Annotated in this window: 56 protein-coding genes, 1 other RNA gene and 2 pseudogenes (1 of these 59 running past the window's edge); 42 read left to right on the forward strand and 17 right to left on the reverse strand. The window is 63.0% G+C overall.

All coding sequences use genetic code 11. From position 1 onward, the window contains the following. Positions 1 to 26 precede the first annotated feature (26 nt). The 3 genes from rpsB (at position 27) to Q4G24_RS07350 (ending at position 2,458) form a co-directional block, all read left to right on the forward strand. Positions 27 to 794, forward strand: coding sequence for a 30S ribosomal protein S2 (gene rpsB, locus Q4G24_RS07340; protein WP_303365980.1), 768 nt, complete (start codon positions 27 to 29; stop codon positions 792 to 794). A gap of 69 nt (positions 795 to 863) precedes the next feature. After that, positions 864 to 1,754 (forward strand): translation elongation factor Ts, encoded by an 891-nt coding sequence (gene tsf / locus Q4G24_RS07345; protein WP_303365867.1) that lies wholly within the window; start codon positions 864 to 866, stop codon positions 1,752 to 1,754. Positions 1,755 to 1,858: 104 nt separating this feature from the next. Continuing rightward, positions 1,859 to 2,458 (forward strand): d(CMP) kinase, encoded by a 600-nt coding sequence (locus tag Q4G24_RS07350; protein ID WP_303365868.1) that lies wholly within the window; start codon positions 1,859 to 1,861, stop codon positions 2,456 to 2,458. A 46-nt stretch (positions 2,459 to 2,504) separates the two neighbouring features. Here Q4G24_RS07350 and Q4G24_RS07355 read toward each other — a convergent pair whose 3' ends face one another. Together Q4G24_RS07355 and Q4G24_RS07360 are read right to left on the reverse strand one after the other, a co-directional pair. Next, positions 2,505 to 2,954, reverse strand: a complete 450-nt coding sequence (locus Q4G24_RS07355) for a hypothetical protein (RefSeq protein ID WP_303365869.1) — start codon at positions 2,952 to 2,954, stop codon at positions 2,505 to 2,507. A 14-nt stretch (positions 2,955 to 2,968) separates the two neighbouring features. Further along, entirely contained in the window at positions 2,969 to 3,652 is a 684-nt protein-coding gene (locus Q4G24_RS07360; RefSeq protein ID WP_303365870.1) for a hypothetical protein, read from the reverse strand. A 255-nt stretch (positions 3,653 to 3,907) separates the two neighbouring features. On the opposite strand from Q4G24_RS07360, the pseudogene rpsA reads away from it, so the two are divergent. The 13 genes and pseudogenes from rpsA to Q4G24_RS07425 all read left to right on the forward strand — a co-directional run. Beyond that, a pseudogene (gene rpsA / locus Q4G24_RS07365) lies at positions 3,908 to 5,599 on the forward strand (30S ribosomal protein S1); the annotation flags it as partial. A gap of 225 nt (positions 5,600 to 5,824) precedes the next feature. Continuing rightward, complete coding sequence (ihfB, locus tag Q4G24_RS07370; RefSeq protein ID WP_303365871.1) at positions 5,825 to 6,118, forward strand: integration host factor subunit beta; 294 nt, start codon at positions 5,825 to 5,827, stop codon at positions 6,116 to 6,118. A gap of 30 nt (positions 6,119 to 6,148) precedes the next feature. After that, positions 6,149 to 6,544 (forward strand): LapA family protein, encoded by a 396-nt coding sequence (locus tag Q4G24_RS07375; protein ID WP_303365872.1) that lies wholly within the window; start codon positions 6,149 to 6,151, stop codon positions 6,542 to 6,544. Continuing rightward, positions 6,541 to 7,173: a phosphoribosylanthranilate isomerase gene (locus Q4G24_RS07380; protein ID WP_303365873.1), complete on the forward strand. Its 633-nt coding sequence runs from the start codon at positions 6,541 to 6,543 to the stop codon at positions 7,171 to 7,173. Before Q4G24_RS07375 ends, Q4G24_RS07380 begins: the two co-directional genes overlap by 4 nt. A 66-nt stretch (positions 7,174 to 7,239) precedes the next feature. Then, positions 7,240 to 7,755 (forward strand): DUF4405 domain-containing protein, encoded by a 516-nt coding sequence (locus Q4G24_RS07385; protein ID WP_303365874.1) that lies wholly within the window; start codon positions 7,240 to 7,242, stop codon positions 7,753 to 7,755. 55 nt (positions 7,756 to 7,810) lie between these two features. Next, a complete protein-coding gene (locus Q4G24_RS07390; protein ID WP_303365875.1) occupies positions 7,811 to 9,481 on the forward strand; it encodes a formate--tetrahydrofolate ligase in 1,671 nt (556 codons plus the stop codon). A gap of 132 nt (positions 9,482 to 9,613) precedes the next feature. Continuing rightward, complete coding sequence (locus Q4G24_RS07395) at positions 9,614 to 11,899, forward strand: tetratricopeptide repeat protein (protein WP_303365876.1); 2,286 nt, start codon at positions 9,614 to 9,616, stop codon at positions 11,897 to 11,899. Continuing rightward, on the forward strand, positions 11,896 to 12,666 hold the full coding sequence (rfbF, locus tag Q4G24_RS07400; protein ID WP_303365877.1) for a glucose-1-phosphate cytidylyltransferase: 771 nt from the start codon (positions 11,896 to 11,898) through the stop codon (positions 12,664 to 12,666). The genes Q4G24_RS07395 and rfbF overlap by 4 nt, the downstream gene beginning before the upstream one ends. Then, the gene (rfbG, locus tag Q4G24_RS07405; RefSeq protein WP_303365878.1) at positions 12,651 to 13,700 is read left to right on the forward strand and encodes a CDP-glucose 4,6-dehydratase; all 1,050 of its coding nucleotides are present in this window, start codon (positions 12,651 to 12,653) and stop codon (positions 13,698 to 13,700) included. Before rfbF ends, rfbG begins: the two co-directional genes overlap by 16 nt. Then, positions 13,697 to 14,920 carry a class I SAM-dependent methyltransferase gene (locus Q4G24_RS07410; protein ID WP_303365879.1) on the forward strand — a complete coding sequence of 408 codons (1,224 nt, stop codon included), beginning with the start codon at positions 13,697 to 13,699 and terminating at the stop codon, positions 14,918 to 14,920. Before rfbG ends, Q4G24_RS07410 begins: the two co-directional genes overlap by 4 nt. Continuing rightward, positions 14,920 to 15,453, forward strand: a complete 534-nt coding sequence (locus Q4G24_RS07415) for a dTDP-4-dehydrorhamnose 3,5-epimerase family protein (protein WP_303365880.1) — start codon at positions 14,920 to 14,922, stop codon at positions 15,451 to 15,453. The genes Q4G24_RS07410 and Q4G24_RS07415 overlap by 1 nt, the downstream gene beginning before the upstream one ends. After that, entirely contained in the window at positions 15,446 to 16,312 is an 867-nt protein-coding gene (locus Q4G24_RS07420; RefSeq protein WP_303365881.1) for an NAD(P)-dependent oxidoreductase, read from the forward strand. The genes Q4G24_RS07415 and Q4G24_RS07420 overlap by 8 nt, the downstream gene beginning before the upstream one ends. A gap of 86 nt (positions 16,313 to 16,398) precedes the next feature. Beyond that, a complete protein-coding gene (locus Q4G24_RS07425) occupies positions 16,399 to 18,114 on the forward strand; it encodes an alpha/beta hydrolase (RefSeq protein ID WP_303365882.1) in 1,716 nt (571 codons plus the stop codon). 3 nt (positions 18,115 to 18,117) lie between these two features. Here the strand turns inward: Q4G24_RS07425 and Q4G24_RS07430 are convergent, their stop codons facing one another. The 4 genes from Q4G24_RS07430 to Q4G24_RS07445 form a co-directional block, all read right to left on the reverse strand. Then, positions 18,118 to 19,194 (reverse strand): AI-2E family transporter, encoded by a 1,077-nt coding sequence (locus Q4G24_RS07430; RefSeq protein ID WP_303365883.1) that lies wholly within the window; start codon positions 19,192 to 19,194, stop codon positions 18,118 to 18,120. Positions 19,195 to 19,309: 115 nt separating this feature from the next. Beyond that, complete coding sequence (gene gyrA, locus Q4G24_RS07435; protein WP_303365981.1) at positions 19,310 to 21,997, reverse strand: DNA gyrase subunit A; 2,688 nt, start codon at positions 21,995 to 21,997, stop codon at positions 19,310 to 19,312. 130 nt (positions 21,998 to 22,127) lie between these two features. Further along, positions 22,128 to 22,601, reverse strand: a complete 474-nt coding sequence (locus Q4G24_RS07440) for a disulfide bond formation protein B (RefSeq protein WP_303365884.1) — start codon at positions 22,599 to 22,601, stop codon at positions 22,128 to 22,130. Then, a complete protein-coding gene (locus Q4G24_RS07445) occupies positions 22,601 to 23,179 on the reverse strand; it encodes a YqaA family protein (RefSeq protein ID WP_303365885.1) in 579 nt (192 codons plus the stop codon). The genes Q4G24_RS07440 and Q4G24_RS07445 overlap by 1 nt, the downstream gene beginning before the upstream one ends. Positions 23,180 to 23,297: 118 nt before the next feature. On the opposite strand from Q4G24_RS07445, the gene Q4G24_RS07450 reads away from it, so the two are divergent. Further along, positions 23,298 to 24,140, forward strand: a complete 843-nt coding sequence (locus tag Q4G24_RS07450; RefSeq protein WP_303365886.1) for a neutral zinc metallopeptidase — start codon at positions 23,298 to 23,300, stop codon at positions 24,138 to 24,140. A gap of 32 nt (positions 24,141 to 24,172) precedes the next feature. Here the strand turns inward: Q4G24_RS07450 and Q4G24_RS07455 are convergent, their stop codons facing one another. After that, positions 24,173 to 24,352 (reverse strand): hypothetical protein, encoded by a 180-nt coding sequence (locus Q4G24_RS07455; RefSeq protein WP_303365887.1) that lies wholly within the window; start codon positions 24,350 to 24,352, stop codon positions 24,173 to 24,175. Between the two features lie 49 nt (positions 24,353 to 24,401). Here Q4G24_RS07455 and Q4G24_RS07460 point away from each other — a divergent pair, with 49 nt between their 5' ends. Continuing rightward, on the forward strand, positions 24,402 to 24,863 hold the full coding sequence (locus tag Q4G24_RS07460; protein WP_303365888.1) for a type II toxin-antitoxin system RatA family toxin: 462 nt from the start codon (positions 24,402 to 24,404) through the stop codon (positions 24,861 to 24,863). Here the strand turns inward: Q4G24_RS07460 and Q4G24_RS07465 are convergent. From Q4G24_RS07465 to pth, 3 genes and pseudogenes are all read right to left on the reverse strand, one after another. Next, positions 24,848 to 25,228, reverse strand: a complete 381-nt coding sequence (locus Q4G24_RS07465) for a DUF2237 family protein (protein WP_303365889.1) — start codon at positions 25,226 to 25,228, stop codon at positions 24,848 to 24,850. The two genes, Q4G24_RS07460 and Q4G24_RS07465, sit on opposite strands and share 16 nt — an antisense overlap. A gap of 9 nt (positions 25,229 to 25,237) precedes the next feature. Then, the gene (locus Q4G24_RS07470) at positions 25,238 to 26,314 is read right to left on the reverse strand and encodes a DUF2332 domain-containing protein (RefSeq protein ID WP_368660929.1); all 1,077 of its coding nucleotides are present in this window, start codon (positions 26,312 to 26,314) and stop codon (positions 25,238 to 25,240) included. 140 nt (positions 26,315 to 26,454) lie between these two features. Then, positions 26,455 to 27,027, reverse strand: a pseudogene (pth, locus tag Q4G24_RS07475) (aminoacyl-tRNA hydrolase); the annotation flags it as partial. 173 nt (positions 27,028 to 27,200) lie between these two features. Here pth and Q4G24_RS07480 point away from each other — a divergent pair. The 5 genes from Q4G24_RS07480 (at position 27,201) to Q4G24_RS07500 (ending at position 30,538) form a co-directional block, all read left to right on the forward strand. Continuing rightward, positions 27,201 to 27,833 (forward strand): ATP-dependent Clp protease proteolytic subunit, encoded by a 633-nt coding sequence (locus tag Q4G24_RS07480; protein ID WP_303365891.1) that lies wholly within the window; start codon positions 27,201 to 27,203, stop codon positions 27,831 to 27,833. Positions 27,834 to 27,942: 109 nt separating this feature from the next. Beyond that, positions 27,943 to 29,208, forward strand: coding sequence for an ATP-dependent Clp protease ATP-binding subunit ClpX (gene clpX, locus Q4G24_RS07485; protein WP_303365892.1), 1,266 nt, complete (start codon positions 27,943 to 27,945; stop codon positions 29,206 to 29,208). 109 nt (positions 29,209 to 29,317) lie between these two features. Next, on the forward strand, positions 29,318 to 29,701 hold the full coding sequence (locus Q4G24_RS07490) for an NADH:ubiquinone oxidoreductase subunit NDUFA12 (protein WP_303365893.1): 384 nt from the start codon (positions 29,318 to 29,320) through the stop codon (positions 29,699 to 29,701). Positions 29,702 to 29,705: 4 nt separating this feature from the next. Then, a complete protein-coding gene (locus tag Q4G24_RS07495) occupies positions 29,706 to 30,173 on the forward strand; it encodes an MlaD family protein (RefSeq protein WP_303365894.1) in 468 nt (155 codons plus the stop codon). After that, the gene (locus Q4G24_RS07500) at positions 30,170 to 30,538 is read left to right on the forward strand and encodes a DUF2155 domain-containing protein (protein ID WP_303365895.1); all 369 of its coding nucleotides are present in this window, start codon (positions 30,170 to 30,172) and stop codon (positions 30,536 to 30,538) included. The genes Q4G24_RS07495 and Q4G24_RS07500 overlap by 4 nt, the downstream gene beginning before the upstream one ends. Here Q4G24_RS07500 and aat read toward each other — a convergent pair. The 5 genes from aat to hisF all read right to left on the reverse strand — a co-directional run bounded on the left by aat (position 30,499) and on the right by hisF (position 34,181). Beyond that, positions 30,499 to 31,119, reverse strand: coding sequence for a leucyl/phenylalanyl-tRNA--protein transferase (gene aat / locus Q4G24_RS07505; protein WP_303365896.1), 621 nt, complete (start codon positions 31,117 to 31,119; stop codon positions 30,499 to 30,501). The genes Q4G24_RS07500 and aat overlap by 40 nt on opposite strands. After that, the gene (gene accC, locus Q4G24_RS07510; protein ID WP_303365897.1) at positions 31,120 to 32,484 is read right to left on the reverse strand and encodes an acetyl-CoA carboxylase biotin carboxylase subunit; all 1,365 of its coding nucleotides are present in this window, start codon (positions 32,482 to 32,484) and stop codon (positions 31,120 to 31,122) included. 8 nt (positions 32,485 to 32,492) lie between these two features. Continuing rightward, positions 32,493 to 33,005, reverse strand: coding sequence for an acetyl-CoA carboxylase biotin carboxyl carrier protein (gene accB, locus Q4G24_RS07515; RefSeq protein WP_303365898.1), 513 nt, complete (start codon positions 33,003 to 33,005; stop codon positions 32,493 to 32,495). Between the two features lie 98 nt (positions 33,006 to 33,103). Further along, entirely contained in the window at positions 33,104 to 33,421 is a 318-nt protein-coding gene (locus tag Q4G24_RS07520) for a phosphoribosyl-ATP diphosphatase (RefSeq protein WP_303365899.1), read from the reverse strand. A 1-nt stretch (position 33,422) separates the two neighbouring features. Beyond that, entirely contained in the window at positions 33,423 to 34,181 is a 759-nt protein-coding gene (gene hisF, locus Q4G24_RS07525; protein ID WP_303365900.1) for an imidazole glycerol phosphate synthase subunit HisF, read from the reverse strand. A gap of 89 nt (positions 34,182 to 34,270) precedes the next feature. On the opposite strand from hisF, the gene Q4G24_RS07530 reads away from it, so the two are divergent. Further along, a complete protein-coding gene (locus tag Q4G24_RS07530) occupies positions 34,271 to 34,741 on the forward strand; it encodes a DUF302 domain-containing protein (RefSeq protein WP_303365901.1) in 471 nt (156 codons plus the stop codon). An 18-nt stretch (positions 34,742 to 34,759) separates the two neighbouring features. Here Q4G24_RS07530 and Q4G24_RS07535 read toward each other — a convergent pair whose 3' ends face one another. After that, positions 34,760 to 35,452, reverse strand: coding sequence for a metal-dependent hydrolase (locus tag Q4G24_RS07535; protein WP_303365902.1), 693 nt, complete (start codon positions 35,450 to 35,452; stop codon positions 34,760 to 34,762). Positions 35,453 to 35,530: 78 nt separating this feature from the next. Here Q4G24_RS07535 and Q4G24_RS07540 point away from each other — a divergent pair, with 78 nt between their 5' ends. From Q4G24_RS07540 to opgC, 11 genes are all read left to right on the forward strand, one after another. Continuing rightward, on the forward strand, positions 35,531 to 36,583 hold the full coding sequence (locus Q4G24_RS07540) for an aldo/keto reductase (RefSeq protein WP_303365903.1): 1,053 nt from the start codon (positions 35,531 to 35,533) through the stop codon (positions 36,581 to 36,583). Positions 36,584 to 36,640: 57 nt separating this feature from the next. Further along, positions 36,641 to 36,928, forward strand: coding sequence for an Asp-tRNA(Asn)/Glu-tRNA(Gln) amidotransferase subunit GatC (gene gatC / locus Q4G24_RS07545; RefSeq protein ID WP_303365904.1), 288 nt, complete (start codon positions 36,641 to 36,643; stop codon positions 36,926 to 36,928). After that, positions 36,925 to 38,406: an Asp-tRNA(Asn)/Glu-tRNA(Gln) amidotransferase subunit GatA gene (gatA, locus tag Q4G24_RS07550; RefSeq protein WP_303365905.1), complete on the forward strand. Its 1,482-nt coding sequence runs from the start codon at positions 36,925 to 36,927 to the stop codon at positions 38,404 to 38,406. Before gatC ends, gatA begins: the two co-directional genes overlap by 4 nt. Before the next feature lie 30 nt (positions 38,407 to 38,436). Further along, on the forward strand, positions 38,437 to 38,757 hold the full coding sequence (locus Q4G24_RS07555) for a hypothetical protein (RefSeq protein ID WP_303365906.1): 321 nt from the start codon (positions 38,437 to 38,439) through the stop codon (positions 38,755 to 38,757). Beyond that, entirely contained in the window at positions 38,738 to 39,400 is a 663-nt protein-coding gene (locus Q4G24_RS07560) for an N-acetylmuramoyl-L-alanine amidase (RefSeq protein ID WP_303365983.1), read from the forward strand. The genes Q4G24_RS07555 and Q4G24_RS07560 overlap by 20 nt, the downstream gene beginning before the upstream one ends. 171 nt (positions 39,401 to 39,571) lie before the next feature. Next, positions 39,572 to 39,937, forward strand: an RNA gene (gene rnpB, locus Q4G24_RS07565) — RNase P RNA component class A. 104 nt (positions 39,938 to 40,041) lie between these two features. Continuing rightward, entirely contained in the window at positions 40,042 to 40,209 is a 168-nt protein-coding gene (gene rpmG, locus Q4G24_RS07570; protein ID WP_011750518.1) for a 50S ribosomal protein L33, read from the forward strand. A 72-nt stretch (positions 40,210 to 40,281) separates the two neighbouring features. Beyond that, positions 40,282 to 41,385 (forward strand): class I SAM-dependent RNA methyltransferase, encoded by a 1,104-nt coding sequence (locus tag Q4G24_RS07575; protein WP_303365907.1) that lies wholly within the window; start codon positions 40,282 to 40,284, stop codon positions 41,383 to 41,385. A 119-nt stretch (positions 41,386 to 41,504) separates the two neighbouring features. Further along, entirely contained in the window at positions 41,505 to 43,052 is a 1,548-nt protein-coding gene (locus Q4G24_RS07580; protein WP_303365908.1) for a glucan biosynthesis protein, read from the forward strand. Beyond that, a complete protein-coding gene (gene mdoH / locus Q4G24_RS07585; RefSeq protein WP_303365909.1) occupies positions 43,049 to 45,124 on the forward strand; it encodes a glucans biosynthesis glucosyltransferase MdoH in 2,076 nt (691 codons plus the stop codon). Before Q4G24_RS07580 ends, mdoH begins: the two co-directional genes overlap by 4 nt. Next, on the forward strand, positions 45,121 to 46,239 hold the full coding sequence (opgC, locus tag Q4G24_RS07590; protein WP_303365910.1) for an OpgC domain-containing protein: 1,119 nt from the start codon (positions 45,121 to 45,123) through the stop codon (positions 46,237 to 46,239). The genes mdoH and opgC overlap by 4 nt, the downstream gene beginning before the upstream one ends. A 29-nt stretch (positions 46,240 to 46,268) precedes the next feature. Here opgC and Q4G24_RS07595 read toward each other — a convergent pair whose 3' ends face one another. Next, positions 46,269 to 47,687, reverse strand: a complete 1,419-nt coding sequence (locus tag Q4G24_RS07595; RefSeq protein ID WP_303365911.1) for a peptidoglycan-binding domain-containing protein — start codon at positions 47,685 to 47,687, stop codon at positions 46,269 to 46,271. A gap of 82 nt (positions 47,688 to 47,769) precedes the next feature. Between Q4G24_RS07595 and Q4G24_RS07600 the strand changes: the two genes are divergently transcribed. From Q4G24_RS07600 to folP, 7 genes are all read left to right on the forward strand, one after another. Next, positions 47,770 to 48,696 carry a glycine--tRNA ligase subunit alpha gene (locus tag Q4G24_RS07600; protein WP_303365912.1) on the forward strand — a complete coding sequence of 309 codons (927 nt, stop codon included), beginning with the start codon at positions 47,770 to 47,772 and terminating at the stop codon, positions 48,694 to 48,696. Next, positions 48,693 to 49,172 carry a DUF6446 family protein gene (locus tag Q4G24_RS07605; RefSeq protein ID WP_303365913.1) on the forward strand — a complete coding sequence of 160 codons (480 nt, stop codon included), beginning with the start codon at positions 48,693 to 48,695 and terminating at the stop codon, positions 49,170 to 49,172. Before Q4G24_RS07600 ends, Q4G24_RS07605 begins: the two co-directional genes overlap by 4 nt. Continuing rightward, complete coding sequence (glyS, locus tag Q4G24_RS07610) at positions 49,172 to 51,229, forward strand: glycine--tRNA ligase subunit beta (protein ID WP_303365914.1); 2,058 nt, start codon at positions 49,172 to 49,174, stop codon at positions 51,227 to 51,229. Before Q4G24_RS07605 ends, glyS begins: the two co-directional genes overlap by 1 nt. Positions 51,230 to 51,298: 69 nt before the next feature. Next, entirely contained in the window at positions 51,299 to 53,851 is a 2,553-nt protein-coding gene (locus Q4G24_RS07615; RefSeq protein WP_303365915.1) for a putative PEP-binding protein, read from the forward strand. A 225-nt stretch (positions 53,852 to 54,076) separates the two neighbouring features. Further along, positions 54,077 to 54,706: a cell wall hydrolase gene (locus Q4G24_RS07620; RefSeq protein WP_303365916.1), complete on the forward strand. Its 630-nt coding sequence runs from the start codon at positions 54,077 to 54,079 to the stop codon at positions 54,704 to 54,706. Between the two features lie 60 nt (positions 54,707 to 54,766). Further along, on the forward strand, positions 54,767 to 55,543 hold the full coding sequence (locus Q4G24_RS07625; RefSeq protein ID WP_303365917.1) for a dihydroneopterin aldolase: 777 nt from the start codon (positions 54,767 to 54,769) through the stop codon (positions 55,541 to 55,543). Beyond that, on the forward strand, positions 55,540 to 55,919 hold the beginning of the coding sequence (folP, locus tag Q4G24_RS07630; protein WP_303365918.1) for a dihydropteroate synthase. 643 nt of this gene lie beyond the right edge of the window; 380 of the gene's 1,023 nt are visible here — the first part of the coding sequence; the start codon lies at positions 55,540 to 55,542; the stop codon falls past the right edge of the window. Before Q4G24_RS07625 ends, folP begins: the two co-directional genes overlap by 4 nt.

Below are 55,919 nucleotides of genomic sequence, written 5' to 3' on the forward strand. Positions count from 1 at the left end.
AGGCGCAAACCGGAAAGGAAATGGATATGGCGCTTCCCGAATTCTCCATGCGTCAGCTCTTGGAAGCTGGCGTTCACTATGGCCACCAGACCCAGCGCTGGAACCCGCGCATGTCGCAGTATATTTACGGCGACCGCAATGGCATCCACATCATCGACCTGACGCAGACCGTTCCGATGCTGGAACAGGCGCTGCAAGTCGTGCGCGATACCGTTGCCAAGGGCGGCCGTGTGCTGTTCGTCGGCACCAAGCGCCAGGCCAGCAAGGCAATTGCCGAAGCTGCTGAAAAATCGGCGCAATTCTACATGAACCACCGCTGGCTGGGTGGCACGCTGACCAACTGGAAAACCGTTTCGCAGTCGATCAGCCGCCTGAAAGCCATCGACGAAACCATGGCGACCGGCGCCGAGGGGCTGACTAAAAAAGAGCGTCTGGGCCTTGAGCGCGATCAGGCGAAGCTGCAAGCCTCTCTGGGCGGGATTCGCGAAATGGGCGGCCTGCCGGACCTGCTGTTCGTCGTGGACGTGAACAAGGAAGATCTGGCGATCGCCGAGGCGAAAAAGCTGGGCATCCCGGTCGTGGCCGTGGTTGACACCAACTGCTCGCCCGAAGGTGTGGACTATATCATCCCCGGCAATGACGACGCGGCCCGTGCCATCGCGCTTTACTGCGATCTGGCGGCCCGTGCGGCTCTGGACGGGATGTCGGCACAGATGGGCGCTGCTGGTGTTGACCTTGGCGCTCTGGCCGAAGCCCCGGCCGAGGAACTGGCCGAAGAAGCCGCGGAAGCCTGAGCGACCGTTACCGATTTGTCATCAGGCGGGGATATGCCCCGCCTGACGCTTTGACCAAAGGAGATAACCATGTCGATCACCGCTGCTATGGTGAAGGATCTGCGCGAAAAAACCGGCGCAGGCATGATGGATGCCAAAAAAGCCCTGACCGAAACCGCTGGCGATTTCGAAGCCGCGATTGACTGGCTGCGGACCAAAGGTCTGGCGAAAGCCGCCAAGAAATCCGACCGTGTGGCTGCTGAAGGTCTGGTCGGCGTGTCCGTGCGTGACGGTCGCGGCGTGGCGATCGAGCTGAACTCGGAAACCGACTTCGTGGCGAAAAACGCCGACTTCCAGAAGCTGGTGCGTGAAATCGCTGATGTGGCCGTCGAATCGGCTGATTCGGTTGAAGTGCTGCGTCAGACCCATCTGAACGGCAAGCCGGTCGAGGAAGTCCTGACCGACGCCATCGCCCGCATCGGTGAAAACATGACCCTGCGCCGGCTGCATGTTCTGGACGGTGACACCATCGTTCATTACGTCCACAACGCCGCCGCTGAAGGCATGGGCAAGATCGGTGTGCTGGTCGCGCTGAAAGGTGATAAGGCTCAGGCCGAAACCATCGGCAAGCAGATCGCCATGCATATCGCCGCCACCAACCCGGCCTCGTTGTCGGAAGCCGATCTGGACCCGGCGCTGGTCGAGCGTGAAAAGAACGTCCTGACCGAGCAGGCTCGGGAATCGGGCAAGCCGGATGCCGTGATCGAAAAGATGATCGTTGGCCGGATGGCGAAGTTCTTCGAAGAAGTGACCTTGCTGGGCCAGAAATTCGTGATGAACCCTGACATCACCGTGGCACAGGCCGCCAAGGAAGCCGGTGTCGAGGTGACGGGCTTTGCCCGCGTCGAAGTTGGCGAAGGCATCGAGAAAAAAGAAGAGGACTTCGCTGCAGAGGTTGCCAAGACCCTCAGCCAAGCCTGATCTTCGGAAGATGGTTCCGAACGCCGGTCCCTCTGGGGCCGGCGTTTTTCGTTGGACCCGGCCCCGCAGCCGTGGCAACAAACCCTGAAACACAAGAGGTCAGGATGCCTTTTATCATTGCTATCGACGGTCCTGCCGCTGCCGGCAAAGGCACGATTGCTCGCGCCTTGGCCGCGCATTTCGGCTTTCATCATCTGGATACGGGCCTGCTTTACCGTGCGGTTGGCGCAAAGGGCGGTGAAGCTCTTGCTGCAGCGCAAAGCCTGACCCCGGATGATCTGGCCCGTCCCGATCTGCGCAGCGCAGAGGCCGGGCAGGCCGCCAGTCGTGTTGCCACCATTCCCGAGGTTCGGGCGGCGCTGACCGATTTTCAGCGCAGCTTTGCCGCACAAGAGCCGGGCGCGATCCTTGACGGGCGCGACATCGGCACGGTGATTTGCCCGGATGCGACGCTAAAGCTGTTTGTCATCGCCAGTGACGAAGCCCGCGCCCGCCGCAGGGCCGATGAACTTGGTGCTGATTTCGATGAAACTCTGACGGAACTGCGCGCCCGTGACGCCCGCGATGCCGCCCGTGACGTGGCCCCTTTGCGTCCCGCCGATGACGCGGTGATGCTGGACACCACCCACATGACCATCAGCGAAGCTGTCGCCCGCGCCATTGCGCTGGTCGAGGCGCGGCAAGTGTCTGGTGGAGTGGTGTAGCGATCAAGAGACTGTTTCGGTCGTCAAAATGATGTAGCGGTTCCGGTCAGATGCGCTCAATCTGGAAGTGGCGGCGCAGTTTCATGCCCGACCATAACCAGCCCTCGCGATGGAAAAACGGCACTTGCCATGTAGGATGCGGCAGCACAGTCAACTGCCAGTTTCCGCCCGGCTGGAGGCGGAAATCCAGACGCCCCGGTCCGGCAATCCTGGCGCCGTCCCACCACACGGTCGCATAGGGCGTGCCGATCCGGGCGCTGTCCAGCACACGCAACTGCTGATCGGTCATGGTGATCGACAGGATGTCCTCATAAGGGGTATCGTCATCGCTGAAAATCACATAGCCGGGCAGCGGGTCGCCCGCCTCCAGTGCATAGGCCGCGATGACCCGTGCGCCCGCAAGCGTGGTCTGGTGGGGGCCAATGGCAAGCTGTCCGTGCGGAATCTCGCCGGGAGTGAAGGAAAAAGTCAGCTCATCAGGGTGCAACTGGCGCATGGTTTTCCCCGATGTCAGAAAAACAGACTGACACCGAAGGCACCCGCGACAGCGCCAACGAAAGCTGTGACCGTCGAGCAGACTGGCGCACCGGGGCCACAAACCAGCCCGGCTGCCGCGCCGCCAAGCGCCCCTCCGGCGATTCCTCCGGCAAATACAGCGCCCTCTTTGGCTGACGCTGCGACCTTATCCTCGGCGGTGGCGACATTATACACGGCCACGCCCAGAGATAGAACGATCAGGCCACGCCCTGCGTTGGATGCGTGGCGCATGATCACATTTACGCGTGGGTTGGATCGGCCAGCGGCCTCAATCACAGCCCGGTAAACCTCATCCTGCTGCCCCGCGCCGAGCTGGTTAAAGCCTTTCTTGAATATCGAACCGGCTTTTTTATCCAGCAATTGATTCAGTGTCAGCCCGCTGGCTTTCATGTCCTGTGCCAGTGCCCGTGCGACAAGGGTGTTTTGCGACCGGGTCAGGTCCATGATGATGTTTCGCTGCTCATTGGCGCGGTGGGCGGCTTCTGCCCATGTCATGTTGCCTGCCTGAACCTGTGCTTTCATCTCGCGCGACATGGTGTCGATTAATCGCGTGTAGCGAGATCGAAGCGCACCATCCCAACTCAACGCAGCTCCGCTTGCCGCAATGCCGCCACGCAGGGCAGATATCTCGCGGTCAAAATCAGCTTCGGTCGCCATATCAGAGAGACCCATGATGGATGAGGCAGGGCAGATCATAAGGGCGGGGTAGGCCGGGCGTCAATTGGGCCGGGCGCGTTGTAAAAGCCTTGCCAAACCCCGGATTTTCCGCTAAGCGCCCCCTGTCCGAAGGGCGATATGGTCAGAACAGACCGCCTTTGAAGGGTCCGGCACCGCGCCGCGACCCTTTCCGTCTATCCGGGCAGAACACAGACCGGCGGAGCCAACCGTCAGGCCAGAAACCACTGCAAAGGAACTGAAAGCCACATGGCAAAAAGCGCAAGCATGGAAGAATTCGAGGCCCTTCTCAACGAAAGCCTCGACATCGACACCCCGGCCGAAGGGTCGGTCGTCAAGGGCAAGGTCATCGCCATCGAGGCGGGGCAAGCCATCATCGACGTGGGCTACAAGATGGAAGGCCGCGTTGATCTGAAAGAATTCGCAAATCCCGGCGAAGAGCCGAACCTGTCGGTTGGCGATGAGGTCGAGGTCTATCTGGACCGCGTGGAAAACGCCCGTGGCGAAGCCTCGATTAGCCGCGACAAGGCTCGCCGCGAAGAAGCATGGGATCGTCTGGAAAAAGCCTATGCCGCCGAGGAGCGCGTCGAGGGCGCGATCTTTGGTCGCGTCAAAGGCGGCTTTACCGTCGATCTGGGTGGCGCTGTAGCCTTCCTGCCCGGCAGTCAGGTTGACGTGCGCCCGGTGCGTGACGCTGGCCCGCTGATGGGTCTGAAGCAACCGTTCCAGATCCTGAAAATGGACCGTCGCCGCGGCAATATCGTGGTGTCGCGCCGCGCCATTCTGGAAGAATCGCGTGCCGAACAGCGTGCAGAAGTGATCGGCAACCTGACCGAAGGTCAGATCGTCGATGGCGTGGTCAAGAACATCACCGAATACGGTGCCTTCGTTGATCTGGGTGGCGTTGACGGCCTGCTGCATGTCACCGACATGGCATGGCGTCGCGTCAATCACCCGTCCGAGATCCTGAACATCGGTGAAACCGTCAAGGTTCAGGTCATCAAGATCAACAAGGACAGCCATCGCATCAGCCTGGGCATGAAGCAGCTTCAGGCCGATCCGTGGGATACCGTGGGCGACAAGTTCCCGCTGGGTTCGGTCCATCAGGGCCGCGTGACCAACATCACCGACTACGGTGCCTTTGTTGAGCTGGAGCCGGGCGTGGAAGGTCTTGTCCATGTCTCGGAAATGAGCTGGACCAAGAAAAACGTCCATCCGGGCAAGATCGTCTCGACCTCGCAAGAGGTGGACGTGATGATTCTGGAAATCGACGAATCCAAGCGCCGCGTCTCTCTGGGCCTCAAGCAGACCCAGCGCAATCCGTGGGAAGTCTTTGCCGAAACCCATCCGACCGGCACCGTCATCGAAGGCGAGGTCAAGAACATCACCGAATTCGGTCTGTTCATCGGTCTGGACGGCGACATCGACGGCATGGTTCACCTGTCGGACATCTCGTGGGATGCCCGTGGCGAGGACGCGATTCAGGACTACCGCAAGGGCGATATGGTGAAAGCCGTCGTCCAGGAGGTGGATACCGAGAAAGAGCGTATCAGCCTGTCGATCAAAGCGCTGGAAAACGAAGCCATGGCCGAAGCCGTTGACGGCGTGAAGCGTGGCGACGTCATCACCGTCGAAGTCACCGCCATCGAAGATGGTGGCGTCGAGGTCGAATATAACGGCGTGAAATCCTTCATCCGCCGTTCGGATCTGGCCCGCGACCGTCAGGACCAGCGTCCCGAGCGTTTCGGCGTTGGTGATAAGGTTGATGTGCGCGTCACCAATATCGACAGCAAAACCCGTCGTCTGGGCCTGTCGATCAAGGCGCGTGAGATCGCTGAAGAGCGTGAAGCCGTCGAACAGTTCGGCAGCTCGGATTCGGGTGCCTCGCTGGGTGACATCCTGGGCGCTGCGCTGAAAAGCCGCGACTGATCGCTTTGACTGAGCAATCCTGCCCGTCCCCGAAAGGGGGCGGGTTTTGTAATTTGTCTTTGCAGTTCAGTTTTTGTTGGTATTTTTCTGCGAAACGCAGAACTATAGGGCGCTCTTGTGCGTTACCACTTTATCCCTGAGGCATAGCGGGCTAGGTTGTTATGCCAAGATGGTTTCCATTCTGCTTACCGCTGGTCCGGTGGGGCGATAGTTAAAGGTTTACCGATGATCCGTTCTGAACTGATCCAGAAGATCGCTGAGGAAAATCCGCATCTGTTTCAGCGGGATGTCGAGAAGATCGTGAACACGGTCTTTGAGGAAATCATCGACGCTATGGCGCGCGGTGAGCGCGTTGAGTTGCGTGGTTTCGGTGCGTTTTCTGTCAAAAAGCGTGATTCCCGCACCGGGCGCAACCCTCGCACCGGCGAATCGGTCGCGGTCGAGGAGAAGCATGTGCCTTTCTTCAAGACCGGCAAATTGCTGCGTGACAGGTTGAACGGGCTGGACGATCAGGGCTAAGACAGTCCCGCGAAACTTGAGGGGGCGGCAATGCGTCTGATCCGGCTGATTTTGATTCTCGCTTTGGCGGTTGCCTTGGTATTGCTGGCGCTGGCCAATCGTGGTGCGGTGACGCTGAACCTGTTTCCGGCGCAATTCGGCCAGTATCTTGGCGGCCAATGGTCACTGACCCTGCCGCTGTTTCTGGTGGTGTTTCTGGCACTGGCGGCGGGGATGGTTCTTGGCCTGATCTGGGAATATCTGCGCGAAGCCTCGATCCGGGCCGAGGCACGCCGCGCTGATGTGCGGGCAAACCGCCTGCAACATGAGGTGCGCAGCCTGCGCAAAGCCCATGACGCCCCGCATGACGAGGTTCTGGCCATCGTCGATGCGCCGACGGCAAAGCCTGCGACGCAGGCCCCGGCGCTGATGGACAGCCGTTCGTGACAGCGGTTAAAATCTGCGGATTAACCAGCCTTGATGCCGTCTCTGTGGCGGCCGAGGCAGGGGCGCGTTTTGTCGGCTTTGTCTTTTTCCCGAAATCGCCGCGCCATGTCAGCGTTGAACAGGCGGCTGCTTTGGCGGTTGAGGTGCCTTTCGGCGTGATGAAAGTCGGATTGTTCGTCAACCCGACCGATGCGGCGCTGGACGAGGTTCTGGCGCAAGTGCCGCTTGACATGATCCAGCTTCACGGCACGGAAACGCCTGCCCGTGTGCAGGAGGTCCGCGCCCGCACTGGCCTGCCGGTGATGAAGGCCGTGGGCATTTCCGGCCCGCAAGATCTTGATACGCTTTGGGATTATGGGCTGGTGGCGGATATGCTGCTGGTTGATGCCAAGCCGCCCAAAGATGCGGATTTGCCCGGTGGCAATGGGCTGGCTTTTGACTGGCGGCTGCTGGTCGGGCGGCGCTGGCTGAAACCCTGGATGCTGGCGGGCGGGCTGACCCCTGAAAACGTGGCCGAGGCTGTCCGGCTGACCGGGGCGCAGGCGGTCGATGTCAGTTCGGGCGTAGAATCTGCGCCGGGGCAGAAAAATGCCGCGCTGATCCGTGATTTTGTGGCGGCTGCGGGCTGACGTTTACGATTTGTTGGGGGATGCAGGTGTAAGTTTGCAGCATAGCCACAGACAAGGATCTGAGCCATGTTGTCTTTCTTTAACCGCTACGCCACGCCATTCACGACAGGGCTGTTTACCGTCTCGCTGATTTCGGGCGTGGCATTGTTCTTTCATATCGGTCCGGCTGGCCTGCATGGGATGCATGAATGGCTCAGCATGGTGCTGATCCTGCCGATTGCGTTGCATGTTTGGCGCAACTGGCGTGCTTTCGGGAATTACTTCCGGTATGTGCCGATGCGGACCGCGCTGCTGGTGTCGGCTGTTCTGGCAGGGCTGTTCCTGATTCCCACGGGCGAATCGGGGCGTTCGGGGCCGCCGCAATTTACTTTGGCGCGTCAGCTTATGGCCGCACCCGTGACGGTGGTTGCGCCTGCTTTGGGCAGCTCGACTGAGGATCTGACGGCGCGTCTGAAGGCTGCCGGGATCACGCTGGCCACGCCCGATCAGCCGCTGGCCACGCCCGATCAGCCGCTGGCAGAGGCCGCTGCGGCGGCGGGTAAGTCTGAAATGGCGCTTGCTGCGGCGCTGACTGCGGAATAGGCGGCTTGCAACCTGTTGCGGCTCGGGGTTTTCTGTGCCGCAACAAGGGGGTGCCATGACCAGCGACATCGAAATTGCCCGTGCGGCGCGGAAATTGCCGATTGCGGATATTGCGGCCCAACTTGGTCTTGGCCCGGATGAGATCCTGCCCTATGGCCATGACAAGGCCAAGATGACCCATGCGGCCGTTGCGGCCCGCCGGGATGCGGCGCGCGGGCGTCTGGTTTTGGTCACGGCGATCAGCCCGACACCTGCGGGTGAGGGCAAAACCACGACGACCGTTGGTCTTGCGGATGGGCTGAACCGGATTGGCAAACGGGCAGTGGTTTGCATCCGCGAGGCGTCTCTGGGACCGAACTTCGGCATGAAGGGCGGCGCGGCCGGAGGAGGCTATGCGCAGGTGATCCCGATGGAGGATATGAACCTGCATTTCACCGGCGATTTCCACGCCATCACCAGCGCCCATAACTTGCTGGCGGCGATGGTGGATAATCATATCCATTGGGGCAATGCACTGGGTTTCGATACGCGGCGGGTGGTCTGGCGGCGGGTGGTCGATATGAACGACCGGGCCTTGCGTCAGATGGTGGTGGCCCTTGGTGGAGCGGTCAATGGGGTGCCGCGCGAGTCGGGATTTGACATTACGGTTGCATCTGAGGTCATGGCAATCTTGTGTCTTGCCAATGATTTGCGTGATTTGCAGGATCGTTTGGGGCGGATGGTCGTTGGCTATCGCGCCGACAAAACGGCGATTACCGCAGCCGATCTGAAGGCGCATGGGGCGATGACGGTGCTGCTGAAAGATGCGTTGCAGCCCAATCTTGTGCAGACGCTGGAAAACAACCCGGCGCTGGTTCATGGCGGGCCGTTTGCCAATATCGCCCACGGCTGCAACAGCGTTGTGGCGACGCGCACGGCGCTGGCGCTTGGGGATTATGTCGTGACCGAGGCGGGTTTCGGGGCCGATCTTGGTGCGGAGAAGTTCCTGAATATCAAATGCCGTATGGCAGGGCTTGCACCTGATGCCGTGGTGATCGTGGCGACGGTTCGGGCGCTGAAAATGCATGGCGGGGTGGCGCGTGCCGATCTGGCGGCTGCGGATGTGCCGGCGCTGCGCAAAGGCTGCGCCAATCTGGCCCGGCATGTCGAAAACATCCGCCGTTTTGGCCTGCCGGTGGTGGTGGCGATCAACCATTTTGCCGGTGACAGCGAAGCTGAAATTGCCGCACTGCAAGACGAATGTGCAGCGATTGGCGTGCAGGCGGTGCTGTCCCGCCACTGGGCCGAGGGTGGTGCAGGCGCCGAGGATCTGGCACGGGCTGTCGCCGCGCTGGCCGACAGCGGGCAGGCTGATTTCGCCCCGCTTTACCTCGATGATCTGCCGCTGTGGGACAAGATCGAAACCATTTGTCGCCAGATTTACGGGGCCGATGGGGCAGACGCCAGCCCGGCCCTGCGGGCGCAACTGACCGCTTGGGAACAGGCAGGTTATGGTCATTTGCCGATCTGCATGGCCAAGACGCAATATAGCTTCTCGTCTGATCCAAGCCTGCTGGGCGCCCCTTCGGGGCATCGGGTGCAGGTTCGGGAATTGCGGCTGTCGGCAGGTGCAGGTTTTATCGTGGCGATTTGCGGTGAGATGATGACCATGCCCGGCCTGCCGCGCATCCCCGCGGCTGAGCGCATCCGCCTGAACGATCAGGGCGAGGTCGAAGGGTTGTTCTGACCGGTTCGACGCACCGATAAAATCTGCGCGCCACGGGAATAATCCTTGGTTTTGTACGTTATCAGCTAGACAAAAGCAGCGTGGTTGCCGATCCTTTGGGCAGCCCTAATACCTTAGGAAATAACCGTTCTGATGGCTCACCCGCGTTTGACTGCTGCCGAAATTGCCCTTGCCCGCGCCAATGAGGCCATGCGCCGGAATGATTTTCCTGCCGCTGCGACGGGCTTTGCCGAGGCTACCGCCAAGGGGGCGGCGCTGAAACTGACGGCGTTCGGCCATGCCTGGGCGCTCAGCCAGACTGGCCGTCATGCGGATGCGGTCGAGGTGCTGAAACCGTGGTTTGCAAAGAACCAGAAGGATTACCAGACCGTCAATCTGATGGGCGTGCTGCTGAAACGGCAGGGGCGACTGAAAAAGGCGCTGGAGGTGCTGGAACTGGCTCGCAAACTGCGCCCGCAGGCGGTCTCGGTGTGGCAGAACCTTGGCAATACCCATGAGGCTTTGGGTGATTACGCCAAGGCCGCGCAAGCCTATCGCGGCGGGTTGAAACTGGAACCGAACTCGGGCGAATTGTGGCGGTTGCTGGGGCGGCAGCAAGCCATGCTGGGCCAGAATGCCGAGGCTGCCGACAGTTTTCGCCGTGCGCTGAGCCTGTCCCCCGACGATGATCTGATCGTGGCGCTGCTGGTTCAGGCGTTGCAGCGGGCGGGGCAGGTGGATGCCGCCCGCGCCGAGGTCGCCCGGCTGCGGGCCGCCGCGCCGGATAATCTGGAATATCAGGTGACCGATGCCCGGCTGCGGTTCCGCACCGGCGACCGCGACGGGGCGCTGGAACTGCTGCGCGAGGTGCTGGCGCGTGACCCGGCCCATATCAACGCTGCGCTGCAATTCTCGGTTACGGTGGGCGAGGCTGACCGCCGCGCGGCGAATGAGGTGCTGGAACGGGCTGTGGCCGCCTATCCCAACGCTTTCGATCCGCTGGAACGGCTGGTCGAAAGCCTGTCGCGCAGCCGTTACGACAGCGAGGCCGCGCATCTGGACAGGGCCTATGATCTGGCCAAGCGGCTGATGGACCGCTTTCCGTCCCGCATCGGTGATGCCGCGCGGACGCTGCGCACGATCCTGATGCGGGTGCTGGACGAAGACCGGATGGCCCAGACAGGTGGCCTGCGCGCGCTTCTGGATCTGTGGCGGGCAAATGGACCGCATAGTACGGTGCATTACGAATTGGGGCAGGTCGCAGATATGGAAGATCGGCTGGCGCTGGTCGAATGGCACCGTGACTGGGGCCGCCGGACCAGTGATGCGGTGCAGCTGTTGCCCCTTGCAAGGCCGCCCTTGGCGGGGCGTAAGCTGCGGGTCGGGCTGATGTCCTCTGACCTGCGCCAGCATCCTGTGACCTATTTCGCTCTGCCGCTGATCGAAGGCTATGACCGCGATCAGGTCGAGCTTTATTGCTATTCCTTCTATGAAAAGCCTGCCGACCCGATGCAGACACATATTGCGGGGCAGGTGACGGGGTTCCGGCATTGGCCGGGGCAGACTTCGGAACAGGTGGCCGAGGGGATTGCAGCCGATGGGCTGGATATTCTGTTCGAGCTTGGCGGCTCGACCGCGATGAACAAGCTGGATGTGATGGCCTATCGCCCGGCGCGGCTTGGGGCCAGTTGGCTGGGCTATCCCCATTCGGCGGGGCTTGAACAGATCGACCTGATCCTGACTGACCCCTATATCCGCCCCGAAGACCCGCGTCTGCTGATCGAGCGCCCGTTCGAGATGCCGGAAACCTGGGTCAGCCTGTCCAAAATGTTCCAGCCGCATCCGATTCTTGATGCGACCCCCGAGGCGCGCAAAGGCTATCTGAGCTTTGGCACCGCGAACAATCCCTATAAATATACCCCCGCCTGTATCGACGCATGGGCGGCAGTATTGCGGGCGGTGCCGGGGTCGCGCTTTGTGTTTCTGCGGCCCGAAGGCGCGGTTCAGGCGTTCATCGACAACAGCCGCGCGGCTTTTGCCCGCCGCGATGTGGACCCTGAGCGGCTGGAGTTCATCGGCGTGCGCGGCGACCATATGCGACATTACAATGAAATCGACATCGCACTGGACAGCTTGCCGCATGTCGGCGGCACGACCACTTGCGAATCGTTATGGATGGGGGTGCCGACGATCAGCCTTGTAGGGCCGGGGTTCCCCGAACGGCTGTCCTATTCCAATCTGGTGAACGCAGGTCTGCCTGATCTGGCGGTGTTTTCATCCGCTGATTACGTCGCCAAAGCTGCGGAACTGGCGGCGGACCCGGCCCGGCGTCTGGCGCTGCGTCACGGTTTGCGGGCGCAGATCGCAGCGCACCCTCTGGGCCAGCCGGAACGCTTCACACGGGCCTTTTTCGATCAGGCCAGAAAGGTGGCATCATGAAGGCGGTGATCCTTGCCGGGGGTCTTGGCACCCGTTTGTCCGAAGAAACCGGGTTGCGGCCCAAGCCGATGGTGGAAATTGGCGGACGCCCGATCCTGTGGCATATCATGCAGATCTATGCCGCGCATGGGGTGCATGATTTCGTCATTTGCCTTGGTTATCGGGGCTGGCAGATCAAGGAATATTTCCTGAACTATGGGCTGTTGTCCTCTGATCTGACCGTGGATTTGGGGACCGGCGCGGTGGATGTCCTGCGCCCTGCACCCGAGCCGTGGCGGGTGACGCTGATCGACACCGGCGAGGCCACGCAGACGGGCGGGCGGCTGGCGCGTGTCGGCCATTTGTTGCGCGGTGAGGACGCCTTTTGCCTGACCTATGGTGACGGGCTTGGTGATGTGGATATTCGCGGCGCGATTGATTTTCACCGCCGCCATGGGCGACAGGCAACTGTGACTGCGGTGGTGCCGCCGGGGCGCTTTGGTGCGCTGGAACGCGACGGCGACCGGGTGGCGGGCTTTACCGAAAAGCCTGCGGGCGACGGCGGCACCATCAATGGCGGCTTCTTTGTCCTGTCACCCGCCGTTCTGGACCGGATCGAGGGTGACGCGACCGTGTGGGAGGACGCACCCCTGCAAGGGCTGGCCCGGGATGGTGAATTGATGGCTTGGGCGCATCATGGCTTCTGGCGGCCGATGGACACGCTGCGGGACCGTAACCAATTGAACAGCATGTGGGAAAAGGGGAACGCGCCGTGGAAGATCTGGTGAGGCGACCCGTTCCGGGGTTCTGGTCGGGCCGCCGGGTGCTGCTGACCGGCCATACCGGCTTCAAGGGTGGCTGGCTGGCACGGATGCTGGCGGCGCTTGGGGCGCAGGTGACGGGCTTTGCGCTGGACCCACTGCCGGGGGACAGCGGCTTTGATCTGCTTGGCGTGAAACGTGACCTGACCGACCTGCGCGGCGATCTGCGCGATCCGCAGGCGGTGGCGCAAGCTGTTCAGGGGGCGGAGATCGTCCTGCACCTTGCTGCACAAGCTATCGTTTCCGAGGGCTATCGTGACCCGGCTGGCACCTGGGGCAGCAATGTGACCGGCACCTTGAACCTGCTGGATGCGTTGCGCGGGCAGGGCGTGCAGGCGGCGGTAATCGTGACCTCGGATAAGGTCTATCGCAACGAAGCCAGCCGTGCCTTTGTTGAAACCGATGCCTTGGGCGGCGACGACCCCTATTCGGCATCGAAAGCCGCCTGTGAGATCCTGACTGCCAGTCATCGTGCCAGCTTTGCTGACCTGCCGCCCATGGCGACGGCGCGGGCGGGGAATGTCATCGGCGGCGGAGATTTTGGCAAGGACAGGCTGATCCCCGATCTGGTCCGGGCCGAACGCGACGCCCGCCCGCTGATCTTGCGCAACCCCGATTCGACCCGCCCGTTCCAGCATGTGCTGGATGTGGTTGCGGGCCTCTTGCTGCTGGCCGAGGCTCTGGTGGCGGGCGATGGTCCCGCAGCGGTGAACTTTGGCCCGGCGCAGGCGGAACTCTCGGTGCGCGACCTGATCGGGCATTGGGAAAACGCCACCCGCCGCCCGGTGGCGTGGCAACAAGCGGATGTGCCGGTGATGGCTGAAAAGCCGCGGCTGGCGCTGGACAGCAGCCTTGCCCGTAAGCGCCTGCACTGGCAGCCGGCCCATGATACCGCGCAGGCGGTGGCGGCGACGGCGCGCTGGTATGGGCAATGGGGGCAGGGGCATGACATGGCCGCCGCCAGCGATGCGGCTATCCGCAGCTATTTGAGGGACATATGACGGCGATCAGCTCTTGCCGCGCCTGCGGGGCACCCTTTGGTCCGGTGTTTTGCGACCTTGGCACCATGGCTGTGGCCAATTCCTATCTGCCGCCTGATGCCGACCCCGCGCAGGAGCCGCGTTTTCCCCTGCGGGCGGTGGTCTGTTCGCAATGTCGCATGGTGCAACTGGATCATTCCGTCGATGCCGAGGGGGTTTTCCGGGATTATGCCTATTTTTCATCGGCTTCTGATAGCTGGCTGACACACGCCCACAGCTATGCCCACGCGATGATCGACCGGCTGGCGCTTGGGACAGGGTCTTTCGTGGTCGAGGCCGCCTCGAACGACGGCTATCTGCTGCGCAATTTCGTGGCCGCTGGGGTGCCTTGCCTTGGGGTGGAACCCGCCGCCAATGTTGCCGCTGTCGCGCAGGCGGCCGGGGTGCCGACCCGCGTTGATTTCCTGACGCCCGAGACGGCGGAGCAGATCGTGGCGGCACACGGCCCTGCCGATCTGGTCGCGGCCAATAATGTCATGGCGCATGTGCCGGACATCAACGGTTTCACGCAGGCGCTGGCCGGCCTGCTGAAGCCCGAAGGCGTGCTGACGGTTGAATCCCCGCATCTGCTGGCGCTGGTCGATGGCTGCCAGTTCGACACGATTTACCATGAACACTACGCCTATTGGTCGCTGCTGGCCTTTGAACGACTGTTGGCGCGGCATGGGCTGTATGTGTTTCATATCGAACATTTGCCGACGCATGGTGGCAGCCTGCGTATCTTTGCCAGTCGCCAGCGCCGCGCCGCATCGGCCGACCTGACCGCGCAGCGCCAGCGCGAGGCTGCGCGGGGGGTGGATGGCGACGGTTTCTATCAGGGCTTCAACGCCCGTGTGGCGCAGGTGGTCGGCGGGTTCCGTGACTGGCTGGCCGCGCGACAGGCCAAGGGGCGGCGCATTGCGGGTTATGGCGCGGCGGCCAAGGGCAACACGTTTCTGAACGCGGCGCAGATCGGGGCGGGGGATATGCTGGCGGTAGCGGATCGTTCGACCGCGAAACAGGGGCGGCTTTTGCCCGGCAGCCACATTCCGGTTGTCTCTCCCGAGGCGCTGCTGGCGCTGGCCCCGGATGACATCCTGATCCTGCCGTGGAACATCGCCGATGAGGTCACGGCACAGCTTCGCGGGGCGGGGTTCGCGGGCGACCTCTGGACCGCCGTGCCGCAGATGGAGGCGCGCTGATGCAGTTGACACCGACCCCAATCCCCGGCCTGTTCAGCGTTGAAAGTTCCGCCCATAGTGACGAACGCGGCAGCTTTCGCCGGGCATGGTGCGCAGATGCTTTTGCGCAGGCAGGGCTGGATTTCACCCCGCATCAGGCCAGTATCTCGACCAATATCCACTTGCATACGCTGCGCGGAATGCACTTTCAGACCGCGCCGCATCAGGAACAAAAGCTGGTGCGTTGCGTGGCGGGTGCGATCCATGAGGTTGCGTTGGATCTGCGCCCGGATAGCCCGACCTTCCGGCGCTTTTATGCAACGCAGCTCTCGGCGGATCAGGGAAATGCACTGTTCTTGCCACGCGGACTGGCGCATGGGTTTCTGACCCTGACGCCGGGGGCGGTGGTGGAATATCTGATCGACACCGCCTATGCGCCGGAGGCAGCCTCGGGGGTGCGCTGGAACGATCCGGCTTTTGGCATCGACTGGCCTGCCGCGCCGCAGGTTATCAACCCGCGTGATGCAGCATGGCCGGACTTCCCCCGTGACTGAGGTCATCGTCACCGGCGCATCGGGTTTTGTCGGGCGGGCGCTGGTGATGGCACTGGCAGCGCGCGGGGATCGGGTTCATGCTGTCAGTCGCCGCGCCGGAGCAGATCAACCCGGCGTGATCTGGCATCAGGCCGATTTGCTGACGCCAGAGGGGCGGGCGGCGCTGCCGGATGCGCCGGTGCTGATCCATTGCGCATGGCAGGTCGAACACGGGGCCTTCTGGACATCGCCCGAGAATGAGGTCTGGCGGCTGGCATCGGGCGATCTGATCCGGCGGTTTCTGGGCCGGGGCGGGCGGCGGGTGATGGTGCTTGGCACTTGCGCTGAATATGACGCGCAGGCGGATGGCCCGTGGGACGAGGGGCGGCCGATTGCCCCCGCAACGCCCTATGGGGCGGCCAAGGTGGGGCTGTTCGACGATCTGGCCGATATTGGCGCGGCGCTGATCTGGCCGCGGCTGTTCCACCTTTACGGGCCGGGCGAGGATGCGCGGCGGCTGATCCCCTCGCTGGTGCTGGGCTTGCGTCAGGGCCGCGCGACCGAGATTCGCAAGGCGCATCTGATCCGTGATTTCGCGTCGACCCCCTATCTGGCGCGGGTGCTGCTGGCGCTGTTGGACAGCCAGACCAGCGGTGCGGTGGATGTCGGCAGCGGTCAGCCGCGCAGCCTTGGTGATCTGGCGCTGATCCTTGCGACGGCTGCTCTCCATCCCGAGCGACTGCGCCTGTCGCAACAGATCGACCCGGCAGAGCCACGCCTGATGGCCCCGCGCCTGACCCGGTTGCACACCGCCATCGGCCCGGTCAGTGAAACGCCCGAGCGAGCCTTGCCGCAGGCACTGAACTGGAGCTTTTCTTGACCGTTCCGTTTGACCTTTTCGGCTTTTTGTCATGGTTTTGACACCTCAGATGTGCAGGATAGCCGAACGTCAAACGAGATGATGCCATGACTGATACGAACCAGACTGATCCCGACCGTTTGCTGCACGCCGCGCAGGCGCGGATCACCGGCGGGCTGTCGCCCTCGGCGGCGGCCTTGGCGCTGACGGATTGGGCGCTGCATCTGGCCAATTCACCGTCACGACAGGCAGCACTTTGGGGTGAGGCCGTGCAGTTGCAGGCGCAGTTTGCCCGCTGGCTGGTTTCGGGTGGCAAGGCTGATGCGCCGATCTCTGAGCCGCAAAAGGACCGGCGGTTTCGGGATGATCGCTGGCAGAAACAGCCCTATACGGCGGCGGCGCAGGGGTTTCTGGCGACGGAAAAGCTGTGGGATACAGCCACGCAGGATATTGACGGCGTGTCGAAACATCATCTGGATATGCTGCGCTTTGGTGGGCGGCAGGTGCTGGATATGCTGTCGCCCTCGAACAGCCCGCTGCTGAACCCCGAGATCGCTGAGCGTATCCGCGAAACTGGCGGTATGAACCTGTTCCGTGGTGCGCAGCATATGTTCGAGGACTGGCTGCGACAGCGCGACGGCCTGCCGCCCGCCGGGACCGAGGCGTTCCGGGTTGGCAAGGAACTGGCCGTCACCCCCGGCAAGGTGGTGTTCCGCAACGATCTGATCGAGCTGATCCAATACAGCCCAACCACGCCGCAGGTGCGTCCGCAGCCGGTGCTGTTCGTCCCCGCGTGGATCATGAAATATTACATTCTGGACCTGCGGCCCGAAAACTCGATGGTGCGCTGGCTGGTGGATCAGGGCTTTACCGTCTTTATGATCTCATGGCGCAATCCGGGGGCGGAGATGCGCGATTTCGGCATGTCGGATTATGCCGAACAGGGCGTGCTGGCGGCACTGGATGCGATTGCGAAAATCGTCCCCGATCAGCAGGTTCATACAGCGGGCTATTGCATCGGCGGCACGCTGTTGTCGCTGGTGGCGGCGCTGCTGGGGCAGCGGGGGCAGGACCGTCTGGCCTCGGTCACGTTGTTTGCGGCGCAGATGGATTTTTCCGAAGCGGGCGAGCTGATGCTGTTCATCGACGACAGCCAGCTTGCCTTTCTGGAAAGCATGATGGCGGAAAAGGGCTATCTGGAATCCGATCAGATGTCGGGGGCGTTCCAAATGTTGCGCTCAAGCGATCTGATCTGGTCGCGGATGGTACGGGACTATCTGATGGGGGAACGCGCGCCGGTCATCGACCTGCTGGCATGGAGCGCCGATGCGACGCGGATGCCAGCGCGGATGCATTCGGAATATCTGCGCAAGCTGTTTCTGGATAATGATTTCGCCGGTGGACGCTATCATCTTGGCGACACGCTGGTGACGCCGCCCGACATTCCGGCACCGATCTTTCAGGTCGGGACCGAGGCGGACCATGTGGCACCGTGGCAATCGGCGTTCAAGGTGGCGCTGCTGACCGATGTGGATGTGACCTTCGTGCTGACCAGCGGAGGCCATAATGCCGGGATCGTCAGCCCGCCGGGCCATCCGCGCCGCCACTATCGTATCGGCACGCTGGCCGAAGATACGCCGCTGACTGCGCCCGAGGATTGGCTGGCACAGACCCCGGAGCTGCCGGGGTCATGGTGGCCGGCTTGGGCAGAATGGCTGGCCGCCCGTTCCGGCGATCCGGTCAAACCGCCCGCCATGGGAGCGCCACGTCGGGGGCTGAAAGTGCTGGCCGATGCGCCCGGCACCTATGTGCTGGAACGCTGAGCCTCAGACCGGGCGTATATCTTCGTCAGGCAGTTCATCATCGGGCAAACCCTCGCGCGACAGCATCACCGCCAGCGGGCGCAGCCACGGCACCTGAGCGCAGACGACCATCAGCACCACCATCATCGGCACCGCCAGAAACATCCCTGGCACGCCCCAGATTGCGCCCCAGAAAGCCAGCGACATGATAATGCCAAAGCTGGACAGGCGCAGCGTCTGTCCCAGAAGCATCGGGTCCAGAATATTGCCGATCAGGAATTGCAGCATGGTGCAGGCCACGCCCACGATCAGGGTCAGGGCGATGTCATTGGACAACAGAAACGCCAGCACAAAGGCAATGACCGTTGCCACGATGGACCCGATCGACGGGATGAAGTTCAGCACAAAGGTCAGCATGGCAACCGGCCCGGCCAGTTCCAGTCCGGCAAGTTTGAACACACACCAGACGGCCAGCGCGGTCACAAGACTGACGCCGGTTTTCACCACCAGATAGCGGTTCACCTTATGCATGATGGTGGCAATGATTTTGCGCACCACTTGCGCCTGTTGCGGGTCGCCGGTCAGCCGTTCGATCTTGACCGGGAACCAGACACGTTCCGCGAACATGAAGCCCACAAACAGCAGCACCAGAATACTACCCGACAGGATATTGCTGGCCTGACCGGCCATCGGGCGCACCCAACCGGCAAAGTTAAAGCTGCGGAACACCGCCTCGACGGAGGATTGCACCTGTGGACCAAAGGATTCCAGCAGCAGGGGCAGGGTGCGTTGCGCCTGTTCCGCATAGGAAATCGCGGTGCTGGCGACCTGGTTCACCTGGGTGATGATCGTGGTTGATATCCACAACAGGCCCAAAGCAATCGCCGCCAGCGCAAGCAATGTGGCAATCACATTCGGCACGCCGCGCCGCGCGATCGCGTTGATCGCATCCGAGGTCAGCGAGAAAATGATAATTGCAATCGCCAGCGCAATCAGGATGAACCGCGCCTGCACCAGCAGGAACAGCAACAGCGCAAAGGCGATAATGCCCAGAAACCCGGTCTGAAGTCGCTCGCGCAGAACGGTTGCTTCATCATTCACGAAAGGCAGCTCCTGCTGTTATCTTGTGTCTATAAGTCTTCCAAGGCTTCAAAGCGCCCGGAAAATGATCCGGCGGACCATTTCCAGCGGGTAGGGGGACTGGTCAGCCCCCTTTTCAGACCTCGGCCCCGTCGTCCTCATCTTCGCCCTGTTCCGCGATCCGCGCAACCGAAACGACGACTTCGCCTTCGGCGGTGTTGAACACCCGGACCCCGCCTGCCGTGCGCGAGCGGAAGCTGATCCCGTCTACCGGCACCCGGATCGACTGGCCTGTGGATGTGGCCAGCATGATCTGATCGTCGCCCTCGACGGGGAAGCTGGCGACCAGTTCGCCGCCGCGCATGGCCTTGTCCATCGCCATCACGCCCTGACCGCCGCGCCCACGCAACGGGTAATCATGCGATGACGAAATCTTGCCCGCGCCGCGGGCCGTGATGGTCAGAATCAGATCCTCGGCCGCGGACATTTGGGCATAACGCTCGGCGCTGATGCTGCCCTCAGCCACGGTTTCTTCATCCTCATCTGCCTCTGCGCCATCATCCAGCGCACCCGCCACGGCGCGGCGCATCTTCAGATAGGCAGCGCGTTCGGCCGGGTCAGCCTCGAAGTGGCGGATAACGGACATGGACACCACGCGGTCGCCCGCAGCCAGACGGATGCCGCGCACGCCGGTCGAATCGCGGCCTTTGAACACGCGCACAGCGGTGGCACCAAAACGGATCGCGCGACCCGCCGCCGTTACCAGCATCACGTCGTCATTTTCAGTCGCCATGCGCACACCGATCAGGCTGACGCCCTCGGGCAGTTTCATGGCGATTTTACCGTTGGATTTCACCGTGGTGAAATCGGACAGCGCGTTGCGGCGCACATCGCCCTGATCGGTGGCGAAAATGGCCTGATAGCTGTCCCATTCGGTTTCTGGTGCATCGACGGGCATCAGCGCGGCGATGCTGGTGCCTGGCGCGATGGGCAGCAGGTTGACCAGCGCCTTGCCCCGCGCATTGCGCCCGCCAAGCGGCAGCCGCCAGCATTTCAGCCGGTAAACCATGCCGTCGGTGGTAAAGAACAGCAGTTCGGTATGGGTATTGGCGACAAACAGCGTTGTCACCACGTCGTCTTCCTTGGTGGCCATTCCGGCCAGCCCTTTGCCGCCGCGCCGCTGGGCGCGGAACTCGGCCAGCGCAGTGCGCTTGATATAGCCGCCGGAAGTGATGGTCACGACCATATCTTCGCGTTCGATCAGGTCTTCGTCGTCCATGTCGCCAGACCAGTCGGTGATCTCGGTGCGGCGGGGGACGGCGAACAGTTCACGCGCCTCGGTCAACTCGTCACTGATGATCGACATGATGCGCTCGCGTGAGGCCAAAATCGCCAGATAATCGCGGATCGCATCGGCCAGTTGGCGTAATTCATCGGTGACTTCCTGCACGCCAAGCTGGGTCAGGCGTTGCAGGCGCAGGTCCAGAATGGCGCGGGCCTGCACTTCGGACAGGTTGTAGGTGCCGTCCTCATTCACCGGATGCAGCGGATCGTCGATCAGGCGCAGATATTCGATAATATCATGCGCAGGCCAGCGCCGGGTCATCAGCCGTTCGCGGGCCTCGGCAGCATCGCGTGAGGACCGGATGGTCGCCACGACCTCATCCACGTTCGAGACCGCCACGGCCAGACCGCACAGGATATGGCTGCGCTCACGCGCTTTGCGCAGCTCATAGGCGGTGCGGCGGGCGACGACTTCTTCGCGGAAGGCAATGAAATGGGTCAGGAAATCGCGCAGGGTCAGTTGCTCGGGCCGGCCCCCGTTCAGCGCCAGCATGTTACAGCCGAAAGAGGTCTGCATCTGGGTAAAGCGGAACAACTGGTTCAGCACCACCTCGGGGGTGGCGTCGCGTTTCAGTTCGATCACTACGCGCACACCGTTGCGGTCGGATTCGTCCTGCACATGGGCGATGCCCTCGACCCGCTTTTCCTTGGCCAGTTCAGCGATTTTCTCGATCAGCGTGGCCTTGTTGACCTGATAAGGCACCTCGTCGATGACAATGGCAAAGCGATCCTTGCGCAACTCTTCGATATGGGTTTTCGCGCGGATGATGACGCTGCCGCGCCCCTCAAGATAGGCTTTGCGTGCGCCCGAACGGCCAAGGATCAGCGCCCCGGTGGGGAAATCCGGGCCGGGGATATAGCGCATCAGCGCTTCGGAGGTCAGGTCAGGTTCGGCAATCAGCGCCTGCGTGGCGTCGATCACTTCGCCAAGGTTATGCGGCGGGATATTGGTGGCCATGCCCACGGCGATACCGCCCGCACCATTGACCAGCATGTTCGGGAACCGCGCCGGCAGCACGGTCGGTTCGCGGTCCTTGCCGTCGTAATTATCCTGAAAATCGACGGTTTCCTTGTCGATGTCGGCCAGCAGCCAGTTGGCGACCTTGGCCATGCGCACCTCGGTATAGCGCATGGCGGCCGCACTGTCGCCGTCCATCGAGCCAAAATTGCCCTGACCGTCCAGCAGCGGCAGCGACATGGAGAAATCCTGCGCCATCCGCACCAAAGCGTCATAAATTGCCGCATCGCCATGGGGGTGGTATTTCCCCATCACATCGCCCACCGGCCGCGCCGATTTACGATAGGGCTTGTCAAAGGTATTCCCCGCCTCGTGCATGGCATAAAGGATGCGGCGATGAACCGGCTTCAGCCCGTCGCGCAGATCCGGGATCGCGCGGCTGACGATAACCGACATCGCATAGTCCAGATAGGACGTTTTCATCTCGTCCGAGATGGACACGATCGGCCCGTCATGGGCCATGACGGGGCGTTCCGCGCCGGTTTCATCCTCGGGGGTATCAGAAGGGGTATCCGCCACGGCAAACCTCTATATCTTGTTGCCGTTCCCTATAGCGCCCCTGCGGCTTGGGTGCAATCTTTGCCGCACCGGTTCAGCGCCGCCGCAGCCCGGCGACCATCCACAGACACAGCAAAACCGAGGTCGCAATCGCGTTCCAGCCCGCCATCGAGACGCCAAACAGCGACCACGCCACCTCGTCGCAGCGCACTACCGGCGCGGCCTTGATCTGTGCCATCAGATCCTGCACCGACAGGTTGGCGATATTGCCACTGCCGCTGCAATCGCTTGGCCCGGCCCACCAGCGCGCCTCGACCCCGGTGTGATACAGCGCCAGCCCAAGCGCCACCGCCGCCGCAATCGCGCCAAGCCAGATGAACAGCCGCTGCGGCACCGGCAGAAACCAGATCGCCGCCCCGATCACCGCCGCCGCCAGATGTGGCCAGCGTTGCAGGATGCACAGATGGCAGGGCGCATAGCCCGCCACCTGAAACATCAGCGCCGCCAGCAGCAGTCCTGCCGAACCCGCGCCCGCAAGCGCCGCAATCTGTCGGTTGGTCACGTTCATCACAAATACCTCAGGGCTACGAAGCCGCCGATCAGCGCCACGACAAAAACCGTGAACAGGATCCCAAGGCGGCGTTCGATGAACTCACGGATCGGCGCACCATAGCGCCACAGCAGCCATGCCACGATAAAGAACCGCAGCGCACGGGCGAAAATCGACACCCCAATGAACACGGGCAGGGACAGCCCGACCGCGCCGGAAAAGATGGTGATGACCTTGTAAGGAAACGGCGTCACCCCGGCGACCAGAACCGCCCAGCCGCCCCATTCGTCGAAACGGGCTGAAATATCGGCAAAAGCAGCCTCTTTGCCATAAAACGCAAGGATATTCTGGCCGATGCTGTCCATCAGCGCCGCACCGATCCAATAGCCGAACAGCCCGCCAAGAACCGACCCCAGTGTCGCCACCGCCGCGATCCATGCCCAGCGGGTCGGCGCGGCCAGCACCATCGGAATCAGCAGCACATCAGGCGGAATCGGAAAGAACGAGCTTTCGATGAAAGCAACGGCGAACAGCGCCCACATCGCATGACGATGCCCCGCAAGCCCCATGGTCCAGTCGTAAAGCCGTCTTATCATGCGTTTCTGCCCCTTGATTGCGGCTGGCATGGCAAGGCAAAAGGGAACCGTCAAGGCGCGAAAGCGTTACCAAGGGCATTTCCGCCCAAGCGGGCGATTTTCAAAGGGCAGCAATCGGATGCAATGGCGGGGACGGCGTGAAAGCCGCAATATCGAAGATCGGCGCGGCATGGGTGCCGCAGGAGCAGGCGGGGTTGGCGTTGTCGGGATGCTGGCGGTGCTGGCGGTCGGTTATTTCTTTGGCATCGACATCTCGCCGCTGGTGAACCAGACCGCGACCACGCAGGGCCAGCAGGGCGAACTGAACGCCGAGCAGCGTGAATATGGCGAATTCGTTGGTGTGGTTCTGGCCGATACCGAAAATGTCTGGTCGCGGGTGCTGCAGGAACAGGCGGGCCAGACCTACCGCGAGCCGTCGCTGGTGCTGTATTCCGGCGTCACCCGCTCGGCCTGCGGTGGGGCGGAATCCGCGATGGGGCCGTTCTATTGTCCCGGCGATCAGAAGGTCTATCTGGACACGGATTTCTTTGACTATATGCAGCGTCGCATGGGCGCGGGCGGGGATTTCGCCGCCGCCTATGTGATTGCGCATGAAATTGGCCATCATGTGCAGAATCAGCTTGGGGTGCTGGGGCAGGTCAACAGCCTGCGGGCGCGGGTGTCGCAAACCGAAAGCAACCAGTTGTCGGTGCTGACCGAGCTTCAGGCCGATTGCTTTGCCGGGATTTGGGCGCGTCAGCAGCAGGACCGTTTCGGCACGCTGGAGGCCGGCGATATTCAGGAAGCCATGCGCGCCGCCGAGGCCGTTGGTGATGATGTGATCCAGTCCAATGCCGGGCGGGTGCCGATGCCTGACAGCTTCACCCATGGCAGTGCCGAACAGCGGCAGGACTGGTTCATGCGCGGCTATCGCAGCGGTCAGATCGCAAGCTGCAACAGCTTCCGCGAGGCGGGCCTGTAACCGCGCGGCCCTGCGATCCCGTGTCGTAGGGCTTAACGCAACCCACGCGGCGGGCGCTCCATCGTCGCCCAATCGGGCCAAAACCCCAGCTTTTCAATCGCCAGCATCAGCAGCCCCGCCGCGATGATCCCGAAAACCAGTTTGACCATCCGCGCCGATGGTGGTCGATGCGCCCATTTCGCCGCCCGGATCAGCCATGTCAGGTTGTTCATCCCTGCCTCCTTTTGTTAACCAGACCCGCACCAACCCTGCGAGGCCGCCTTGCCGCAAAGCTCTGATTCCCGCGTTCTGCCTTATTCGGCGCAACAGATGTATGATCTGGTGGCCGATGTTGAAAGCTATCCGCAATTCTTACCATGGAACAGCGCCGCCCGCATCCGTTCGCGCACAGCGCACCCGGACGGGGCCGAGGTGATCGAGGCCGATCTGGTCATCAGCTTCAAAGTCTTCCGCGAAAAGTTCGGCAGCCGGGTGACGCTCTGGCCAGAGGCGAAAAAGATCGACACCGAATATCTGGACGGCCCGTTCAGCCATCTGAAAAGCGGTTGGAGCTTTACCGATATGCCCGGCGATACGCCGCGCTGTCAGGTCGATTTCTTTGTGGATTTCGAGTTTCGCAACGCGATTTTGCGCAAAGTCATCGGCGTGGTCTTTGCCGAGGCCATGTCCCGCATCATCCGCGCTTTCGAGGACCGGGCGCGGGTGCTTTACGGCCCGCGCTGATCCAGCGCGTGACGGCGTAACAGCGCCAGCGGCACGACTTCCAGCGCGGCTTCATGGCTCGCCTCCAACACGACCTTGGGCGCGGCATATTCCTGCGCGGCTTGCAGGAAACGCGCCGCGCAAAGGCACCAGCGATCACCGGGTTTCAGCCCTGCAAAGCGATAGTCCGGGCGCGGCGTGGTCAGGTCATTGCCAAGGTATTTGGACACCGCCAGAAACTCGGCCGTGACCACGACGCAAATCGTATGGCTGCCACTATCCTCAGGGCCGGTGTTGCAGCAACCATCCCGATAAAACCCGGTCAGTGGGTCCATCGAACAGGGCTGCAACGCGCCCCCAAGCACATTTCGCGCAGGTCTGGTCATGGTGGCAGGCTAGGGCCATGCCTGCGCCGGGTCAATCGCAACCGGCCGCCAGTCAATCCAGCGGCCATGGAAATCCGCGCGGCCAAGATCCCAGCCTTGCGCCGCGCCATTCCACAACCGCAACCGCAGCCCGGCACCGGGGGCAGCGCCATCGGCCTCCATCCCGAAATGCGCCAAAGGCGCCTCTGGCATGGCTGCTGCCCCAGCGCGTTGCAAGGCGGCCTCGCATCGGGCCTGTGTTTCGGGCGGGAAATATTGCCAGGCAATCGTGTGATACACAAATCGCAGCCGACCGGGGGCAGGGCGTGCCAGCCGTTCCCCCAGCCATTGCGCGGCATCCCCCGCACGGACGGGCGCGGCCTGCCGCTGTGCCAAAGCAAGCGCCGCCCGCAACCGTGCCAACCGCGCAGGCTGATCCGGCCAGCAATAGGCCAAAAGCCGCAACTCATCCCGCGAGGGGTCCAGCGGATTCAGATCGACGCCCGCGGCCTCCGCAACAACCCATTCCACGGGTGCAGGTGGCGCTTTTCCCCGCCAGTCCGGGCGCAATATCACCCCTATCTTTTGTCTATAAATATCCAAATCCGCTGCGTTCAGCCCAGACTGAGGCTGAAAATCAAAACTCGGCCAGTTCAGGTTCAATCCGGCGCTGGCCCCAAGTTCGGAAATCTCCAGCGGAAGCGATGCGCCCAAAAAACGCGCCGCTGCAATGATCGCCGCCGCCCGCCCGGTTTCATTCGTTTGCGGTGGGCTGTCCAGCCAGTCCAGCACGAACCGTTGATGCGTGGCGATGGTTTCAAGCAGCAGTCCCGGTTCCACATCGCCACGCTGATAGGCCCGTGCCAAAACCGGCGCGCTTCCCTGTAATACCAGCGCATGCAATGCACCGGCCAGCCGCAGCGGCACCGAATCACCGGCGCTTGAGGTGTCGCCGGGCCAATCCAGAACCTGCCGCGCAACCGGCCCCTGATCCCTGTTCAAAACCAAGCCCAAGGTTTGGCAGACCCGTGCCGTCAGTTCCGACCCCAAGGATCGGCAGGACCGGGCCTGCGCCGCAAACGCCTCTCTGACGCTCAGGAAAACCACTTCTTCAACGCCTGCAATCGTCCTTCCAGACTGGTTTCAGTCGGGGGTGCCACCCCATTGTCTTTCATCGGTTCTTTGGCCGAGGGCTTCGCCGCCACGGCTTTTCCTTCGGGTATGCGCGTTCCTTCGCGTCCTGTATTGCGCGGCGGCGCAACCCGCATCGCCACCACATTCTGGAACCGCCCGGAATCCCCGCCCGCCAAGTCCGCGGCCCCGTCCGAGATCCCCCGCAGCAGATCATCCAGCCCGTCCTGCTCGGCTTTGGCGAAATCCGACAGCACATAACCCGCCACCCGGTCCTTGTGTCCGGGATGCCCGATGCCCATACGCACCCGGCCATAGGCCTCACCAATATGCTGGTGGATCGAGCGCAGCCCGTTATGCCCCGCATGACCGCCGCCCTGCTTGACCCGGCATTTTCCCGGCGCGAGGTCCAGCTCATCATGGAAAACGACCACATCGGCGGGGTCCAGCTTCAGATAGCGCATCGCCTCACCGACGGATTGCCCCGACAGGTTCATGTAGCCCTGCGGCTTCAGCAGCGTAACCCGCTGACCCCCCAGCCGTCCTTCTGCAACCAGCCCCTGAAACCGCGCCCGCCAAGGGCCGAAACCATGATCCGCCGCGATTCGATCCAGTGCCATGAAACCGATATTATGCCTGTTATCCTGATACTTCCCCCCCGGATTTCCCAAGCCGACAAACAGTTTCATAGCGCACCTCTCGTTTACATTGGGTTAACGCAGCCGAAGATTTTTTTCCATCACTTGCGGAAAATGGGTGTCGTTACTAAGACTCTGTAAACCTTTCGCGGCTATCAAGGTGTCAGGCAAACCGGCCAGATCCCGAATCGCGAAGGAGACCACATGCAGGCAGGAAGACATAAATGACCGATCCGGCAGAGTTTTACATGAACACGCTTGTCCCGATGGTGGTCGAACAGACCTCGCGCGGGGAACGGGCCTATGACATCTTTTCGCGCTTGCTCAAGGAACGGATCATTTTTCTGTCCGGCCCCGTCCATGACGGCATGGCCACGCTGATCTGTGCGCAGCTTCTGTTCCTTGAGGCGGAAAACCCCTCCAAGGATATTTCCATGTATATCAACAGTCCCGGCGGTGTCGTCACCGCGGGCCTGTCGATTTATGATACCATGCAATACATCCGCCCGCGCGTTTCGACGCTGGTGGTCGGGCAGGCGGCTTCGATGGGTTCGCTTCTGCTTTGCGCCGGTGAGAAGGGGCATCGCTTCTCGCTGCCCAACAGCCGGGTGATGGTGCATCAGCCCTCGGGCGGCTTCCAGGGGCAAGCGACGGACATTCTGATTCACGCGCGTGAGACCGAGAAACTGAAACGCCGCCTGAACGAGATCTATGTCCAGCACACGGGTCAGACGCTTGAGGCTGTCGAACAGGCGCTGGAGCGTGATCGCTTCATGTCGCCCGAAGAGGCAAAGGACTGGGGGCTGATCGACGAGGTGCTGGCACCGCGCGGCAAGGCTGGCCCGGAGACGAAATAATCTGGTCCTATTGTGACAGCAGGCTTGCGCCTTTAAGATAGGGCGGTGCTGTCCAGAATAGCGAACCGGCCGGGGTCCGTCCCCGGCACAGGAGACGAAGGAACGGAATATGGCTGAACAAGGCAGTGGCGAGAGCAAAAACACGCTCTATTGCAGCTTCTGCGGCAAGAGCCAGCACGAGGTTCGCAAGCTGATCGCGGGTCCGACGGTGTTCATCTGTGATGAATGTGTCGAATTGTGCATGGACATCATCCGCGAGGAAACCAAATCGTCGGGGATCAAATCCGGCGAAGGGGTGCCGACCCCGCGTGAAATCTGCGCGGTGCTGGATGATTATGTCATCGGACAGGAACACGCCAAGCGGGTTTTGTCGGTCGCGGTGCATAACCACTACAAACGCCTGAATCACGGGTCCAAGCAGGACATCGAACTGGCCAAGTCGAACATTCTGCTGATCGGCCCGACCGGCTGTGGCAAGACCCTGCTGGCCCAGACGCTGGCCCGGATTCTGGATGTGCCATTCACCATGGCCGATGCCACCACGCTGACCGAGGCCGGCTATGTCGGTGAGGATGTGGAAAACATCATCCTCAAGCTGTTGCAGGCGTCGGAATATAACGTCGAACGGGCGCAGCGCGGCATCGTCTATATCGACGAGGTGGACAAGATCACCCGCAAGTCCGACAATCCTTCGATCACCCGTGACGTGTCGGGCGAAGGGGTGCAGCAGGCCCTGCTGAAAATCATGGAAGGCACCGTCGCCAGTGTGCCGCCCCAAGGCGGGCGCAAGCATCCGCAGCAAGAGTTCCTGCAAGTGGACACGACCAACATCCTGTTCATCTGCGGCGGCGCTTTTGCCGGTCTTGACCGGATCATCGCACAGCGCAACAAAGGCACAGCGATGGGCTTTGGTGCCAGCGTCAAGGAAAATGATGATCGCGGCGTTGGTGAGCTGTTCAAGGAACTGGAACCCGAGGATCTGCTGAAATTCGGCCTGATCCCCGAGTTTGTTGGCCGTCTGCCGGTGATTGCAACGCTTGGTGATCTGGATGAAGGCGCGCTGATCACTATTCTGACCAAGCCGAAAAACGCGCTGGTCAAGCAGTATCAGCGGCTGTTCGAACTGGAAAACGTCAAGCTGACCTTTACCGAAGATGCCCTCAGCGCCATCGCCAAGCGTGCGATCAAGCGCAAGACCGGGGCGCGGGGGCTGCGCTCGATCATGGAGGATATTCTGCTGGATACCATGTTCGAACTGCCCGGTCTGGACAGTGTGGCCGAGGTGGTCGTCAATGAAGAAGCCGTGGATGCGGCTCAGGCCAAGCCGCTGCTGATCCATTCCGACAGCCCGAAGGAAGCGGCCAGCGCCGTATAAAACCGGGGCGCGGCCTTTGGGTCGCGCCTGTTCTTTGCGCAGGCTGGCTGGACCTTGCCTGCAAAATGCGCCATATCGCTGACAAGTTGCCTGCCCGGAGGTTCCGCCTGTGTCCATCAAATCCTATCTGATCCGCGCACTAAGCTGGTGGAACAGCCAGACATGGAACACGCAGTTCTGGACCTGGCGTCATGGCGTCAGGGTCGGTGAGGACGCGCAGGGCAACATCTATTACCATACCAAGGATGATAAGCGTCGCTGGGTGATCTATAATGGTGAGTCCGAGGCCAGCCGCGTGCCGCCGGATTGGAATGGCTGGCTGCATTTCACCTATAAAGAACCTCCGACCGAAGCAACGCTGGTGCATCGTGACTGGCAGGCCCCCCATGAAGAAAACCGGACGGGCCAGCCGGGGGCTTATTATCCTGCCGGGTCGCTCTACCGGGCTGATCCGAAGGCACGCAGCGATTACGACGCCTGGCAGCCGGAATAAACCTGTGACAAAGGCGCTCGAACGGGCCGAACTGTTAACTGGCGCTGCGGTTCTTGCTGTCGCGGCAGGGTTTCTGCTTTGGGCGACGGGTGGAACCGGGGGCATGTCGGGCGCACGTTATGATCTGCGGGCGGTGTTTCCCGATGTGGATGGCGTGACGCGCGGGACCGATATTCGCGTGGCCGGAGTCAAGGTCGGGCGGGTCAGTGATGTGCGGCTGAACCCCGAAACCTATATGGCCGAGGCGGTGCTGGACCTGCCTGCCGACCTGCTGTTGCCAACAGACAGCGCGGCTCTGATCCAAAGCGATGGGCTGCTTGGCGGGGCCTATATCCAGCTTCAGCCGGGTGGCGCGCCGGACAATCTTATGCCGGGGTCCGAGATTGAGGATGTGCAGGGTGCTGTCAGCCTGCTGTCCCTGATGATGAAATTCGTTGATTCGCAATCCGATGGAACCGAGGGCCAACCATGATCCGGGCTTTCTCATTGATCGCTGCTCTCGCCCTTGTCGCCAACCCGGCGCTGGCGCAGGAACGCACCGCCCGCGCGGATGCGGCTTTGTTGCGCGGTTTGGACAAGATTTCCGGGCAGAGCACCGATTTATTGGTGAATGTCGGGGAAGCGGCGACCTATGCCCGCTTGCAGGTGCGGTTGTCGGAATGTCGCTATCCGGTGGATAACCCGTCCAGCGATGCTTACGCGCTGATGACGGTGACGGACACGCTGTCACGGCAGGCGCTGTTTTCGGGCTGGATGGTGGCGTCCTCTCCGGCGCTGTCGGCGCTGGACGATGCGCGTTATGATGTCTGGGTGATTTCCTGCCAGTCGGGCAACTGAATTGATCCGAAAACAGCCCGTATATTCAGGGCTTTGGCCAGGCGGGTGCGGTATTCGTCGCGGCTGATCTCGACCCCGCCCATACTGGCCAGATGCGGGGTGATGAATTGCGTGTCGCATAGGGTAAATGCGCAGTCACGCAGATGTGCGGACAGCCAGAGCAGTGCCATTTTTGATCCGGACCGCCGTGCCGAGAACATGCTTTCGCCAAAAAACGCTCCGCCAAGCGAAACGCCGAACAGCCCGCCCGCCAGCCTGCCATCATGCCAGATCTCGAGGGAATGGGCGTGGCCCATCTGGTGCAGCGCCGCGTAGAGGTTGAATAGCGGCGCATTGATCCAGGTTTCCGGGCGGTTCGCACAAGCGCGAACGATATCCGAAAAACAATGATTCACGCTGGCCGACCAGTTGCCCCGACGCAAATCCCGACGCAAAGACCGCGAGGCATGGACGCCCCCGACCGGCAGCACCCCGCGAAGGGGCGGATCATACCAGTGCAGATCGGGGCTGTCCGCCGAATCCGCCATCGGGAAAATTCCGGCGGCGTATCCGGTCAGCAGCATTTCGGGCGTCAGCACCACTCAGCGGCGCCCGAAGTCGTCGTCCTTATGGGCCTCCAGCCAGCGTTCCAGCCAGTGAATCGAGTAATTCCCCGATTGAATGTCCGGGTCGCGCAGCAGGGCGCGGAACAGCGGGATCGTGGTGTCGATCCCATCCACGATAATCTCGCCAAGAGCGCGATTCAGGCGCGACAGGGCTTCGTCACGGTCGCGGCCATGCACGATCAGCTTGCCGATCAGGCTGTCATAATAGGGCGGGATCGAATAGCCGTCGTAAAGTGCCGAATCGGTGCGCACGCCAAGACCGCCTGGTGCGTGATATTGGGTGACCTTGCCGGGGCAGGGCGCAAAACTGGGCACGCGCTCGGCATTGATGCGGACCTCGATGGCGTGACCGCGGATGGACAGCTTGTCCTGCTCGAACTCCATCGGCAGGCCGGCGGCGACGCGGATTTGCTGGCGCACCAGATCGACGCCATAGATCGCCTCGGTCACGGGATGCTCGACCTGAAGGCGGGTGTTCATCTCGATGAAATAGAACTCTCCGTCTTCATAGAGGAACTCGATCGTGCCGGCACCGGCATAGCTGATGCGCGCAACCGCGTCGGCACAAATCTTGCCGATATGGGCGCGCTGTTCCGGGGTGATGACGGGGCCGGGGGCCTCCTCGAAAACCTTCTGGTGGCGGCGCTGCAAGGAACAGTCGCGTTCGCCCAGGTGAACTGCGCGGCCGTTGCCATCGCCAAAGACCTGCACCTCGATATGGCGCGGTTTTTGCAGGTATTTCTCGATATAGACATCGGGGTTGCCAAAAGCGGCCTTGGCCTCGGCGCGGGCGGTGCGAAAGGCGATTTCCAGCGCAGCCTCGTCCACGGCAACCTTCATGCCGCGCCCGCCACCGCCAGCGGTGGCTTTGATGATAACCGGATAGCCGATTTCAGCCGCGACCTTTTGCGCGGCTTCGAAATCGGCCACGCCGCCATCGGACCCCGGCACACACGGCACGCCAAGCGCCTTCATCGTGTCCTTGGCGGTGATTTTATCGCCCATGATGCGGATGTGTTCCGCCGAAGGGCCGATGAAGGTGATGTCGTGATCTTCCAGCATCTGCGCGAAGCCAGCGTTTTCCGACAGGAACCCATAGCCGGGATGGACGGCCTGTGCGCCGGTGATCTCGCAGGCGGCGATGATGGCTGCGGGGTTCAGGTAGCTTTCCGCCGAGGACGCAGGGCCAATGCAGACCGATTCATCCGCCATACGGACATGCATTGCATCGCTGTCGGCGGTGGAATGGACGGCAACGGTGCTGACGCCCATTTCCCGCGCCGCGCGGATGACGCGCAGGGCGATCTCGCCGCGATTGGCGATCAGGATTTTGTCGAACATCGCGGGCCTCACTCGACCACGACGAGGGGGGCGCCGAACTCGACCGGCGAGCCATCCTCGACCAGCAGGCGCTTGACGGTGCCGGCGCGGGGCGAGGGGATGTGGTTCATGGTTTTCATCGCCTCGACGATCATCAGCGTGTCGCCTTCGGCAACGCTCTGGCCGATCTGGACGAAGGGCGCGGCACCGGGTTCGGGGGCCAGATAGACGGTGCCGACCATGGGGGACGTGACCGCGCCGGGCAGGTTGGCCGGGTCTTCGACCACCGGCGCGGCGGGGACCGGTGCTGCTGCCGCAGGGGTTGCCGGAGCGACCTGCGGGGCCGGGGCTGCGGTCTGCACCACCACTTGCTTACCATGTTTCGACAGGCTGACGGTCAGCCGGTCGTTTTCGCTGTATTCCCGCTTGACCGACAGTTCGGTCAGTTCGTTGCGGTTCAGCAACTCGGCCAGCGCCTGAATGAAGGTCACATCGCCGTCGTGAAACTTGCGGTCCTGCTTGCTGTCGGTATCTTTGCTCATGCCGTCCTCTGCCTGATAGCCTGCCGCTGCTCTCGCGGCGATTTTGTGGGGTTTATAGACCGTTCGCGCGGCCAAGAAAAGCGTGGGCGAACGTGGCGTCAGCTTTTGGGGCGTGCGGCCTTTTCCGCAAGGCCGGATTGGGCGCTGCGCCGGTCCAGTTCGGCCATCACCTGATCCAGCGTCACGTCGCGCGCGGCCAGCATGACAGCAAGGTGATAGATCACATCGGCAGCCTCGGAGACCAGCTTTTCGTGGTCGCCCTTGATCGCCTCGATAATCGCCTCAATGGCTTCTTCGCCAAACTTTTCGGCGCATTTCTCGGGGCCTTTGGCCAGCAGTTTCGCGGTCCAGCTTGCGTCGGGATCGGCGGATTTGCGGGCCGCGATGGTGGCGGCAAGGCGGTCAAGTGCGGTCATGTTACAGCCTCACGGGGATACCGGCGGCGGCCATATGGGCCTTGGCCTCACCGATGGTATAGGTGCCAAAATGAAAGATCGAGGCGGCCAGAACGGCGCTGGCATGGCCTTCGGTGACGCCTTCGACCAGATGGTCCAGCGTTCCGACCCCGCCCGAGGCGATCACCGGAATATCGACCGCATCGGCAATCGTGCGGGTCAGCGGCAGGTTGAACCCCGCCTTGGTGCCATCGCGGTCCATGCTGGTCAGCAGGATTTCCCCGGCCCCTTTGGCGGCGACGGTTCGGGCGAACTGAACCGCGTCGATGCCGGTCGGGCGGCGCCCGCCGTGGGTAAAGATTTCCCAGCGCCCCGGTGCCACGGTCTTGGCGTCGATGGCGCAGATGATGCACTGGCTGCCGAAACGGTCGGCGGCCTCGGCAATCACATCGGGGTTCGCCACGGCGGCAGAGTTGAACGAGACCTTATCCGCCCCCGCCAGAAGCAGGTCGCGCACATCATGGTGCGAGCGCACTCCCCCGCCGACGGTCAGCGGCACAAAGCATTGCTCTGCCGTGCGCGTCACCAGATCGAACATGGTGCCGCGATTCTCATGGGTGGCGTGGATGTCCAGAAAACAGATTTCATCTGCCCCGGCGGCGTCATAGGCTTTGGCAGCCTCGACCGGGTCGCCGGCGTCGATCAGATCGACAAAGTTCACGCCTTTGACCACGCGGCCATCGGCCACGTCCAGACAGGGAATGATGCGGGTTTTCAGCATGGCGGGTTTCCTGTTTTGCGGAACCTTTAGCGTCAAAGGCGGTTGGCAACCAGAGGCAGCATCCGCCTTGTTCATCGAAAGGGAGAGAGATGAAGCGTTTCATTGCCGCGATTGCCTTTGCTGCTGTCGGCCTTGGTGCCGGGGCGGCCAGTGCCGATAATCTGCTGCGCAAGGCGTCTGACGCCAGCGTTACCGACAGCGTGGCGCGTCTGGTGGCGGCTGCCGAAAGCGCGGGGGCGACGGTTTTTGCCACTGTCGATCATGGTGCCGGTGCGCGTGGGGTTGGCGCGGATATCGGGGAATCGCAACTGGTGATCGTTGGCAACCCGCAGGCGGGAACGCCGGTGATGGAGCGAAACCGGCTGGCCGGGCTGATTCTGCCGTTGCACGTGCTGGTCTATGAGGATGCCGAGGGTAAGGTTTGGGTCGCTTACGAGGATATTGGCGACCGGCTGGACGATCTGGAGGCGCTGGACGATGACCAGCCCGAGGTGCAGGCGCTGGCTGCGGCGCTGGACCGGCTGACTTCGGTTGCGGCCGGGGGTGCGGCGGGCGGTTGAGGCACCGCCCTTCCGGCCCTACAGATCCACGGTTTCCATGACCTCTGGCGTCAGTACGCGGACGCCCGGCAGGCCCTCGATCAGCGGGGCGGCGTCCTGCGCCAGCAGCGGGAAGGTGCGGTAATGCACCGGAATCACCGTCTGAAAATTGAAATACTTCCGCGCGGCAAAGGCGGCGCGGGCCATGTCCATGGTGAAATGGCCGCCCGCTGACAGGATGCCGATGTCGGGGCGGTGATATTCCGCCATCCAGCCCATATCCGCCATAATGTCGGTATCGCCCGAGACATAGGCCACCCGTCCGTCACCTGCGATCATATAGCCCGATTCGTGGCCCGCATAGACAGGGCCATCCGGGCCGGGGAAGGATGAGGAATGAACCGCGTTCACCATCGTCACTTTTGCCCCGTTCAGATCAACGGTGCCGCCTTTGTTGAAGCCGATGACCTCTAGCCCGTGACGGGTTTCCCAGTCGCTCATCAGGTCAAAGATCCCCGCGACGGGGATTTTCAGCTCTTGCGCGATGGCGACCACATCGCCGGCATGGTCGAAATGGCCATGGGTCAGCAGGATATGGGTTGCACCGGCCAGCGCCTCGGCACGGTGGTCGGCAGGAAACATCGGGTTTTCGGTCAGCCATGGGTCAATCAGAATTGTGGCACCTTCGACCTTCAGCCGCACGCCGGAATGGCCAAGCCATGTGAATTGCATCACTCTGTCCTTCCTCGGGTTGCATCTGCGCTATCCTCGCGTCAGTTTGCGCCCGAGTTCAAGACATAAGGCACAACGATGAAGCGGGTGAAACTGGGCCTGAATGGCCCCGAGGTCAGCGAAATCTGTCTGGGGACCATGACCTATGGCAACCAGACCGGACAGGATGACGCGTTCGCACAGATGGACCGGGCGCTGGATGCAGGTATCAGCTTTTGGGATGCGGCGGAAATCTATCCGGTGAACCCGGTGCGGAAGGAAACCTGCGGCAGGACCGAAGAAATCATCGGTAACTGGCTGGCCGCGCGCGGCGGCCGCGACCGGGTGCAGATCGCCACCAAGGTCGCCGGGCCGGGCAGCGCCCTGCGCGATGAGGGCTTCTCGCCCGAGATCATGCAGCAGGCGGTCGAAGGCTCGTTACGGCGGCTGCAAACCGATGTGATCGACCTGTATCAGATGCACTGGCCGATGCGCGGGCATTACCATTTCCGGCAGATGTGGGGCTATGACGCCTCGGGGCAGGATCGGGCGGCCACGGTGCAGCACATCGACGACATGCTGGGCATGATGCAGAACCTGGCCGATCAGGGTAAGGTGCGGGCCTTTGGTCTGTCGAATGATACGGCTTGGGGTATCACGCAATGGGTCACACGCGCCGAAGGGCGCGGCCCCCGCATCGTCAGCGTGCAGAACGAATATTCGCTGACCTATCGCAGCCATGATACGGATATGGCCGAGGCTTGTGTGAACGAAAACGTCACGCTGCTGGCCTATTCGCCGCTGGCGGCGGGGCTTTTGACCGGGAAATACGCTTTTGACACGGTGCCAGAGGGCAGCCGGGTGACGGTCGATCTGGCCACGGGCGGCAAGGGCAACCTTGGCGGGCGCAAGACTGACCGTGCCGCAGCGGCGGTCGAGGCTTACCGGGCGCTGGCCCGCGAATACGGGCTGTCGCTGATCCAGATGGCGCTGGCCTTTATCCGCCAGCGACCTTTCCCAGTGATTCCGATCCTTGGGGCAACCAGTGACGCTCAGCTTGCTGAACAACTGGCCGGTCTGGATACGGTCCTGCCCGAGGACCTGCTGGATCGGATCAATCAGACCTATCGCAGCCATCCATTCCCCTACTGACGCTTGCGGCAGCGCGGCGGCGGGGCTAAACCCGCCGCAATACCGAAAGGAACCTTCATGTCCATCACCCAAGACGAGGCCCGCAAGGTTGCGCATCTGGCCCGCATCGCCGTGGCCGAGGCCGACCTGCCCGCGCTGGCCTCTGAGCTGAACGCCATGCTGCATTTCATGGAGCAGTTGAACGAAGTCGATGTCGAAGGCATTGAGCCAATGACCGGCGTCGAAAAAATGCGCCTCAAGCGCCGCGAGGATGTGGTGACGGCGGGTAATATGCCGGATAAGATTCTGGCCAATGCGCCGGATGCGCGTGAAGGGTTTTTCGCCGTGCCGAAGGTGGTGGAATGAGCAAGCTGAACGAACTGACCATTGCCGGTGCGCGGGACGCGCTGAAGGCGCGTGAAACCAGCGCAGTTGAGCTGACCGAAGCCTGCCTGACCGCCATTGACGGGGCGGCGGCGCTGAATGCCTTTGTCTCGACCACCGCCGACAAGGCGCGGGATATGGCACGGGCCGCCGATCAACGCTTGGCCACGGGCGATGCGCCCGCCATGTGTGGTGTGCCGGTGGGCATCAAGGATCTGTTCTGTGTCGAGGGCGTGGAAACCCGTGCTGCCAGCAACATCCTGAAAGGTTTTGTGCCACAATATGAATCGACCGTGACCCGCAACCTGTGGGACGCGGGTGCAGTCATGCTGGGCAAGCTGAACCTTGATGAATTCGCCATGGGGTCCAGCAACGAAACCAGCGCCTATGGCAATGCGGTCAACCCGTGGAAGGTGGGCGGGCGCGCGTTGACGCCGGGCGGCAGCTCGGGCGGCTCGGCGGCGGCGGTGGCGGCGGATCTGTGTCTGGCCGCAACCGGCACCGATACCGGCGGCTCGATCCGTCAGCCTGCGGCGTTTACCGGGATCGTCGGGCTGAAACCGACCTATGGCCGGGTCAGCCGCTGGGGGACGATCGCCTTTGCCAGCTCTCTGGATCAGGCCGGGCCGATGACGAAAACCGTGCGCGATGCGGCGATCATGCTGGGCGCCATGGCCTCGGTTGATCCGATGGATTCGACCAGCGCCGACCGCCCGGTGCCGGATTACGAGGCCGCGCTGACCGGCGATATCCGCGGCAAAAAGATCGGGATTCCGCGCGAATACCGCATGGACGGGATGCCCGTCGAGATTGATACGCTGTGGCAGAAGGGCGCCGATATGCTGCGCGATGCCGGGGCTGAGATTGTCGAAATCAGCCTGCCGCATACCAAATACGCGCTGCCCGCTTATTACGTCATCGCCCCGGCTGAGGCGTCGAGCAACCTGGCCCGTTATGACGGGGTGCGCTATGGCCACCGCGCCACGTTGGGCAAGGGCGATGGCATCAATGAAATGTATGGAAAAACCCGCGCCGAGGGCTTCGGCCCCGAGGTGCAGCGCCGGGTGATGATCGGCACCTATGTGCTGTCGGCGGGTTTTTATGACGCCTATTACAACCGCGCCCGCAAGGTCCGCGCCCTTATTAAGCGCGACTTCGATCTGGCGTTTCAGGCCGGTGTCGATGCGATCCTGACCCCGGCCACGCCAAGCGCAGCCTTTGGTCTGGGTGAGATGGCCGACGCCGATCCGGTGCAGATGTATCTGAACGATGTGTTCACAGTGACGGTGAACCTTGCCGGGCTGCCGGGGATCTCGGTTCCGGTCGGGCTGGACGGGCAGGGACTGCCTTTGGGTCTGCAACTGATCGGCCGTCCGTGGGAAGAAGGTGATCTGCTGAATCACGCGCTGGTTCTGGAACGTGCGGCGGGTTTTGTCGCCAAACCGGAACGCTGGTGGTAAGCTCGGCACATAAGCCGGAAAGGAACGAGAATGCGGAAACTGATCGTGCTGGCGGTTCTTGGGCTTGCGGCCTGCAATGAAAACGCAGGCTGGAATCCGAATTATACCATGAATGCAACGGCTTATGGCGAATATCAGCGCGACCGGGAAAAGGTCTTGATGCAAGGCGGTAAGGAATCGCAGGTGATTCCGATGACCCGCCCGTTCAATGGGCCGACCGCCGATGAGATCAAGGGCGATCCGGTGGTGATTGGTGTGCCTGTGGTGCGCAGCGGGACGGTGACAAGCCCGGCCCCGGTGGCGCGTCCGGCAACCGGCAGCACCCGTGGCTATGTGGCCCCGCCGGTCTGATCCGGTGTTTGCTTCCCCTAATCACGGGCCGCGCCGCGATGGGCTGCGGCCTGCGTTGGTGGTGATCCACACAACTTGCATGGCAAGCTGTGCCGACAGTCGGGCGCGACTTTGTGACCCCGCCGCCGAGGTTTCGGCCCATTATCTGATCGACCTTGATGGCCGTATTGAACAGCTTGTCGATGAGCGGCAGCGGGCATGGCACGCAGGGGCAGGGGCATGGCAAGGTCTGGATGACATTAACAGCCGCTCCATTGGAATTGAGCTGCAAAATACCGGCGATCAACCCTTCCCCGAGCCGCAAATGGCCGCGCTGGAAAGCCTGCTGCATGGGATCATGGCTCGCTGGAACATCCCGCCGCAAGGGGTGATCGCTCATTCCGACATGGCACCGGGGCGCAAAACTGACCCCGGCCCGCGCTTCGACTGGCAGCGTCTGGCGAGGCAAGGGCTGGCGATCTGGCCCGACGCGCCGGGGGAAGATCTGCCGCTGGCGGCATCGCTGGATACCATTGGCTATCCACCTGCCGATGAACACACCCGGCTGGCCGCCTTTCGCCTGCGCTTTCGTTCCTGGGCCAACGGTCCCGAAGCGCCGGCAGATCGTCGTATCGCCGCCGCGCTGGTCCGGGCGCTGGCTTAGGGGGCTGCCGCCCCCGATCTTGCCTGCGGCAAGCTCTCCCCCCGCGGATATTTGCAGACAAAAGATGCGCTCTTTCCGGGATCTTTTGTCTGTAAACATCCCGGGGGTCCGGGGGCTGGCCCCCGGTCCGGCATTGACAGCCCGCTGTGACACGGCCATATCGCCCCTTGCGCGGATGGCCGGATGACCGCGGCGAAAGCCGAGGAAAGTCCGGGCTCCATCAAGGCACGGTGCCGGGTAACGCCCGGCGGGGGCAACCCCAGGGACAGCGCCACAGAGAACAGACCGCCCCGGTTCGCCGGGGTAAGGGTGAAACGGTGGGGTAAAAGCCCACCGGGGGGCTGGCAACAGTCCTCGCATGGCAAGCCCCACCGGGAGCAATGCCGAATAGGGACCGCGTGTCGCAAGACGGGGGCGCCTTGCCCTCAGCTGGTCCGGGTTGGCAGCTAAAGCCCGTCGGTAACGGCGGGACAAGATGAATGGTCATCGAAGGGGGCAACCCCGGAACAGAACCCGGCTTACAGGCCATCCGCGCAAATTGCCCCGAAAAGGGCTTGACTTACCCGCGCCCGGCATTAAAAGGCGGGCTTCACAGGATTTCCCGGCGGGCCAAAGGTGCCGCCGCAGCAGGAGCAAACACCATGGCGAAGCCGACGACGATCAAAATCCGTCTGAACTCGACCGCCGGGACCGGGCATTTTTACGTTACCAAAAAGAATGCCCGCACGATGACCGAAAAAATGACGGTCAACAAATACGACCCGGTTGTTCGTAAGCATGTTGAATATAAAGAAGGCAAGATCAAGTAAGATCTGGCTTTTCTGACATGAAAGCGCCGTCGTCCCTTTGGGCGGCGGCGCTTTCGTTTGCAGGGGAATCGCATGGCTGAGACGCTGGAAATCTTTCTTGTCGCCACGCCGGGGTTGGAAGCACCCTTGGCGGCCGAGGCACGGGAACTGGGCTATGCCCCTGAAATCACCGGCGCGGGCGTGACGGTTCGCGGTGGCTGGCCGGATGTCTGGCGGCTGAACCTGTGGCTGCGCGGGGCGACCCGCGTTCTGGTGCGGATCGGCGCGTTCCGGGTGTTGCATCTGGCGCAACTGGACAAGCGCGCCCGAAAGTTTCCATGGGCTGAAACGCTGCGCCCCGATGTGCCGCTGCGGGTCGAAGTGAGCTGCCGTAAGTCGCGCATCTATCATGCCGGTGCCGCCACGCAGCGGATCGAGCGGGCGCTGGTCGAAGCGTTCGGGGCCACGCTGGCCGATGATGCGGCGCTGGTGGTCAAGGTGCGGATCGAGGATGACCTCTGCACCATCAGCCTCGATACCACCGGCGAATCATTGCACAAACGTGGCCATAAAGAGGCGGTCGGCAAAGCCCCCCTGCGCGAAACCATGGCGGCGATGTTCCTGCGCGAAGCCGGTTATCGCGGCACGGAACCCGTGCTGGACCCAATGTGCGGTTCCGGCACCCTGCCGATCGAGGCGGCCGAGATTGCGGCAGGCCTTGCGCCGGGGCGCAGTCGCAGCTTTGCCTTTGAAAATCTGGCCAGTTTTGACGGGCAGGCATGGGCGGCGATGCGTGCGGCGGTGTCCCGTCCGACCGATTTGCGCTTTTACGGCAGCGACCGCGATCAGGGGGCGGTGGCCTCGGCCCGCGCCAATGCGGAACGGGCAGGGGTGGCGGATCTGTGCGGCTTTACCCATGCGGCGGTCTCGGACCTGACGCAGCCCGAAGGTCCACCGGGTCTGGTGATTATCAACCCGCCCTACGGTGCGCGAATCGGCAATAAAGGGGCGCTTTACGGGCTGCACGCCGCTATTGGTGAGACCCTGCGCAGCCGCTTTGCGGGTTGGCGGGCGGCGATTATCACCAGCGAGGGCGGCCTTGCCCGTGCCACTGGCCTGCCGTTCCTGCCGCCCGGCCCGATCGTGGCGCATGGCGGGCTGAAGGTGCGGCTGTGGCAGACTGCACCGCTTTCCTAAGCGTTTGGCCTAGGCGTTTGGGGGCAGTAGTCCGCCGATCACAAAGGCTTATGCGCATAGGTCTTGCCCGACGTTTGGGTGAGGCATATTGAAGCGCAGGTTTGAAAAGGATGCCCGCCGTGAATCGACGCCATTTCCTGTCCTCTGCGACTGCTCTTGCCGGGTTTTCGGCGGCAACAGGGCTGGCGCAGGCACAAAGCCCTGCGGCGGATTTTCCGGCGCTGTCGCCGCAGACACTGGGTTTCGGCTTTGACAGCCTGACGGCTCTGGCACGCGAGCGTGCGGCAGCACCGTTTCAGGCCCCCAAAGCCACGCTGACCGGCAGTTTCGCAGACCTGAACTATGACCAGTATCGGGCGATCCGCTTTCGCCGCGAGATGGACCCATGGACCGAACAGGATGATTTCGCCGTAGATCTGCTGCCGCCGGGTGGGCTGTTCAGCCAGCCGGTCAAGATCAATCTGGTGGTTGATGGCGCGGCGACGCCGTTAGATTTTTCGGCGCAGATGCTGGATTTCGACCCGTCGCAATTCCCGGACGGGGCCGATCTGGAAAATGTGGGTAATATGGGCTGGTCGGGGTTCCGCATCCGCACCCGGCTGAACCGTCCCGATGTGATGGATGAGTTTCTGGTGTTCCAAGGCGCCAGCTATTTCCGCGCCGTGGCCCGTAACACGCTTTACGGCCTGTCGGCGCGGGGGCTGGCAATCGGCACAGGCAGCCCGGCGGGCGAGGAGTTCCCGACCTTCACCGATTTCTGGCTGCACCGTCCTGAACCGGGGGCCGATGGGGTGCTGATCTATGCCCTGCTGGATAGTCAGTCGGTTGCAGGCGCGTTCGAGTTTTATGCCGTTCCCGGCGCGGAAACCGTGCTGACGACGCGTCTGGCGCTGTTCCCGCGGCGCGATGTGCGGGAATTGGGCATTGCGCCGCTGACCTCGATGTTCTGGTTTGGCCCGGCGAATCGCTCTGGTGTCGATGATTACCGCGAGGCGGTGCATGACAGCGACGGCTTGCAGATGACCACCGGCGCGGGGCAACAGCTTTGGCGAGTGCTGGAAAACCACCGCAATTTGCAAATGTCGGCCTTTATGGACCGTGATCCCAAGGGCTTTGGCCTGATCCAGCGCAGCCGCCGCTTCGAGGATTTTCAGGATGCCGAAGCGCGGTATGAAAAGCGACCCTCGGCCTGGATCGAGCCGGAAGGTGATTGGGGCGAAGGCGTCGTTTCGCTGGTGGAAATCCCCGTCGCCAATGAGTTCAACGACAACATCGTCAGCTTCTGGCGGCCCAAGGCAGGACTGAAAGCAGGGCAGCGGTTCGATGCCGCCTACCGGCTGGTTTTCGCACCTTTGGCGGTGCCGCAGCCGCCGCGGGCGCGGATTGTTCAGACGCGCTCGGGGAAATCGGTGAATGGACGCGATTCGCGCAGCTATGTGATTGATTTCGATTTGCGGGCTTTTGGCGATACGGACCCGGAGGCCCGTGTTTCAGCTTCCGCCGGGGTGCTTGGCAGCGCGCAAGTGCAGCGATTGCCGGAATATGGTGTCATGCGCCTGTCCTTCGAGTTTCGTCCCGAAAGTGCCAGTCTGGCTGATATTTCGGCGGTTTTGAACGGACCGGATGGGGCGTTGTCGGAAACATGGGTGGCACGCTGGACGCTATGAGTTTGACGGCCGCCCCCATGCCACCCGAGGCACCGCTGGATTTCCCGGCGCAGGATTTCAGTGCCCCGCCGCCTGCCGGCCCGGCCCGGCGACGTTGGCCGGGCGTGTGGGTAGCACTGGCGCGGCTGGTGGCTTTTGGCGGGGCGCTGGCGATTGCGGTGTTTGGCTTTCAGCAAATGCTGCTGACCTTTGGCGACCGGGGAACGCTGCTGCAATATGTGCTGCTTGGCCTGTTCACCATCACCTTTGCATGGGTCGGGTTTTCGCTGACTACGCTGCTGGCCGGGCTGTTCGCGCGGCCAGCGCCAAAGGTTCCGGCGGTGAATGATGCGCGGCTGGTGGTGGTCATGCCGATCTATCACGAGAACCCGGCCAACAGTCTGGGGATTCTCTCGGCCATGGCTGCGGAAATCGCTGCTGCTGGCATTGGACACCGCACCGAGATTTTCGTGCTGTCCGACAGCCGCGACCCTTCGGTGGTGGCGGGCGAGACGCTGGCGGTGCAAGCTGCCCGGCAGGCCGCACCAATTCCGATCTGGTATCGCTGGCGCGAGAACAACACCGACCGCAAAACCGGCAATCTGGCAGAGTTCATCCGTCGCTGGGGCGGGCGTTACGATCAGATGGTCGTGCTGGATGCCGACAGCATGATGTCGGGGGATACCATCAAAACGCTGTCGGACCGGCTTGCCGCCGATCCGGCGCTGGCGCTGATCCAGACCATGCCGATGCTGGTCGGAGCCGAGACGATCTTTGCCCGGCTGACGCAATTTGCGGGCCGGATTTATGGGCCGATGATTGCGCGGGGCGTGGCGGCCTGGTCTGGCGATCAGGGCAATTACTGGGGCCATAACGCGATTATCCGCATGGATGCTTTTGCCGCGACATGCGGCCTGCCGCATCTGCCGGGGCGGCCGCCCTTTGGCGGCAATATCCAGTCGCATGATTTCGTCGAGGCCGCGCTGCTGGTCCGTGCGGGCTGGAAGGTGCGGCTGGATCACGACCTGCGCGGCAGCTATGAGGGCTGCCCACCGACGCTTTTGGATATGGCGGTGCGTGAACGCCGTTGGGCGCAGGGCAATTTGCAACACGCCCGGCTGATTGGGATGCGCGGGCTGTCATGGGTCAGCCGGGTGCATTTCGTCATCGGGATACTTGGTTTCGTGATGTCGCCGATCTGGCTGGCGATGCTGCTGGTCGGGCTGGTGCTGTCGGCGGTGGTGCTGCTGTCAACGCCGGAATATTTCCCTTCGACCTATCAGCTTTTCCCCGACTGGCCGGTGTTTGATTCGCGGCGCATGTTCTGGCTGTTCGCTGCGGCGATGGGCTGCCTGTTGCTGCCCAAACTGGTGGCGCTGTTTCGCGCATGGCTGCGACCTTTGGCGCGGAACGCGGGCGGCAAGCGGCGTCTGATGGCCAGTGGCTTGTTTGAAATCACCCTCTCGGCGCTGATCGCCCCGGTTCAGATGCTGACCCAAACGCGGCAGATCGGGGACATCCTGCTGGGTCGCGATAGTGGCTGGGAGGCACAATTGCGTCAGGGCGCGATGCCGTCGTGGTCGATGGTGCTGCGTCGCCATGGCTGGCATGTGGCGCTGGGGCTTGGCACGTTGCTGGTGCTGGCCAGCTTTTCGCCTGCGCAATTGATCTGGCTGTCGCCGATTCTGGCCGGGCTGATCCTGTCGCCTGTCACCTCGCGCTATTCCGCCAGCCCGGTGTTCGGGCGTTGGGCGCGGATGCGGGGCCTGCTGGTCACACCCGAAGAACGCGACCCGCCTGCGATCGTTTCGGCCTCGGGGCAGGCGACGCGGCGCCTGCCGCAACCGCTGGCGGGTGATGCAGCGATTGCGCAACTGGCCGATGCGGATTTGCGGGCGCGGCATTTGTCGGTGCTACCCGCAGTGTCCAATGACCTGCCCCCTGCGCGCCGCCTGCCGGCGCTGACCGCCCGCGCCAAGCTGGATGCGGCCAGCAGCCGGGCCGAGGCGTTGACTTTCCTAGACCGGCCCGAGCGGATGGCGCTGATCCTTGACCCGCGCCTGCTGGATCAATTCGCGGCCTTGCCTGCATGAAACGCCTGATTGCGCTGGATATGCTGCGCGGTTACGCGCTGGTCTGCATCATGCTGGACCACATGCCCATCGGCGTGGCGCGTGGTTATACGCTGGCCAATTTTTCGATCTTTGATGCGGCGGAACTGTTTGTTCTGCTGTCCGGCTTTCTGGTCGGTCTGGTCTGGAAAGGTGTCGAGGGCAAATCCGGTCGTGCCGCCGCGCAGCGCCGCTTTGCGCTGCGGGCGTTTCAGGTCTGGCGGGCGCTGCTGATCGGCGCGGTTGTGCTGGCGCTGCTGTCGGCGCTGTTGCTGGCGTTTGGTTTCCGGCACACGGCGGTGTGGAACGCCTATGCAGGTTGGATGCTGGACAATCCGCTGGGGTATATGGGGTCGGTCGCGCTGATGTGGATGCAGCCGAACTTGCTGGATGTTCTGGCGGTCTATGTGATCCTGATTGCGCTGGTGCCGCTGCTGGTGCCGGTCATGCTGCGCTGGCCCTGGGCTTTTGCGGCAGGGTCGCTGGTGCTGTGGTGGTTTGCGCCGCTGTTCAACAGCCTCATCCCGAATCAGCGCACGGGCGGGCTGCTGTTCAACCCGTTCGGCTGGCAGATGCTGTTCTTTTCCGGGGTAGCGATGGGCCTGTTCCGGGCGGATTTCATGCCGGTTCTGCGCCGCCATTCGGCCTTGCTGACCACGCTGGCGACCGGGATGTTCCTGTTCGGCAGCAGTATCGTGATTGCGGCCAAGTTTGGCGAAGACGCCCGCCCGCTGCGTGACGCGCTGAAAGTGCTTTATGGCGAGATCGACAAATGGCGGCTGGATGGCACCCGCTATCTGGCGATCATGGCGGCAAGCTGGCTGGTCGCGGTGCCGCTGGCCCGACCGCTGGAGGTTCTGGCCGCCACCGGCGCGGGCAGGGCGCTGCAAACCATCGGGCGCGGCGGGTTGTGGTCCTTTGTGCTTTGCGTGCTGCTGTCGGTGCTTGGCGATGCCTTGCAGATGAACCCACCCGAGCAAAGCCGGGGCGCAAAGCTGCTGGTCGATGTCTGGAGCGTGCTGGCCCTGTGGTGGGTTTCGGTCTGGTGGCTGGAGCGGGGTGCGCCAATCAAACAACGCTGGCTGGGCCGCTGGTAAAGCGGCCCGCGCAGAGGCAGATTTTCGGATCAGTTTCCGGCGCTGTCCGCCTCGGCCGGTGCCGCGGTTTCAGTTTCCGGTTCTGGTTCCGGTTGTGGGGTCGGGCGCAGGCTGTCCTCGATCTCGGCAGCGATGCGGGGCAGGTTTGCCGCATCCCGCAATGGCCAGATCAGCACAAAGCCCCGAATACTCTGGCCGTCGCGGATCAGCTCGGCCCGTGCGGTGTAATCGGTATTGGCGCCGCTCAGATACAGCCGCCCCGATTCGCTGTGACGCTGGGGTTCAGGCACCCAGCCAAGCGCGGTAATCATCCCTGCCAGTTCCTGCACCCGCGCGGCATCGCCTTGATCGGCAATCAGGATCAGCGCCGCATCCGAGCTATCCTTTGGCCCATAGATCGAGAACGGCCCCTGATCGCGGCGATGCACGATCCGGTCCAGCGGCGCGGTCAGCGACAGCCCGCTGTGCGGGTCATCCAGATTTTCCAGCCCGATCTGATTGCGCCATTCCGTCCGGCGTTCGATCAGCGCCGCCAGCGCGGTGCCGGGGTCGGTCGAGATTTGCGCGGCGGCGATTTCGCGGGCGATGGCGCTGCGGGTTTTCGGGCCATCCTTGCCGTCGATGGTGCCATCATAGAAGCCCGCCCAACGCAATGCTTGCTGCGCCTGATCCAGCGGCGGCAACGCGACAGGGGCGGCGGGCGGTGCGGGCAATTCGCCGCTGCCCATATCCAGCGGCTCGCCCATCTTGTCGCCGGTGGTGGCGAACGCATCGCTGGCGATGGCCTCGGCCTGTTTCAGCGCCGGAGTCCATGCGCTTGCGGCCTCTGCATCCATCGGGCCAAGCGCCAGCGCGAACCAGCCATCGGGCAAGGCCCAAAGCCCGGCCTGCGGGAATTGCGCCCGTGCTTCGGTCAGGGCAGCCTCGGCCTCGGCGCGGTCTTGCAGGGCGCGCAGGCGGATGAAGGATTGCGCCAGCCATGGGGCCGGCGGCGGGGTTTCAGCGGCAGGTTGAGCAGGTTCAGCGGCCAGATTGGTCGCGGCTTCGGTTTCTGCCTCGGCTTGATGTGCGGCCTCGGTAATCGCGGCACTTGCGGGGGCTTCCTCGATCGGAGGGGACACGGGTGCCGGACTGGCAGCTTCCGCCGTGACGCTGATCCGGGTGCGGCCATCGGGTGCGGTCAGGTAGGAATCAGCGGGGATCTTGCCCTCGGATTTCAGCCCGGCCATGCGGTCGGCGGCGGCAGAGGCGTCCTGCGGACCGACCGCGATGACTGTCCAGTTGCTCCCCGGCTGCGGCACCGCCACGGCATCAGGAAACTCCGTGCGCCAGCGGGCCAGCGCCTGCTCGACCTGCGCGGCCCGGACGGCCTCGACCCGGATCATCGCATCCTCGGCCACTGCAGGCCCGGCCAGAACGGCGGCGGCAAGAATAAGTTTCAGACGCATAATTGGCCCCCATGATTGACCCTTGCCCGCGACCTGCCTAAAGGTGCGAGCGCCTGCGACCAATAGCCGGAAGGACGCCCCGATGACCAGCCCCGACAAGCCCCGCTCTTTCCAGGAGGTGATTTTGCGCCTGCAAAACTATTGGGCGGCAACGGGGTGCGCGGTGCTGCAACCCTATGATATGGAGGTTGGCGCGGGAACCTTCCACCCGGCCACGACCCTGCGCAGCCTTGGGTCGCGGCCATGGGCGGCGGCCTATGTGCAACCCTCGCGCCGCCCGACCGACGGCCGCTATGGCGAGAACCCGAACCGACTTCAGCACTATTATCAATATCAGGTGATTATCAAACCATCGCCCCCGGATTTGCAGGAATTGTATCTGGGTTCTCTGCGCGCCATCGGGCTGGACCCGCTGATTCACGATGTCCGCTTTGTCGAGGATGACTGGGAAAGCCCGACGCTTGGCGCATGGGGTCTTGGCTGGGAGGTCTGGTGCGACGGCATGGAGGTCAGCCAGTTCACCTATTTCCAGCAGGTCGGCGGCCATGACTGCCGCCCCGTGTCAGGTGAGCTGACCTATGGGCTGGAGCGTCTGGCGATGTATGTGCTTGGTGTCGAGCATGTGATGGACATGCCCTTCAACGACCCCGACAGCCCGATTCCGTTGATCTATGGCGACATCTTCCGCCAGACCGAACAGGAATATTCGCGCTGGAACTTTGAGCAGGCCGATACGGATATGCTGTTCCAGCACTTCAAGGATGCCGAGGCTGAATGTGCGCGCATCCTTGCCGCCACGGACACCGACAGCGCCGGTCGCCGTATTCCGATGGCGCATCCTGCCTACGATCAGGCGATCAAGGCCAGCCATCTGTTTAACCTGCTGGATGCGCGCGGGGTGATCTCCGTGACCGAGCGTCAGGCTTACATCGGCCGGGTTCGGGCGCTGGCCAAGGCGTGCGCCGATCTGTTCGTGACCACCGATGCGGCAACAGGGGGCGTGCAATGAACGGCAAGATCGTCGGTTCCATGCTGCTGCTGGTTGCCGCGCTGACGGCGGCGGCGGTCTGGTATCTGCAAGTTTATGGCTTTTACGAGGACGTGACAGAGCTGCATGACACGCAGGCCATCACCCTGACCCTGCCGGATGGACAGTCCGCACCGCTGCCGATTACGGATTTCAGGGGGATCGACGCCACGTCCTCGCCGCTGCGCTATCGGGCCTGCTTTGCGGTCGATGTGGCACAGGCCGAGGCTGCGGCCCCCTATGATGCGCCCACGCCGCTGAACGGGCCGAACTGGTTCAAATGCTATTCCGCCCGTGCCCTGACGGCCGATCTGGCCAGCGGTGCAGCCCATGCCTATCTGGCACAGCGCGACATCCGCCCCGGCGTGGATCGCGTGATTGCCGTCTATCCCGATGGCCGCGCCTTTGCGTGGCACCAGCTTAACGACTCCGCCGAAGAAAGAAGGGTCATCGAATAATGCCCGACCTGCTGATCGAACTGTTTTCCGAGGAAATCCCCGCGCGGATGCAAGCCAAAGCGCGCGAGGATCTGCGCAAGCTGGTGACGGATGCGCTGGTCGAGGCCGGGCTGACCTATGCCAGTGCCGGGGCGTTTTCCACGCCGCGCCGCCTGACCCTGACCGTCGAGGGGCTGACCGCTCACAGCCCCACCACTCGCGAGGAGCGCAAAGGCCCGCGCGTGGACGCACCGCAGGCCGCGCTGGACGGGTTCCTGCGCTCGACCGGGCTGTCGGTGGATCAGCTTGAACGCCGCGCCGATAAAAAAGCCGAGGTGTTCTTTGCCGTGATCGAACGCCCCGGCCGCCCGGCGGCGGAAATTGTGGCAGAGGCGCTGGAAGCCACCATCCGCAACTTTCCCTGGCCCAAGTCGATGCGCTGGGGCGCGGGCAATCTGCGCTGGGTGCGGCCGTTGCATTCGATCCTCTGCATCCTCTCTGATGAGGCCGGGGCGCAGGTGGTGCCGCTGGACATTGACGGCATCGCCTCGGGCAACACAACGCGCGGGCATCGCTTCATGTCGCCCGACAGCTTCACGGTTGCGGGATTTGACGATTACGCCGCCAAACTGCGCCGCGCAAAGGTGATGCTGGACCCTGCCGAGCGTGAGGCTGAAATTCGTGCGCAGGCCGAAAATCTGGCATTTGCGCGGGGCTGGCAGATCGTGCCAGACGACGGGCTGATGCGCGAACTGGCAGGTCTGGTGGAATGGCCGGTGCCGCTGATGGGGCTGATCGAGGACCGCTTCCTGACCCTGCCGCCCGAGGTGCTGCAAACCTCGATGAAGGAACATCAAAAGTTCCTCTCGGCCCGCAACCCGTCAACGGGGCGGATCGAGGGCTTCGTGACCGTTGCCAATATCGAAACCCCCGACGATGGTGCGACCATCCTGCACGGCAACCAGCGCGTGCTGGCGGCGCGGCTGTCGGATGCGCTGTTCTTCTGGGACAACGACCAGCGGCAGGCCAAGGCAGGGATGAAGGATTGGGCCGAAGGGCTGAAATCCGTGACCTTCCACAACAAGCTGGGATCGCAGGCCGACCGCATCGCCCGTATCACCGCGCTGGCCCGCGAGATCGCGCCGGTGGTCGGGGCTGACCCCGATCAGGCCGCTCGCGCCGCCGAGCTGGCCAAGCTGGACCTGCGCAGCGATATGGTGGGCGAGTTTCCCGAATTGCAAGGCACCATGGGCCGCTATTACGCGCTGGCTGCTGGCAAATCTGATGCCGTCGCCAACGCTGCCCGCGACCATTATTCGCCGCTTGGGCCTTCGGATGATGTGCCAACGGAACCCGTCTCGGTCGCCGTCGCGCTGGCCGATAAAATCGACACCCTGACCGGCTTTTGGGCTATCGACGAAAAGCCCACCGGGTCGAAAGATCCCTTTGCGCTGCGCCGCGCCGCGCTTGGGGTGATCCGGCTGGTGTTGGGGAATGGGGTGCGGGTCGGGTTGCTGCCGATCTTTGATAAAGGCTATCCGAACACGGACGGGGGAGACCTCCTCGCCTTCCTCCATGACCGCTTAAAGGTCTATCTGCGCGATCAAGGCATCCGCCATGATGTGATTGACGCCGTTCTGGCCATGCCCGGCAATGACGATCTGACCGCCGTTGTCGCCCGCGCCACGGCGCTGAATGATATGCTCAAAACCGAGGATGGCACCAACCTGCTGCAAGGGCTGAAACGCGCCGCCAATATTCTGGGTCAGGCCGAGGCTGCCGACGGGGTGGAATATTCCTTCGGCGCCGATCCGAAGTTTGCGGAAACCGATCAGGAACGTGCCCTGTTTGCCGCGCTTGATACGGCCGAGCCGGGCATCGCGGCGGCCATCACGGCCGAGGATTACCCCGCAGCCATGTCCGCCATTGCCGCCCTGCGCGCACCAATCGACGCCTTTTTCGAGGCGGTGCAGGTCAATACCGATCAGCAGATCATCCGCCGCAACCGTCTGAACCTGTTGTCCCGCATCCGCGAGGCCGGGCGTCAGATTGCAGATTTCGCACGGATCGAGGGCTGAACCGACAGACCGGGGCGCTGCCCCCTTTGCCCTTGCGGCAGCGCGGCGATTGGGCGTAAGCCTTGCCGCATGGATACGCTGGAACAGCCTGATGCGGTTATCGAAATCACCCCCTCGGCCGGGGTGTCTCGGGATCTGCATGGCTGGCGGGCGAAATGTCTGCAACGGCTGATTCGCATGGATTTGCCGGTGCCGCAAAGTTTTGCGCTGTCTTTTGATGCCGTTCGGGCGATTGCGCAGGGGCGGGTCGCGGCGTCGCCCCGGCTGGCGGCGGTGGTGGCAGATCGGCTGGTCAGCGTGCGGCCCTCGGCACGGGAACCGGAATGGGGCGGGCCTGGCACGGTGCTGAATGTCGGAATGAACGACGCACGCCACGCCGATCTGACGCAACGCCTTGGGCGGCAGGCCGCCGATGCGATCTATGCGGGTTTTATCCGGGCCTATGCGGTTCATGTTGCGCGGCTGGACCCGGATATGTTCGATGAGCAGGGCGACAGCCCCGAGGCGCTGCGCCGCGCCTATCGCAATGAGACGGACGAGGATTTCCCCCAAGACCCGGCCCGGCAACTGGCCGAGGTGCTTCGATCCATGGCGCGGGCATGGGACGGGCCGACCGCACGGCTGCTGCGGCAGGCCAAGGGCGCGCCTGCGGATGCGCCGCTGGGGCTGGTCGTGCAGGAAATGGCGCTGGCGCTTGGACCGGGGATCACCGGCTCGGGCAGTATCCAGTTTATCGACGCGGTGACGGGTGCGCCGGGGATTACCGGGCGCTTTCGGGGTCAGTCGCAAGGCGCTGCTGCGGCAGCAGGGGAAACCCTGTATCTGACCCGCGATCCGCGCGGCCCCTCGCTTGAGGAAGCCGCGCCCGAAGTTTTCGCAGATCTTGTTCGCTTTGGCACCGCCGCCCGTGAACGTCTGCGCGAGGAAATGAACATCGAATTCGTTGTCGCCGACGGAGATTTGTCGCTGATCGACGCGGTGCGGGTCAGCCGCAGCTCTCGGGCCGAGGTGCGGGTGGCGGTGGCATTGGCGCGGGATGGGATCATCCGCCCCGAGGAAGCCCTGTTGCGGGTTCAGCCACGGGCGCTGTCGGATCTGCTGCATCATCAGGTTGATCCGCGCAGCCCGCGCGATTTGCTGACGCGCGGCATCAACGCCAGTCCCGGTGCCGCGACCGGGCGCATCGTCTTTACCGCCGCCGCCGCTCAGGCCGCAGCCGCGCGGGGCGAGGCCAGCGTGCTGGTGCGGCGTGAAACCGTGCCGGGCGATATTCGTGGCATGCACGCCGCCGCGGCCGTGCTGACCGAGCGCGGCGGCATGACCAGCCATGCGGCGGTGATTGCCCGCGGCCTTGGCTTGCCTTGCATCGTCGGCGCGGGCGGCATCACCATCGACCCGCGCAACCGCAGTCTGATCGTTGGTCAGCGCAGCCTGCGCGAAGGCGAGGAAATCACCATCGACGGCACGTCGGGCGAGGTTCTGGCCGGGGCAGCGACCCTGCTGCCGCCTGCCTTGGATGAGGATTTCAACCAGCTTCTTGACTGGGCCGACGAACATCGCCGCATGGGGGTCCGTGCCAATGCCGACACGCCCGAGGACGCCCACGCCGCCCGCCGTTTCAAGGCGCAGGGGATCGGGCTGTGCCGGACCGAGCATATGTTCTTTGACGAAGATCGCCTGCCCGCCATGCGCGAGATGATCTTTGCCGACAGCGCAGCCGACCGGCAACTGGCGCTGGCGCGGATCTTGCCGATGCAGCGGGCCGATTTCGTGGCGCTGTTCCAGATCATGTCCGGCCTGCCGGTCACGATCCGCCTGTTTGATCCGCCCCTTCATGAGTTCCTGCCCCATGACCGCGAGGGTCTGCGCGAGCTGGCTGAGTCGCTGGACCTGCCCTTGTCGGATGTGACCCGACGCGTCGAATCGCTGACCGAGTTCAACCCGATGCTGGGGATGCGCGGGGTTCGCCTGGGGATCGCCATGCCGGAAATCTATGACATGCAGGCCCGCGCCATCTTTGAGGCCACAATCGAGGCCAGCCGCAACGGCGCTCCCGTGGTTCCCGAAGTGATGATCCCGCTGGTTTCAGCCATGCGCGAGGTCGAGCTGGTGAAAACCCGCGTCGATGCCGTGGCTGCGGCGGTGCGGAATGAAACCGGGGCCGAATTCGATTACCGGCTGGGGGTGATGGTGGAAACCCCACGCGCGGCCCTGAGGGCAGGGGATATTGCCCGCCATGCGGCGTTCCTGTCCTTTGGCACCAATGACCTGACGCAAATGACCTATGGGCTGTCGCGCGATGATGCGGGGCGCTTTATGGGGGCTTATGTCGGGCAGGGGGTCTATGCCGAAGACCCGTTCCACATTCTCGACGCCGAGGGCGTGGGCGAATTGCTGACCATCGGTGCCGGGCGCGCACGGGCGACGGCGCCGGCGATTCGGATTTCCGTTTGCGGCGAACATGGCGGCAACCCGGAATCCATCGCCTTTTGTGACCGGGCGGGATTCGATTATGTGTCCTGCTCGCCTTTCCGGGTGCCTTTGGCGCGGCTGGCAGGGGCGCGTGAATCGCTGCTGGCGGCGGGGTGGGACATCTCGCGCCGTCAGGCTTTGACGTTGTGACACGGGCGACAAATCGCAAAAATCGGCCCATTAACCAATATTATGTCGGCGGGTTTCTGCCGGTTTGCGGTCAAATCAGCCTAATCGGTCCAAATCTCATGGGTGTGAGTGGCGCGTCGCACGATCCGTTGCGTATGCCATCACGAACCGCCCCACGGTAATGCGTGGGGCCTTACCATAAAACCGAACGAAGCTCGTTCAGGATCGAAACAGGAAACCGCTTTGATGCGTAACTTGACCGACTGGATTGCGCGACTGACTGTGTGTGTTGCCGTCGCCCTGCCTATGACCGCTCCGGTGGCTGCTCATGCAGAAGGTAACTCCATTGCCTATCAGATGCGGATGGAACAGATGCAGCGCCGCAATGCCGAGCGTATGACCCATACCACCCGTGAAGTGCCGATTGTTGTGTCGGGTGGCCCCGAACAATTGCATCTGGCCAGCACGGGCGGCGCCGTTTCGGACCGCGACCTGCAATGTCTGGCCGAGGCGCTGTATTTCGAGGCCCGTGGCGAGCCACGCAACGGCCAGCGGGCCGTGGCCGAGGTGATCCTGAACCGGGTGGACAGCAGCCGCTTCCCGAACAGTGTTTGCGCAGTAATTAACCAGCGCGGACAGTTCAGCTATACGTTCCAGGGTTCCCGTCAGATCCGCAACAAAGCGGCCTATGCACGGGTGCATCAGGTCGCGGTTGAGGCGCTTTCGGGTGCGCCGCGCAATCTGACGGGTGGCGCGACCTATTTCCATACGCCGCGTGTGCGCCCGGCATGGGCCAAACGGTTCACGCGCACCACGCAGATCGGGGCGCATATCTTCTATCGTCAGGGTGGCGGTCAGCGGCTGGCCTCGAACTGATCTTGCCACGTTTTGGCCCTGCCACTTGCGGCGGGGCCTTTTTCCTGAGACATCCGGCGCATGGACCGACCCGACCGTATTCACTTGCGCGATTATATCCTGACGGCTGATATTGGCGCGTTTCAGACGGAACGCGGCCATGAGCAACGCCTGCGCTTCAATGTCGAGGTCGAGCTGGCCGAACAGATGCGTGACATTCACGACGATGTGGACCGCATCCTGTCTTATGACGTGCTGACCGATGCGGTTGCCACAGGGCTGGCGGATCAGCGATATAACCTTTTGGAAACACTGGCCGAAAAGATTGCAGCCGAAGTGCTGCGCCATCCCCGCGCTGCCGGGGTGATGGTGTCGGTCGAAAAGCTGGACCGGTTGCCGGGCGCGTTGGGGGTCACGCTGTCGCGCCGCGCCGGGCGGGTCGATGCCGATGGCACCGTCAGTAGCCGCCCATTGGTTGCACTTGAAGCAGGCGAGGCACGTCTGCCCGATGGTGCCGTGATTGTGGTGCCGGATGCGCCGGATCTGCCCCTGCCCGGCGGCGGAGAGGACCGGCGCGTGCGCCTTCTGGCGCTGGATCAGGCCGCCTGGGTGCTGGCAGCGCGGCTTGGCCTGACGGTGGTCGATTCCCGCACCGAACTGGATTGGGCCGTGGCCGAGGGCAGGGCGGTGATTTGGGCGCCCGCGCGGATGATTGCCGATGTGCCGGGGCTGGCCGCACAGCCGTTGCCGCTGGCGGTCTGGCTGGCCGAGCGGATGCGGGCCGAGGCGCTGCTGCTGCCAACTGGCGTGATCGCCCCTGACACCCATATTCCCTTGCGAGACTGGCCCGATACATGAGCCGCGATTTCTTTCGCCCTTTGCCGCTGCCCGCGCATGAAGCGCCGGCGGATTCGCTGTCATTGGCGGGGGGCTGGACCCGCTTTGCTCAGGTTGAGCATTTACGCCGTGGTCAGCCGCCGCGCATCCTGCCTGCCAGCGAACTGCCCGATGACTGGCGCCTGCGTCTGACCGCGCCACGCCCGCCGATTCTCGGCATCACGATGGAGCGGCCTTCGGTCATGGGGATCGTCAATGTGACCCCGGACAGTTTTTCTGACGGCGGGCAATGGCTGGACCCGGCAGATGCGATTGCCCACGGCCATGCGCTGATCGCGGCGGGGGCGGATATTCTGGACATCGGCGGCGAATCGACCCGCCCCGGTGCGCGTGAGGT

It is taken from the genome of Paracoccus sp. (in: a-proteobacteria) (assembly GCF_030538695.1).
Lineage (GTDB): Bacteria > Pseudomonadota > Alphaproteobacteria > Rhodobacterales > Rhodobacteraceae > Paracoccus.

Excerpts from the sequence above, each read along its gene's own strand:
- rpsB (WP_303365980.1), top strand. The coding sequence starts at position 27 with ATGGCGCTTCCCGAATTCTCCATGCGTCAGCTCTTGGAAGCTGGCGTT.
- tsf (WP_303365867.1), top strand. The coding sequence starts at position 864 with ATGTCGATCACCGCTGCTATGGTGAAGGATCTGCGCGAAAAAACCGGC.
- Q4G24_RS07350 (WP_303365868.1), top strand. The coding sequence starts at position 1,859 with ATGCCTTTTATCATTGCTATCGACGGTCCTGCCGCTGCCGGCAAAGGC.
- Q4G24_RS07355 (WP_303365869.1), bottom strand. The coding sequence starts at position 2,954 with ATGCGCCAGTTGCACCCTGATGAGCTGACTTTTTCCTTCACTCCCGGC.
- Q4G24_RS07360 (WP_303365870.1), bottom strand. The coding sequence starts at position 3,652 with ATGGCGACCGAAGCTGATTTTGACCGCGAGATATCTGCCCTGCGTGGC.
- ihfB (WP_303365871.1), top strand. The coding sequence starts at position 5,825 with ATGATCCGTTCTGAACTGATCCAGAAGATCGCTGAGGAAAATCCGCAT.
- Q4G24_RS07375 (WP_303365872.1), top strand. The coding sequence starts at position 6,149 with ATGCGTCTGATCCGGCTGATTTTGATTCTCGCTTTGGCGGTTGCCTTG.
- Q4G24_RS07385 (WP_303365874.1), top strand. The coding sequence starts at position 7,240 with ATGTTGTCTTTCTTTAACCGCTACGCCACGCCATTCACGACAGGGCTG.
- Q4G24_RS07390 (WP_303365875.1), top strand. The coding sequence starts at position 7,811 with ATGACCAGCGACATCGAAATTGCCCGTGCGGCGCGGAAATTGCCGATT.
- Q4G24_RS07395 (WP_303365876.1), top strand. The coding sequence starts at position 9,614 with ATGGCTCACCCGCGTTTGACTGCTGCCGAAATTGCCCTTGCCCGCGCC.
- rfbF (WP_303365877.1), top strand. The coding sequence starts at position 11,896 with ATGAAGGCGGTGATCCTTGCCGGGGGTCTTGGCACCCGTTTGTCCGAA.
- Q4G24_RS07410 (WP_303365879.1), top strand. The coding sequence starts at position 13,697 with ATGACGGCGATCAGCTCTTGCCGCGCCTGCGGGGCACCCTTTGGTCCG.
- Q4G24_RS07415 (WP_303365880.1), top strand. The coding sequence starts at position 14,920 with ATGCAGTTGACACCGACCCCAATCCCCGGCCTGTTCAGCGTTGAAAGT.
- Q4G24_RS07425 (WP_303365882.1), top strand. The coding sequence starts at position 16,399 with ATGACTGATACGAACCAGACTGATCCCGACCGTTTGCTGCACGCCGCG.
- gyrA (WP_303365981.1), bottom strand. The coding sequence starts at position 21,997 with ATGGCCCATGACGGGCCGATCGTGTCCATCTCGGACGAGATGAAAACG.
- Q4G24_RS07440 (WP_303365884.1), bottom strand. The coding sequence starts at position 22,601 with ATGAACGTGACCAACCGACAGATTGCGGCGCTTGCGGGCGCGGGTTCG.
- Q4G24_RS07445 (WP_303365885.1), bottom strand. The coding sequence starts at position 23,179 with ATGATAAGACGGCTTTACGACTGGACCATGGGGCTTGCGGGGCATCGT.
- Q4G24_RS07450 (WP_303365886.1), top strand. The coding sequence starts at position 23,298 with ATGCAATGGCGGGGACGGCGTGAAAGCCGCAATATCGAAGATCGGCGC.
- Q4G24_RS07455 (WP_303365887.1), bottom strand. The coding sequence starts at position 24,352 with ATGAACAACCTGACATGGCTGATCCGGGCGGCGAAATGGGCGCATCGA.
- Q4G24_RS07465 (WP_303365889.1), bottom strand. The coding sequence starts at position 25,228 with ATGACCAGACCTGCGCGAAATGTGCTTGGGGGCGCGTTGCAGCCCTGT.
- Q4G24_RS07480 (WP_303365891.1), top strand. The coding sequence starts at position 27,201 with ATGACCGATCCGGCAGAGTTTTACATGAACACGCTTGTCCCGATGGTG.
- clpX (WP_303365892.1), top strand. The coding sequence starts at position 27,943 with ATGGCTGAACAAGGCAGTGGCGAGAGCAAAAACACGCTCTATTGCAGC.
- Q4G24_RS07500 (WP_303365895.1), top strand. The coding sequence starts at position 30,170 with ATGATCCGGGCTTTCTCATTGATCGCTGCTCTCGCCCTTGTCGCCAAC.
- accC (WP_303365897.1), bottom strand. The coding sequence starts at position 32,484 with ATGTTCGACAAAATCCTGATCGCCAATCGCGGCGAGATCGCCCTGCGC.
- accB (WP_303365898.1), bottom strand. The coding sequence starts at position 33,005 with ATGAGCAAAGATACCGACAGCAAGCAGGACCGCAAGTTTCACGACGGC.
- Q4G24_RS07520 (WP_303365899.1), bottom strand. The coding sequence starts at position 33,421 with ATGACCGCACTTGACCGCCTTGCCGCCACCATCGCGGCCCGCAAATCC.
- hisF (WP_303365900.1), bottom strand. The coding sequence starts at position 34,181 with ATGCTGAAAACCCGCATCATTCCCTGTCTGGACGTGGCCGATGGCCGC.
- Q4G24_RS07530 (WP_303365901.1), top strand. The coding sequence starts at position 34,271 with ATGAAGCGTTTCATTGCCGCGATTGCCTTTGCTGCTGTCGGCCTTGGT.
- Q4G24_RS07535 (WP_303365902.1), bottom strand. The coding sequence starts at position 35,452 with ATGCAATTCACATGGCTTGGCCATTCCGGCGTGCGGCTGAAGGTCGAA.
- Q4G24_RS07540 (WP_303365903.1), top strand. The coding sequence starts at position 35,531 with ATGAAGCGGGTGAAACTGGGCCTGAATGGCCCCGAGGTCAGCGAAATC.
- gatC (WP_303365904.1), top strand. The coding sequence starts at position 36,641 with ATGTCCATCACCCAAGACGAGGCCCGCAAGGTTGCGCATCTGGCCCGC.
- gatA (WP_303365905.1), top strand. The coding sequence starts at position 36,925 with ATGAGCAAGCTGAACGAACTGACCATTGCCGGTGCGCGGGACGCGCTG.
- Q4G24_RS07555 (WP_303365906.1), top strand. The coding sequence starts at position 38,437 with ATGCGGAAACTGATCGTGCTGGCGGTTCTTGGGCTTGCGGCCTGCAAT.
- Q4G24_RS07560 (WP_303365983.1), top strand. The coding sequence starts at position 38,738 with ATGTGGCCCCGCCGGTCTGATCCGGTGTTTGCTTCCCCTAATCACGGG.
- rpmG (WP_011750518.1), top strand. The coding sequence starts at position 40,042 with ATGGCGAAGCCGACGACGATCAAAATCCGTCTGAACTCGACCGCCGGG.
- Q4G24_RS07575 (WP_303365907.1), top strand. The coding sequence starts at position 40,282 with ATGGCTGAGACGCTGGAAATCTTTCTTGTCGCCACGCCGGGGTTGGAA.
- mdoH (WP_303365909.1), top strand. The coding sequence starts at position 43,049 with ATGAGTTTGACGGCCGCCCCCATGCCACCCGAGGCACCGCTGGATTTC.
- opgC (WP_303365910.1), top strand. The coding sequence starts at position 45,121 with ATGAAACGCCTGATTGCGCTGGATATGCTGCGCGGTTACGCGCTGGTC.
- Q4G24_RS07595 (WP_303365911.1), bottom strand. The coding sequence starts at position 47,687 with ATGCGTCTGAAACTTATTCTTGCCGCCGCCGTTCTGGCCGGGCCTGCA.
- Q4G24_RS07600 (WP_303365912.1), top strand. The coding sequence starts at position 47,770 with ATGACCAGCCCCGACAAGCCCCGCTCTTTCCAGGAGGTGATTTTGCGC.
- Q4G24_RS07605 (WP_303365913.1), top strand. The coding sequence starts at position 48,693 with ATGAACGGCAAGATCGTCGGTTCCATGCTGCTGCTGGTTGCCGCGCTG.
- glyS (WP_303365914.1), top strand. The coding sequence starts at position 49,172 with ATGCCCGACCTGCTGATCGAACTGTTTTCCGAGGAAATCCCCGCGCGG.
- Q4G24_RS07615 (WP_303365915.1), top strand. The coding sequence starts at position 51,299 with ATGGATACGCTGGAACAGCCTGATGCGGTTATCGAAATCACCCCCTCG.
- Q4G24_RS07620 (WP_303365916.1), top strand. The coding sequence starts at position 54,077 with ATGCGTAACTTGACCGACTGGATTGCGCGACTGACTGTGTGTGTTGCC.
- Q4G24_RS07625 (WP_303365917.1), top strand. The coding sequence starts at position 54,767 with ATGGACCGACCCGACCGTATTCACTTGCGCGATTATATCCTGACGGCT.